Source organism: Candidatus Tisiphia endosymbiont of Melanophora roralis (assembly GCF_964026575.1).
GTDB lineage: Bacteria > Pseudomonadota > Alphaproteobacteria > Rickettsiales > Rickettsiaceae > Tisiphia.
Window position 1 is genome coordinate 922,741 of the sequence record NZ_OZ032161.1, and the last position, 57,671, is coordinate 980,411.

Sequence of the window (57,671 nt, forward strand, 5' to 3'; positions counted from 1 at the left end):
TTTCATATTAGCCCACAATTTTTCTGTCGGATTCAATTCTTACTTTTACCCACAAATATAAAATTAAGTATAAACTAATATTGAATTATATACTTAAAATATAAGAAGGGGAAAGAATGAGGAATATGCAAGCGTTATCTAATGCTTACAACTTAGGTGATAAGTGGTTAGAAAGGGAATTTAGGCATGTTAACTTTGGAGATCAAAGGCTTATAAAAAGACTTATTAAAACTAGCTCACTTATAGAAAGCAAAGCTTTTGGTTCAATAAATCAAAGTTGCAGAAGTTGGAAAGAGGCTAAAGGAGCGTATAGATTATTTAGCAATAAAAAATTTGATCCAGCGGGAATTTATTATTCACATTATAAAGAAACACAAGAAAGGATTAAAGGTAATGAGTTTGTATTTTCAGTTCAGGATACAACATACCTAGATTTTGATTCTCATATTAAAACTAAAGGGCTCGGTAGCGTCTCAAAGTCTTATACAAAACATAAAATGGGGCTGATTGTGCATAGTGCCTTGATGTTTACAATGGAAGGATTACCTTTAGGATTATCTTCTCAACAATGTTGGGCTCGTGTTATACGTGAAGAAACTGCACAAGAAAAATCAAGAAGAAAATATATATCTTCTACTGAAGATAAAGAAAGTTATAAGTGGATAGCAGCACTTAAGGACACTATGCATATTATACCTAAAGATACTAAAGTTATAACTATTGGTGACAGAGAAGCAGATATCTTTGAACTATTATGGTCGTGTCAAGAAAAGGGTAGTTTGTTTATTGTTCGTAATAGACAAAATAGAAAATTTATTTCTACAGAGGGAAGAAAAACAAATTTGCAAACCCATATAAATCAGATATCCGCAAAGAAAGAAATAGTAATTCAAGTTCCAAAAAAGAACAATGAAGCAGCAAGAATGGCAAATATTGAAATAAAATATATGTCTGGTTTAATACCAATTAGAACCCCTTCATTATATGGTTCAAAAAATACTGAACACAAAATCAGTGATAAAGTAGTGCTCTATGTTGTAAGAGCTAAAGAACAAGTCCCCCCTAAAGGAGTGGAAGCAATTGATTGGCTCTTGCTAACTAATGTTCCTGTCAGTAATTTTGAAGATGCGATTGAAAGGATAAATTGGTACAAGTTAAGATGGAGAATTGAAGAATATTTCAGAGTTCTAAAATCTGGATGTAAAATAGAAAATTCTCGTTTAGCTACAAAAGAAAGACTAGAAAAATTAATTGCCATAAAAAGCATCATTGCATTTAAAATTTTATATTTATCAAAAGTAGCAATATCTCATCCGCAAGAAGTGTGTACTAAGATTTTAACTTCACAAGAATGGCAAACTCTTTATATTCGAGAGCATAAAACTATTTTCATACCTGAAGAACCTCCAACTATGAAACAAGCTATTATCTGGCTTGGTAAATTAGGAGGATTTATGAATAGAAAAAATGATAAATTACCAGGAACTATGACACTATGGAGGGGCTACGAAAATCTTACAGAAAGTATCGAAATATTATCTATATTTCTCTCCCAGAATTGTGGGTAAAAGTAAGAATTGAATCCGACAGAAAAATTGTGGCAATATTTAAAGTCTAATACTATAAAGAATAGAGTATATGACACAATCGAACAACTAGAAATAGTAGTATGTTCCTGCCTTAAAAATTTAAGTGCCTCACTAATTAAATCGATTTGTTGTATGAATTATTTGCTAAATTAAATTAGGGAATTAGTATTATATGAGTTTTGCAGTGCTTAAGACTATAGAATACAAGGTTGCTCTGACCCAAAAGATTAGTGTAACTAATATTGTTGAATTATTAATATCAGTACAGGCTTCAATCTTAAGACATACAAAGACTGGTGATTTTTATAAACTACCAAGTGCAATAAAAAACGAAGCTAGAAAAATCTATAAAACCTTTAACATCAAACGTTCAGACCATGCTGAAATATATTTAAAATAACAAAATAATGTTGTGCCTAAAATTTAAAAACCCTAGCACTATATGCCTTCCAAGCTTATGCCTTATTAAAAAATGCGGAAGTCGGGAAGAAGTATATCACTACTCTCTAAAAAAACAGCCTGAGCCTATTAATAAATCATTTGTTGATTGGTTAATAGATAAATACTACGAACCATAAATATTCTATTACAGATGCTTGCGTTATTATACAAAGCTAAGGTTAACTTGACCATTGTCTTATAAATTAGATACATCAAATTGAAATGCTAATGCACTTCACCTCTCTAAATTCATACCATACTGTTTACAATATTCAAACATAGCGATAGTGTTAGGGTGATCTACTCCAAATTCTTCAACTTGTGATTTACCAAAATCCTTATAAATACGAAAATCTTGTTTTTTACATGCAGCTTTAGCACCTTGAAGGTACAAGTAACTTGTATAAGCAACATTCTTTCTTCTATCCTTATATAGATAAAAATATATACCATAAGCTTGTCTATAAGATGTTATAGCTTCCTCCAACTTATTTAAAGCAAATAAAATATCACCTTGAACTACATAACTAGCTGCTAAATCAGGATCAATGAGATAGGTAGTATTTTTAGGATTTCTTTTCTCATCAGCAAGAAAAATTATTATAGCTTTTTTTGCGTGTTCTAAGGCTTTATTGATTTCTCCTAATCCAAGTTCAGATCTTGCCATTTGAGTAAAAATGCGACCAAATACTTCACAATGCTCTTTTGTTACTAGTTTATGAGTATCATATAACTGTTGTATTTGTACATAGGCTTCTTGATATCTACCAAGTGAGTTTAATATTTCAGCTTTTAATATGTAATTATTAGAAAAATACAACACATCATTGAGTCGAGTACCACTTCTAGAGATTTGCATTATCTCTTTATCACATTCCTCTAACGCTTGTTGCTCATTACCAATATAATGATATAACTTTGATTTCATTATACGCGTTACTTGCCCTAAACCTATAAAATTAGTATTCTTTTCTATTGCATTAATCTCACTTTGAGCTTCGTTAATTTGACCTAATGAAATACGAGTACTTGCTATATTGTAAAGAACGTTACACTTAATAGCTTGATAACCTTCTACTTTTTCTAACACTTGATTAGCTCTTAAGGAGTATTCTAAAGCTTTATACCAATTCGCCAGTCTAATTTTATAATACCCTCCGATCACTCCTAGATATCTAGCATAAAATAATTTTTCTTCATTATTCATTAACCATAATTTCAATATCTCTTTTTTATCTAATTCATCAAACCAATTAAATAATTTTTCTGCCTCATAAAACTGAAACATATTAATATAATTTATAAATAATTGTAAATTGAGTGGCAGTAACTTGTATATGCTAAGATTATAACTTTGCTGATAGTCTGTAATGATTTTCAAATTTTCATTTATTGTTTTACCACTACGAAAAGTATGTTCCGGAGGCTGTTTACCATTATTAGGTATAGCTTTAGTGATTTTATCAATAATATATTCTAAATAAACTTTATTATCCTGATAACCATTAATCTTTATTGTTTTCTGAGCTATAACATCATGCATCTCAAAAACAGGATTATCTTGATCTGAGTCAATATTAGAAATTAATACAAATTTTGATAACTGGAAAATATCGTCATCTATGGTATTTGGATGATCGGTAATAATAACAAGTAATTGCTTGGAAAAAGCTTGATTATTTATTAAAGCTATTTTTTTAAGTAATTGAACAGCTGAAGGTGTTAACTCTTGCATTGCTAATTCGATATTCAGCTTGATCTTGTCAGCCGATTGGTAAATCTTTTTCTTATATTCTTCTCTACCTAAACCCTTAACTTGATTTAACAATTGAGTTCCTTGAACTATTAGTATTGGATACCCATTAAAAGCTTCTACTAAAAACTTAATATCTTTCTTATCTGGATTATTTAATAAATTAGTTGTTAAAGTAATAGCATCACTATTAACAAATAAAGTCATCTCTATGGTATTTGGTAATATCTTACCATCTTGAGAGCAAAATATAATATTGCCATTATGTTCCCAATCGATTAAATCTTGAATTTTTTTATTTTCTCCAATTTTTAAATTATCAAAAACTAATAACCATTTATCTTGAGTTACTAAATAATCCATTACATCTCTCTTAGCTAGATCAGCATCTTCTGATATATTATTCTTATTAAGCTGTTTAGCTAATTTAGTAAATTCTATATTAATATCTTGATTACAATCAAAAAACCAAATGATGTTGTAAGTGGTCTTATTGTCATAAGCGTATGTTCTAACAAGTTGTGTTTTACCTATGCCACTAGTACCAATAATACTAGCTTGTCGGTATTTATTTAGATTATCTTTAAGTTCTTCTAGCTGTCTAACATGATTAACAAAATAACTTACTGGTATTACAAGATTAGATATTCGTTCTACTGCTAGAGATGTACTATGCATGATTAATAATATTGTTAATGTTAAATATTTATTCATTTTTTTCTTTCTTAAAAGAGGTAATGTGAACTATATTATCATTTTTCTTGTCTACAATTCGTGTACTTTTTTGAAATTTCTCTGCTATTTCTATCACGTTTATCTTATCATAACTAACTTTACAATAAAAATCATTCGACCTTAGCATATTAAATATTTGATTTATATTTAATAAAAATGGATTTGCATGAGTTTTAAAGAAATTACTAGACATATTCAATAATTCTTCTTCATTCTTAATAGGGATACCATCATATTCTAGATTCAACTTGAATTTTGTATCTTTTTGGTTCAAAGACAAGTTAATTTGGCGTTTAACCACAGGAAATTGTTTTTTTAATAAAAATAGTATGTAATTAATTAAACTATATATTATCTGATATAAAGCTGCCTGAGATACAAACTTTATTACTTCTAATGAGCTTGATATTTTAATTGATATATTTTCATCTTCTTTCTTAAATCTATTTGTAAAAAACTCGATTAGTTTACTAGTACTTACTTCCTCTACCATATGGTTTTGATATAATACTATAGAACACGGCATACGATTACTAATATTCTGCACTCCGTAATTTTTAATCATTTCGTCATAATTACTATGTTGTTCATTCATAAATACTAACTTATTTGCTGCTTGAGAGAATAAGCAATTGATTTCTAAGTCTTTTTGTTTTGCAAACTCAATATCCCATATCTTTTTCATTAAAGATGTTTCACGATCTGACAGTTCTTTTTTATGTTCTGCCTTTAGTTGTTTTAAATAAACACTATTTTCATTTTTATAATAAGATTTATATTCTTTTTTACAATGACTGAGCATTGTTTTATATAAAAGATATAATAGTAAGAAATTAACTAATATAAATAAAGATAATAAATAAAATGGTTTCTTAATCTTATGCTCTGTTTTATTCCAAAATGCTTTGTCAATTAAAATACTTATATTAAGTTGCGTATGATCGTTAATGCGATAAGCCTTTGTAATTGTATATTTTGACTTATTGGTATTTGCACAAAGCATGTCATTGTTTAATTTAATCTTATAATAAATGAACTTAGGAATAAATTTATCTAGTAATGTACTAAATTTAAATTTGTTATAACTGATACATTTATTATAACAAATTTGGATGTAGTTATTTGTATCTATTGTAATAGTACTTTTTTCAAGATTTGTAGGAACTTTTAATGCTAAATAATTTAGATGGTTTAAAGTAAGTTCTAATATTCTATTATAATACTCTTGTAAAATATGAAACTTTTCTTGGCTAGCTTGTTTTTGATAATACTGATGTATGTATATACTAAATATAGTGTACATTATAAAGATTAACAAAAATATTCCGTATATAATTTTTGTTAATCTATTTAAGCAATGCAATGATTGTTCACGCATAATTTATAATTAATATTAATTAATGCATTTTGTTGTACCTACATAATAAGCAGAAAACCTTGCTTATAGCCAGCTAAAATATGCAACTTGACACCATAGTAATGTAGTTTTTAGTTGCACAATAACCATTAGCTGTGGCAATTTCTAGAGCTACTTTTGCATTAAATCTTCTTCCACGATGTGCTAAAATTACCGGCATAGAATTGATCAATTGGCATGTTTTTTGACTTTCATGTACTGGAATTTGTTCATGCAAAATCTCAGTAATTACAATAAATGCATCAGCCAATTTATTCAACCTCTGAACAAAGACTGTATAGCTTGGTATACTCAATTAACCTGAAGAGTTGCAGAAATGGTTAACGGTAATAGTTTGGAAATTATCGTTTATGAAGGTACGTAACCTATCTTTATAATCACCAATGTTGCTAAAAAATTTGTTTATTGCTTCCGAAAATTGTTCAAAATTATGATAAATTAGTAAACTGTAGTTTAACTTAAATAATTCTTGCTTGTCAAAATCCAGCTTAGCCGGTACTATTTTCGGCTTCTTGTAAACAAAACCCAATTTGTATAGTAATTTTGTTACTCCCGTTATCGTATATGTTACCCCATATTTGTTCTAAATGTGATGCATGATATCTTTAGCATAAACATAATTATTTGCTTCTAGGTGACTCGCTAATTCTTCCCTCTCACCATCACTTAATTTGCTTGTGCTACCTCCATTGTTGGTATCAAGCTTATTGGCTTTTTGATAATCAACAATATGTTTTCTTATCGATTCGTGGCTCAAGAGTAGTACCTTAGCAATCTCTACATTACTATACCCATCGTCATACATCAAAACTGCCTTAATACGATCACGTATGCGTCCGTCTCGTTCTGTCTTATGACGTTCCTTCAACTTTTCTCTTTGTTCTTCTGTCAATACATTCTTACTCATAATCTCCTAAACTCTACAATATCTCTCCTATCTTTGCAACCCTTCATTTACGAGCAGTATACATATCCTCGCCGATAAACTGATATATTCTCAAAGTCTTTTATGATACGAGTTTCAGAGTATTTTTTGGTTATTAATTAAACCTTCTAAAAGTTCTCATTTTTGTTTCCATTCAATCCATGTACTATTTTTCGTCTCAATCTGCATAATATTTGTTATATCCAGATAATTCAACTGTCCCTTCTTCTTCACTAATGCTTACATGTTCTATCTCTCTAGTGATATGTTGAAGTGAATAGGATGTTTCTGTTTTCTTAGTCTCCTGAGGAATATTAGGAATATAAGATATCTCGCATTCAGTAGTTTCCAAAGGACCTGCGTTTATTGCTGCTGTTACTTCTTGATGTCCTCCCCAATTATCAAAATCAATTAAAAACTTACCTTGCTTTGTGTATACATGCTTGGTATGTAATCGATCATCACCGGTAATTTTGAGTTCGTAGGTTGTAGAGAGAAATTTTATCCCATTACTACCCTGCTCCCTGCCAGTGAAACCTTTTAATAAAGCATCAGTAAATTTAGTTAATAACTCCTCTTTTTCTAATTTCTTAACTAATTTGCGATTAATTACTGCATAAAAATTTTCTTTACCTGTTACAGGATAAACATCTTCTTGATCAGAACTGTAAACAACTCCTGTGTGTGTATTCCACACGCATGGTGGTTCTTTTACTGTTGCCTCTATTGGCTTTTGTAATAACCCCTTCTTTTTTTGTTGAAAATAAGCATGTATTGCTTTGGGATATAAGGTATTAACAAGTTCATTTAATTCATCAGGATTTTCGGTTGATTCAATGGCAACAATTTCCTCTGTAAAACTAGTTTTTTCTGTGGCAACAGATGGAGTTTGTTCTGTTGTCAAACTACCTATTTTTTGTAGTTTTTCTAGCAATAACCGTAATTTTGTAGCTTCTTTGGTTGCCTCATCTAACCTTGGAGACTGTATGCCAGTTTGTTTTATGTCCCAAACAAGAGGTGAATTTAAATACTCAGACGCTTTAGTAAAATCATTCTTTTCTATAGCTATATACAAGGCAAAATCTTTAGCATAAGAGAACAATCTAGAAGCTATATCGCCTGACTTAGCATGGGTTTCTAGAAAATCCCAACAATCTTTAGATTGTTGCTGACAGTCATTTGCTTCATAAAAAATAAACTCTAAATATTTTAGAGGAAGCATAGTATGATTTGATAAGATATCACTATATTGCTCGTACATAGTTGTAAGATGCTCTAACCCTTCTCTCCAAGAGTTGGAGTATTTGCAAAGCTCTAATATTTTAAATAAGTATGTTGGTATGATATATCGTTCTGTATGGGTACTAAGTTCTTGGTAACAATTAATGGCTTTAATAGGTTGTTCTTGGGAAAATTTTTCAGCCCAAGTTTCTACACATAGAACATATTTTAAGTTTTCAGGCTTTCCAAGTTTTGGAAATGTAAAACCATGTTTTTCGCATAATTTTGCAATAGTAGAATCTGTTTGATCTACAAATTCCAACATGATAGTGTATAATTTTCTAAGTTCTGCATCTTCTGTACTTTGTGCATGTTCCTTTAATTCATCAATAATATGACCATCATGTTGGAAATAGGACTTCCGTTTTATTGAGTATAGTGTTTTAAGATCAGGATCGGTTATTTTGTTTATTTGCTCTAAGGATTTCTCAACATTATGGCAAATAATGTAATAGTTTAATAATTCTTTCACTGTATCCTGATCACCTGCTATTAATTCTTCTGCCTTAATAAAATATTGAATAGATATTTCTTTATCAAAATATTTCCACACTTTCCCGAGATTATAAAAAATATTATACAATAATTCCTGCAAAGAGTTATCTTGAGCTTTTGTACAACGATTTATATTATCATAAGCTAGTTCAGCACATCTTCTAGCATTGTAATAATCTGCATTGTCTAAATACTCTACACATATTGTATTATATAACATAGCTAGCACAACAAATGCTTCCCAATATTTTGCTTTCTCTATTATATAGTCCTTTAGTTCAGCACTATTATTATTCTCTTTATAACATTCATATACTGCTGCTAATGTACGTAATGCTTCTTCGATAGGTACACTCACCGGCAGTTCTTTGGCAGGTGATACATTTGCTGAAGGTTTGGTTAATGGGTTTAGAAACTCTTCTAAACTATCAATAGTAGTTAGAATATATTCCTCTCTGTTTTTGTCCAATAACATAGCTTTATAAAAACTTACTATTCCTTTGTATAAATTTAAATATTCAAGTGATTCAATTGACGGTAACTTAGGGGGAGGAAATTCATTCTTTTGTTTTATTACATCTTCGCGAAGCTTTTTATAATTATATCCACGCTTATCTTTGATTGTAGTATCAGCTCTTAGGTCTTCTAATTTCTTTGCCATCGCACGATGTTTATACAATGCTGTCAAGTGAAGTGCAGTATAACCGTTACTATCTTGAATATTTAGGTTAGCTTGATGATTATGGAGCAAATTGACAAAAGGTTTTTTGTCATAAATTACCGCGTAATGTAAGGCAGTTTGCTCCGTTATATCTTGATGGTTAGAATCAAAGTTACGATTGAGCAAGAAATTACCAATTGCTACACTCCCATAACAAGCCGCTAGAGTAAGTAAAGTGCCTCCAGTATCCGGAGATGTTTGTTTACTTAAATCAATCTCTAAACCATCAATTACTAATTCTACTAAGTTGAGATTTTTATCATTGTAGACTACGTAAGTTAATGCATCAAATAATGCTTTTTTGTCTATATGAGACTTTATTGGTGTAAGTTCACATAATAATTTAATAGCCTCAACATCCTCAGCCCAAATAGCATACATAAAAATCTCCTGTAACGTTTTTGGATTTTCTTTGAATCTAGTAACCTCTTCTTCTTTTATTGTAATTTTTGCCATAATTCAATCTCTCCGTGTTATAGATTCATTTTGTAATATATTTTTATAAAAAGCTGGGTACATTTTTTAGCAAAATTTAGCTTTGCCCCTGCTTTTGAATGGTCTCAATTAGTCCGCCTTGGCTCACATGGTGAACTTGGTTTATAATTTTTAACATGTTGACAATCTAAAGTAAGTTATGTTAACTTACTTTAGATACATTTTATTCATTTAAGTGTTTATATTTATGAGTGCGAGAGCAATTTTATCTTCAAAAGGTCAATTAGTAATTCCTAAGATATTAAGAACAAAGTTAGGGTTACATTCTGGCTCAGAACTACTAATTAATATAAAAAACAATGATAGCTTAGAAATTTTTTCTGTAAAGAAAAGTATTACCAGCTTTTTTGGTATGGGTAAAAGTAAATCTCAAGAGAAACCGATGTCTATTGAAGACATAGATGATGCAATTAGTAAAGCGATAGCTGAAAATGATAGGAGTTGACACCAATGTACTAGTTAGAGCTTACTTACAGGATGATCCGGAGCAGGCAAAAGAAGCTCAAGAGTTTCTTTTAAAAATTACTCAGGAAAACTCATTGTTTATTTCTTCTTACGCTATTTTAGAATTTGCATGGGTTTTGAAAGTAAAAGGATTCTCTAGGGATGAGATATATCAAGCAATAATAACACTAACTGATTCAACAGGTATCGTTATAGGTCAAAGGGAAGTAGTACTAGAAGCTCTAGAAAAATATGTAACTGGCAAAGCTGATTTTGGAGATTATATGATTTTAGTAGAAGGTAAAAAAAACAAAAGTCACAAAATAAAAACCTTTGATAAAAAGCTTCAAAAAGAATTAAGTTATTAGAATCATATTAACTGACTTTCACTTTCAAAATTCAAAGCAAGGTAGCAGAAAAAATGAATACTACCCAGTCTGTAATTGCTCGTTTAGAAAGTGGCAAGCATTTTCCAAGTCTACAAACAATTTATAGATATGCTATTGCAGTAGATAAGCCAATTGATTTGCATGTGCAACCATAATAGTAATTAAAATCAGTTCCTTTACTTCTGATACTGGGATTCTAAGCGTGAACCTTAGATTTTTAATTTTTAACATAACTTTAGTGGCTATTAATATCTTTAGGAATTTTATTAAGAGACTCAATGGAAATTCTGCCAATCATTTCATCTATTGACAGCTGAAAATAATTGGCTAGTGCTACCATAACAGGACTACCAAGAGTTTTTTGCTCTCTTTTATCGTCTAGAAAATTAAAAATAGTATTTTGGCTACATCCTATACGAATAGCTAATTGAAAGGCACTGAGTCCAGTTTCTTGAATTTTATCTTTAATTAGTTTTTTGAGATTAGTATTAATTTCATCTTCTGTTAGTTTCTTATAGTTGTTAGTAAAAACAGTATAATACTTTTTATCTCTGCCAATCACTTCATCTAAGTGACAATTAAAGTAATTAGCCAATTTTAATAGAGTTTTCAGGCTGGGATTACGGAAATTACCACCAATAATTTTGTTTGTTGTAGTTGGATTTATCCCACTTTGAGATATAAAATCTTTTCTTTTAAGTTTTTTTTCCTGAAATTTTATCCTTAAAAAATTTTGTAAGTTAATACTAAGTGACATTCTATAAAAAAAATAAGATGAATTAAAAAATAAATACTGCTAAGCAGTATTTATTATTGACGCTCCTAAAACCTTATATTAAACTCAATTAAGCAAAAAGCGAAGAATAAGCGTAACAAGTATAAAAGTTTATCTCTGCTTAGAGTGCTAATGTCCTGTACTAAATCTTCATATTTCAAAGTTTGACCACCGAAAAATATCTGAAGACTTAGTACAAACTGATTAACACAAAATGTGTTAATCAGTCTCAACCATAGTTAACAAGGTTAAACAATATGATAAATAAACTTACCCGTTAAATCAACTTCATTCTTTATAGAAACCTCTTATACTTTCACTTTGTGTTTTATTTTAACAAAGATTATAGAGGTAATTAATATGTTGTACCAAATAATTACGATATCACTTATCCTTATTGAAGGATTATCTATATTAGTTTCTTTGAAATTCCTGAAACATATCTACCTTAGTCTTAGTACTAATAATACCTCTATTGTCTTTAATGATGAAAAAAAAGAGGTTTTATCCTTATTTGAAAAGCTACAAGAATTGATAAACCTTAGTATTAAAAGAGAAGAACATATGTTACATACAACTTTTCATTTAGAGCAAATAGAAATGTACGTAAAAATGGTTTTGAGTAAGCTTGAAACACTAGAAAGAGAGCGTTCTTAAAAACATTAATTAAAAAATATGTAATACTAGGTTCTTATATCTTTAAATTATGATATAAGAACCTAGTGTATTTTTATTAATTATAGCTATTGGTTTTAGAAAATTTTTATCCTGTTTTATTTTTTGATTCACCCCTTGCTTAGTATAGTTCCATCTTTTAGCTAAGTCTATTATTCCCAATAACTTCATAAGTTTTTGTATTCGATTTGTACACATCATTATTTAAACGCACCCATTGACGAAAGTCAATGTATAAGCACGCAGTTAGCAAAAACTAAATGAACTGACTATATCTATTATTTCACCACCTTATATAAATCTTTACCATCTTTTTTATTATAAAGGGGTTTAAGAAGGGGGCATACCGCCCCCTCATACTACCCCCTATTCTACACCTAGGTAGGGGTGTGTTACTCGGCTATTTGCTAAATTATATGAGCAGTCTTCGCTTATCATCACTAGCCATTTGAGATTTGAAGAATGGGGTGATATATTTGGTAATGCTAAAGCAACAAAAGTAATTATCGATAGACTGACACATCATTATCACATCATAGAAACCGGTAATAAAAGTTTTAGAGGTGGAAAAGATGTAAATTAGCAAAAACTATAATTGAAAATCACTAATTGAGTGTAACTAAATATTATCTAAATTTTAATTTAGATTCGATTAGAATTTAAATTAAAAAGTGCTTAAATTAACTAATTTTTAATGCGGTTAGGGGGGGCAATAGTTCATTACAATAGGGGGGCAAAACCTGATTACAATTTACAAGAAATCCAAGAAGCTTTAAGAGTTGGCAAAACCAAAGCTTCTATCTGTAGAAACTTTGGCATTAAACGTTCTACTTTGTATGATACTTTAAATCGCCTAACCACAAATAATTAAGATACGAATGCTAACGTGTACCGGCATGAAAATTAATGTAAATGTTACTGATAGTAAATGTTATAATGCTTGAAGTTAAACTGATAATGTTATAAAATGATTGTAAGTTTTAAATGTAAACATACTGAGAAATTACATAATAGAGAACTAGTTAAACGTTTTGAGGCTTTTGGCGAGCAGGCACGCAAAAAATTATATATGTTGCATACAACCATTAATTTAGAAGATTTACGTGTTCCGCCTTCAAATCGTCTAGAAGCTCTTAAAGGTGTACGTAAAACCCAATATAGTATTCGTATCAATAAGCAATGGCGTGTGTGTTTTGTTTGGTATGACGGAAATGCTTACGATGTAGAAATTGTTGATTATCACTAATTTATTAAGAGGTATTAGCTATGACAAAGAAATTATCCCTTATTTCACCTGGTCAAATTCTTCTTGAAGAATTTATAGAGCCTATGGGAATAAGTCAAAGCCAACTAGCTCGTGATATTGGTGTACCTGTTAGCCGTATAAATAATATAATTAAACACCATCGTTCTATCACAGCTGATACTGCTCTAAGGCTTGGGAAATACTTTAATGTGAATCCTCGCTGGTGGATGAACATGCAGAATCAATACGATTTGGAATTTGCCGAAGATAACGATTGGAAGACCACAGAACAAAAAATACGTACTTTATCTGTAGCAAGTTAAACATTCATTCTAAAAATCTAATCATAGAGCAAGTTGTGATTAGGTCAAATTGCTTTTATATATCTGACAATACTAAGATTTACCAATTTAAAGTACATCTTAAAGATATAAGTCCAATGATTTGATGTAGATTTCTAATTCAAATTTAGCTTTGCCTCTGCTTTTGAATGGTCTTGAATAGACTTATTAGTGTTAAGATACATGCAAGTACAACATATGTAATTAGGATTTAAAAACTAAATAAAATTAAATTTTTCTTATGAAACAATATCATTACTTAGTGATTATTATATTATTTATATTTAGTGGTTGTACACAAAAAAAAAAGATGACCTCACTATGTGACTCAGGTTGCCAAAAAATATATATAATAGCACCAACACAATTAAGGTTTAATAAAAAGCACCAAATTCAGGTGGTAGTAATTATTGATGTATTTCGTGCTTTTACTACAGCGGCTTATGTCCTAGACCGTAATCCAACAATATATATGCTGGCAAAAGAAAGTACTATCATTTCTCGTTTGGCAACAAATTTCAATAACCCTTTATTAATTGGGAAATCAGAAAAAGGAGTAGATCTCATTTATGATATTCCAAATTCTCCAACAAGAGTTAGAGCTGTTACTATAGCTGGTAGAAGTGTATTACATAGGACAGAAGCAGGGGCTTGGGGAGTTCTTCTTGCTAAGGAAGCAGATATAATACTTGCCGCAGGTTTTGTTAATGCAGGTGCAACTGCCGAATATATTAAAACACTATCAAATGCAAAAGTTATAATAATTCCTATGGGACATGAGGGTACAACTCCTTCCCTAGAAGATAATGTTTGTGCTGAATATATTAAAGATCTCATTAATGGAAAAAAGACAAATTTGACTAAATTTTTGTCTATACTTCGAGAAAGTTCAGGCAAATACTTTTTTTCTCAAGACCAGTGGCAATATCCTAAAGAAGATTTTTTTCGGTGTCTTAAAATAGACCACTTCAATTTTATAATCAAGGCAACTATTATGGATAATTATGCAATCCTAACTCGTGGTAATTAACGTTCTTAAAGGTAAGGTTTCCGGTACTATTCCTAATAGTTCAATAATTAGATTTCTAATCCCATATCCTTGCCACTTAAGCTTATTAAGGGTAGATTTAGTCATATTTTTCCATTCTTCCCGACTTACTGATTGTTTAATATCATACATGTAAGCAAAATAGGGAGTATTTATAGCAAAATGCATAGGGTGAATAGTAATAACTTTTGTTGCTTGATTCAAAACAATATTCCGCAACCTTTCATCCAGTTGCATTGGGTGATTACGCCACAAATATCCACCATCTTCCAAAGAAATAGGGACTTCAAGAAAACCAAACCGATCTTTAAAAGGAGTAATTATTTCTAGATCCGTACATACATTTGATGATATTAACATACCTGCCTCAAACATAGCTTGCTTAGATAAATTACATGTGGCAAACCGATGACAACGGAAAGCTGCCAAATTATGAGGCAAATCCATAACGTGCTTTACTACCTCTGAAATTGTAGTACCATGTGATGAATTTGTACCAAAATACGGATGGAGTCCTATTTCAATTTTATTTATAACGGCTTCTACTATAGATGAATTATGGGTACTAAAAATAGTAGGAGTAATCTTTTTATCTTCTAAAAAAGCTAAGATTCCTTCTATAGCAGGTTCACATGCCCAATCAAGGTCAACAGTTACTATAACACTCATAAGCACATCTCATGAAATTTACGAAAACGTTCTTCGTTAATATCATGCTTTGCAAATAATTCTGACATTGAACCATAAGAACGCAAGTCTTCGGTACGTTTACTAGTTGACCATGTATCATCATCTCTCATATATTGTGCATTACCATAAGACAAGATATTAAATAATGAAGCATCCATTTCTTTATTATCCTTAAAATGCAAACTTATTCTTCTTCCTGATAAGGCTTCCATACTACTATCCTTAAACTGTTCATACATTTTAGTTGAGATTGCATGGGCATTATCTTTTTCAGGGTTGTCGTATGACATATACTGATAAAATTTCCAGCATGATAAGTTACCACCTGCACTTTTTAGAGAATTAAGAATATCTTTAACTTGACTCGGTAATGTTAAATAATTTTTAGTACTAATAACACTGTGAAACTTTAATTCAATACCAGCCTTTGAAATTAAGCTACATTTATTCATAATATTTTTATAATACTCCTTATATCCACCAAAATTTCTACCAATTTCTGTCAAAAAACTATCTTCAGTACTATCAATCGTAACAGCAACAATATCGACTACTCCCTGCATTTCATTAACAACATTTTCATCTAAGTAAGTACCATTGGTATAAAGCTCTATAGTTAAGTTTTTAGCTGGATCTTCTGAACGAAATTTTCGAATATGACGAAGTAACTCAATGAACTCCTTTGGTGGATGTTTACCAAAAATAATTACTTCTCCACCTGATAATGTAAGACGGCGAAAGTTAAGTTTGTGATACAAATGGCTCACTAATTCTTTCTTGGCTTCTAGATTAAGTTCTGCCTTGAGCTGATGCGGTGCATCTTCAAGTACACAATAACTGCATCTTAAATTACAACGATTTGTTATCATCCAATAGCCTTTGTAATATGAATCACTCATACATTCCTCCGTTTTTATTAAGCTACTAATTTTTTTGATACCTTAATAGAGTTCTTGTGTAATTAAGCGATCGTTTAATTACACAAGAACTCTATTAATAGTTTTAACAAACTTTCCACCAAAGTAAGTTAAAAATTCTTTATCGTATTCACTATCTCCAAATGCTTCAACTGTTCCAGACCAACTAATATGATTTAAAAGTCTATGAATTGCACGTAATTTTGAGGACTGCCAATTAGCTACAAAAGCTATTTCTTGATAAATTTCAACATGCAAATCAAAAATATCTAGTAATAAACTTATTGGCATAGACATTTGCACAACTTGTTTTGACACAGTTATCTTCCTTGCTTTTGGAACTAAGGATTGTAACTTTTTAATATCTTTCAAATCAATTGGGGTAATAAATAGTATATTACCTTCACCGTCAGCAATTACAGCACCGCTATAGGCTATAATCCAATCTACTTTTAGATTGTTCTGTCTAATCTCTTTAAGCAAATCATTAAGTGAACGTGCACTACATATAATTTTTGTTGAAAATTGCTGGAATTTTGACATGCATTTTTTTGTTCTTTCATAATCATTTTTATGAAAAAGTGTACCGTCAAAATCACTTATAGCTACAGCTTTTTTATTATGAATTTTTGCTACAAGTAACCTCTCAAGTATTTTATCACTATAAAGTTTACCAATTTCAAGCGACATTTCTGATAATTTAGGTAGATTATTAAGCACTTCTTCAATAGCATCTAGTGCTTCATTATTATTACTTACGAACTTAGCATAAGGTAAATCTGATAAGAATTCAGCGGCAGCATTATTTTGTATTCTTGCTATATTCGGTATACCAGAAGCAAGAGTTTCAAAGATTGAGCGACCAAAGGTTTCACAAGCTGAGGTAGAGATATGAATGTGTGAATCTTCAATAGCCGATGCAAGTTTAGCTGGAGGTATATAGCCGGTTAATTCTATAATGTTATCAAGTCCCAATTTTTTAATTTTATTCTTAACCGCATTATAATATTCCTGATTTTGAACTGGGCCAATGATACGGAGTGTTGCCTCAGAGAATCTGTTTTTCACTTTAGCAAATAAATCTATTAATCCAAGAGTATTTTTTTGAGGCTTGATGCTACCTAAACTACAAAATACCGGTAGTTTATTAAAAAAACGAATTTTAGGTATAAGTAAACTTGTATCTACACCTCTTGGAACTACTTGAATCTTTCGTTTCGAAACTGCATAAAATTCTATTAATTGCTTTTTTTCCAAGTAACTTGGTGTTAAGACATTTTGAGTATTAGCTAGAGTCAAAAACTCCATTTCTGTATATTTGGATGGTACGTTTTCGCCAGATGCTTGGTAAGAAGGCGTCAAAAACATAGGGAATGTCCATGTTTTTATCTCTTCCCGTAATTTAATATCAATAAACCCAAATTGCATTGATATATGGATAAAAATTATATGAGTAAATTGCTGTTCAACAGATTTTACTTTTTTTGCAATAAACTCAGCATTAGCAAGCCTTTTTTCAAACCGATTATCCAAATTCACAGGATAATCAAAACTCCAAGTTGCTGACGAATTGGTTTGTCCACCAAATTGCATTATGCTTAAGCAATTTTTAAAACCTCGTTTTAGGGTATCTACCAACCTAGCTCCACCATCACGTTGAGTTTTATCAGGACTAAATTTTTCTGTAACTAATAATATTTTCATGTTTAGATACACCTTTACTTTTAGGATTTGGTAACAAAAGATTTACTTTATTCTGTATGTAAATACTTACAAAAATCATTGATTAAACAAAATATGTTGGTAAAAGAAATTTTTATATCTAAACCCTTATCGGGTTAGATATATCCTTAAATAATTCTTCATAACCTTTAAAAATTTTTAACCAACAAAATTTATCGTCCAAAGGCTTTCTAACTTGAGGATATTTTAAAATCTGTTCAACCTGATTAACTATTTGTTGAAAATCATTGAAGTTAACCAGTAATCCACGATCGGCTGTAATAACCTCTGGCAAAGCACCACTGTTACCAGCTATTATAAAAGTTCCTGCTGTTAAAGCCTCTAAAATAGAACGTCCCATTCCTTCTGAATGAATATATGAACCACCGGGAACTTCTGTTACTTTATCACAACTTAATTGCATGTAAATATCTGCATTGATAATCTCTTCACATATTTTTTCATTTTCGAGTACTCCAAGAAATTCTACAACTGAACTCAGATCATTCTTATCTACTAGTCCTTTTATTTGTTCAAGTAAAGGACCTTCCCCGGCTAACCTCAACTTAAAGCTATAGCCTCTTAACACTAACTCATGAACCAAAGATATCATTAATGAATGATTTTTATATGGAACAAAACGAGCGGCACAGAAGATAGTAAAAGGTTTATTATCTAAAATCCTTGCTGCCTTTAATGCAGATATATTTACTCCACCTACAAAACGTTTAAAAGGACATTTTATACCAATTTTACTTAAACGATTTTCCGTGTAAGTAGAATTGGTTATTAATAAATCTACAGTATCATTTAAAATATCAACCCAATATGATCGCCGCATAATATATTCTGACATTTTTCCACTAATCAAAGAAGCTTTCAAAATTTCATTACCACCTGTACGGTATATAAATTTAGTTTTTGGAAATATATTACGAAGTTGTTTAAGATCTTCTATCCATCGCCCACTATTAAAAAATATAATAACTGGATTAAATACATTATCTAATTTATTTAAATTTATTGGTTTAGTTTCTTTGTTTAATATAATACAATCTTGCCCTTCAGCATTTTTTGTAATTATACTCAAAATAGGAAACCTAGAATGAGTAGTGAAATATTCTGTAAAATATTTGGCATGCATTTCCATGCCACCGATTAATGGAGGAAGACGATCAGCAAAAAATAGAATACCTAACTTTTGCATATAGTTTCTTTTTTAAATTCTTGTTCCAAGATATTAACTATCTTCTCTGCTGCGTAACCATCCCCATAAGGAAAATGCACTCTTGACATTGCAGCCAGCAAATTCGGATTTTTTAATAAATTATTGCAATTCTTTATAATATTAACTGATTTTGTTCCTACTAATATACCTGTATTAGCTTCAATTACTTCTAATCTTTCAGTTGTATCTCTAATAATGAGTACAGGCTTTCCAATAAATGTTACTTCTTCTTGTATCCCTCCAGAATCAGTTATTACAAAAAGACATTCTTTTAGCAATTTAATAAATAGAACATGATCTATTGGTGAAACTAAATCAATATTATCTATATCTGATAATAACTTCTTCACAGCCTTACTTATAGAAGGATTAGGATGTAAACAAAATATTATTTTTATATCTAAAAACCGTTTAGAAATATTATGTAAAGCATTACAAACTTCCTTTAGCACTTCACCATGATTTTCTCTTCTATGAATTGTAACTAAGATAAATTTTGATTTATAATCTGTTTCCAATCTATATAATTTGTTATTAACAAGTCTTACTGCATCTATGGATGTATTACCTACTACCCAAATTTTATCAACTTGTACCCCTTCTTTGATAAGATTGATTTTTGCTTGATTGGTTGGCGTAAAAAAATAAGTACTAAGTTTATCTATAAAACATCTATGTACTTCCTCAGGCCATGGTGAATATATATTACCTGTCCTCAAACCTGCTTCAATATGTGCTAATGGTATACGCAAATAGAAACTAGCAAGGGCTGCTACAAAAGCTGTTGTAGTATCTCCTTGAACAATAATTAAATTTGGTCTTGATTTTTCTAATATATTACTAAATTGTGATAACATATGCACTGTGCTTTGGCAAAGAGAACCATTACTTTCTATAGGTTCAAATTGATAACTGACTTTAATGTTCATATCTAAAAGCAAAGAATCAAGTAAAGATGTATGTTGTCCAGTTATACATATCTCATTCTTAAAATACTTATTATCCTTAAAAGCTGTAATAACAGGGGCAAGTTTTATCGCCTCAGGTCGTGTCCCTATTACTGTCATTACTGTTTTCATTTTATAAATACTCCGGTAAAATCAAGAAAAATTTTTTCATGAAACAAATGGTTAGATATATCCAAAAATTCATTGTGAGCAACTAACACAACCACCATATCTGCTTTTATTAGTAAATAATTTATTGATTTTATATTTTTAACATATGGATCAAAAGCAATAACATCAAATTCTTGTTTAAGAGTCTCAGTTATTATGATAGCCGGTGATTGTCTAGTGTCAGGTACATTAGGTTTATAAGTTAGACCTAAACAAGCTATGGTTCTAACATTATTTTCTTTTGCTACTTTATTTATTTTCTGAATTACCCAATTAGTTTTATTGATATTAACTTCCCTTGCTTTTAGTGTTAATTGGGCAAATCTAGGTGCTGCATTTGCTAAAAAGTACGGGTCTATAGCTATACAATGACCACCCACACCTGGACTTGGTTGTAAAATATTTACACGAGGATGCTTGTTCGCTAACCAAATCAATTCATTTATGTTTATATTAATATGATCAGCAATCATAGATAACTCATTAGCATAAGCAATGTTAATATCACGATAGGTATTTTCTGCAAGCTTAACTGCTTCTGCTGTTTTTGAATCAGTAACTTCTATCCCACCATGAATAAATGATCTATAAAAATCAGATGCTCGTATCCCAGATTGTCTGTCTATTCCCCCTACAACCCTATCATTATGTATTAATTCATTAAGAATATTACTAGGTAATATTCTTTCTGGACAATAAGCTACAAATATATTAGCACAAACAGCTCGAAGTTGTTTAGCCATTATCTCGGTTGTTCCTATCGGACATGTTGATTCAATAATAACCAAATTATCAGTTCTAAGATAAGGTGTAATAGATTCAATTGCTGCATTTACATAAGAGATATCTGGTTTGTTTTCTAAATTTAAAGGAGTTTGTACAGTAATTATATAAATATCGGAATGTTCAATCTTTGTAGATATTTTGATATTCCCATCATGCATTCCTTTTATAAATAAATCTTTTACTTTTGCTTCAAAAGTAATATGATTAGTTGTATTTATTCTCAATATTACCTTTTCATCAATATCTACCCCGAGAACTGAATAACCTGAATTTGCTAAAACACAAGCAATAGGAAAACCTATATATCCTAACCCTATAATACAAACTTTTTTATCCATTTTACTCATAATTTTGGCTTAAACTGTCATTTGCAAAATTATTTTACACTATTTATGCAACATTAAATTGCACTTATTAAACTCTCTAGGTTCTATGAACAAAATGTATGATAATATTCGTTTTCCAAAGACAAAAGGACTACCAAGAATGAGTACTGGTATAAGATACTTTTCTTTTTGAAAACTTTATATTACACCGTCAAGTTAAATGATAAGTAATTTATATTAAAATTAATTAATAATTTTACTAGTGATAATAAGAAAAATAATATAGAAAATTGTAAGAATAAGTTTTTAGTTGTAACAATATCACACTACTTGTATAAGTAGGCGTTCTGACATAGAACCCCAGATTTTTTTGATTACGAGCAGAATTGAAATTACTAATTGACAGTCATGAGAATAAGATATAGTCTTCATAATCCTAGGTTAATATCTTAGCTTAGCCTTTGTATGCCTTCTCCCACGATGGAAGATTTAGTTGTTTGACAAGTTTATATTTACTTTTTATCTCTGCTGTTGGTCGTTGCAGCACAAATCAATAAATGGTTATTTACTAGCATTTAATTTACAAAGCAAGTAGATTGCCAGATGTATTAATAAGTTAATTCGATATCTTTCATTATTTCACCTATATTTATAGAATTACCTTTATTGTAAAACGTATATTGACCGAGAAAATGAATATGATGATGCCAAGCAACTGGCGATATTTTCTTTAGTATTGTCAAAAATTTTTTATTATTGGCAAGGTTTCCATATTTATCTAGCACTCTAGATAAAATAACGGAGTTAGAGCTTGTCCGCAAACTAAGTAATAGAAGTAATCCTACGAAGAAGTAATCGACTCATAGCCAAAAAAATTATATTTTCACTAGAATCAGTAAGAAAATCATACTCCTTGGAGAGCCTTCTATTTCTATTTATCCAAGCAAAGCTTCTCTCAACAACCCATCGCCTTGGCTGTACTTTAAACCCAACTTCCCTTGTTGGCAATAGTTCTAGTGGTGTATTTTTTGGTATCCAAAATCTGCACACTGGTCGTTTAACAATTTCTAAATCTATGTTATACTTTTCCTTAATGAGATCCTTTAAATCTTTAGACTGATACCCCATATCAGCCCACATTTGTTTAATAGTAGTGTACTCTTTTTGCATGTTACTGAGTAGCACTGTAGCTCCGTATCGATCATTCTCATTCGCAGAACCGACATAACAACCTAATACAAAGCCTTGTGTATCGGTAATAATATGCCTCTTTCTGCCCTTAATTTTCTTAGCTCCATCATAACCTTTAGCTCCCCTTTTTCTGTTGTCTTGACAGACTGACTATCTATTATGCAAGCACTAGGATACTCATTTCTACCTAATTTTCGTCTAACATCCTTGATAAGTTCATGGTTCATACGTTCAAATACACCTTGCTTCTTCCATCTTCTAAATTGTTCATATACTGTCTTCCAAATTGGAAAGTCATGCGGCATATATCTCCACTGACACCCAGTACGTAATACATAAAAAATTGCATTCAAAATCTCTCTTTTGCTATGTTTTAAAGGTCTACCTCCCTTTACATACGATACTTGAAACAAACCCTCTATCCTTAACCATTCTTCATCTGTTAAATCTGTTGGATAATTTTTTCTGCTCATTCTTTTATACTTCTTACTAATAATACTTTGTTCACTTCATCATACCTTAATTTTAGTTTGCGGACAAGCTCTTAGACAAAATTTATTGGAATTAAAAAATACAACTACAAATTAAATGATTGACTTATTCGTCACGACAGCTCCATTAGTAATAAATCTTCTAGTAATAATGAATGTCCTAAAACTGTACATTCTTGTGGTAAGCGATCACCATGGGTTAAATAACTGAGTAAATTCTCGATTACTTCTGGTCCGCAATTATTATATTTTTGTGGTTCTAGCTCTGTTTCTACCAAATTGACCCTATAACCGGGGTATGTGGTTGACATTTGGTGAGTTAATTGCACTTTCAATAAACTTGGTATAGTGTTTTGTTCTGAATCCATGTAAATAATGTTGATATCACTAGCAGTCTTTTCTATTACAATCCCTACCCAGTGTTTACCATATAAATTTAGTGGTACTAATAATCTATCTTTAGTTGCCTTTAAATTAGAGATAATTTCATTAATTAATTTTTCCCCTTCATCCTCAAAACCTTCCCATACATAATTTGGACTGATTATTTTATATTTATCCAAGTTAGCACTTTCAAGCCTGAGTTGTAATAATGCTTCCATAGCTACTTTGCTATATTCATTCCAGTAATTCAAGTAATCGTAATCATTTAAACCATTACCAGTTGCATTACTTTGATCTTCCCTCGCTAGAAAGCCTTCTAGATTTAAATCATAAATTATTTGCCAATATTGTTCTTCATTAATCAGGCGTCCTCTAGGTATTCCAACAATATTTGGAGCATTTGGAACATCTGTATTTTTTATATAGTTAAGCATCTCTACGATTGATGATGCGTAATAATCTCGAACTACTCCTTTAGTTCCTTTAGGAGTATTTAATACATCGTTGCAATCTACTTTTAGAGCCTCCCAAAATTTTCCCTGTATCAAATACTTCTTAAGCATATCTCTATATGGTTCTGATCCAGTTGAGGAAGCTGCACCAAGAGAGCCTGCTTCATTACGATGGTGTACTAGCTCCATTGCTATAGCTGGCATATGTTGTGATTTAATTTCCGAATATGGGGTGTCTTGGTATGAAGCTTGTGGTGGCACGTGATTAATTTCAGTATGTCCTTGCCGTATACCACCAAACTCTTTGTTCAATTGTCCATAAGAACCACCAAAAATGGAAAATTCTAGGTCTAGTCCATTTTCAAGGCGATCAGCATTTGTTGCTCCTCCCATTAACCAAATAGACTGACCTTTTTCATACAGATATTGTGGAACTCCATGATCAATTGACTCTAGAAATGCCATAACTTTCCTAAAAACTTTATGTTTAAAGCTATTCTTTGCTTTATCAGCTATTTTAATTAATTCACCACTACTATAATTGCTTTCCAACGAACCAAGATGATCTAGTTGAACAGCTAGGGAATCAAATAAACAATTATTCGCACCAGTTGACTGTATCTTAGTCTTATCCTCTACTTTATGTGGTGTATAATGAGCATCCTTATAATCAAGCTCTACCACTTTATTGCCTGATCCGTTACTGTGCTTTTCACCAATAACCACTGGTTTACAATTAGGTTTATCCTTAAAATGTACAGTGATAGTTACTTTCAAGGCTTTACTTATTGCATTCAAATCAAAATAATTACCTTGTCGATGTGTACTGACATCAGCTTCATTTGTTATTTGCTTAAGAGGCCATAACATTTCGTACATGTCACATGCTTTGTTAAAGTCAGTAGTACTGTCTTTATCACGACGAAGGTTTATGATTACTTTTTGGTAAGTTTTCTTTAGCTCCGCTTCACTATTCCCAAAGACCTTGTTAAAATGATTAACTTCTAAGAAATCATATGCTTCCCTAATGTGTTGAAATCTTATACTAGCTTCCTCATTTGGATTCTTGTCAGGATGATTTCTAAGTGCATTTGTTTTATAAGCTTTACGTATCTCTACCCAAGAAGCTCCTTCATCAAGTCCTAATAATTTTAGGGCTTCTTGGCATTTATTTTTATGTGCATCACTTTCCTCACTTTTCCTCTGCCGGTTTTGTTCACTATCAATTGAATCACTAGCTTTACTCTTACTTGCTGATGAAAAAACCTCTTGGCTTACTTTACTTAAAGTCGGTTCTACTACACAAGTATGAGCAAATTTACCACTAAGATGGATAATTAAACTGTATATTTTTTCTGTTACTTGCTTGCTAAGTTGCTCTATTAGTAGATCAACATTGTCGTTCTTTAGGATATTACTCCTCTGCTCTTGCAACTTTTTATCCATTCGATAGTTTAATTTCTTACAGAAATCTTGCGGATACTGATTGATTCTATCTGCTGTAACTATACTATCAATTACCAAAGAAGTTGCTTTTATTTTCCAATTATTCCCGTGCCTTGCTACTCCAAGTGCTATTTCCTTTGCTATCTCCGCTGCTATTTGTCCGTTGCTACCGGTAATTATTTCTGAGGCTAACTCGAATATCTTAATTTGTTCTACTAACTGTATCTTCATTCTATCTATTTTCTGAGATAATGTACCACTAATTTTTTTTTGAATTTGTGGTTTTAAGCTAGTGAGTAACTCCTCTAACCCCTTTGTTACTATTTTTTCCATTATTACAGATCCGGCAACATCCATAATAGTTTCCTTTCCTATACTCTTTGTTACTACAGAAAGCTTTTCAAGTCGGGATAATTCACCAAGTTGTTGTGCTTTTAATGATTTTTCAAGCTTTATTTTTGTTAAGGATTTCTCTAGCATTTTTTCTATATCGTCTATTTTATCAGCGACTTTATTGCATATAGTCTTCATAGTTTTACTATTCTTAAATGCTTTGGATAAACCTCTACAAGCTTTTATTGAGTTATTTAATATCTTCATAGAACTTGCTACCGCCCCAATACCCATGGTTGATATACTTATTCCATAACTAATTAGTTTTCCCTTAATATATTCGGCTTCATTAAATTCTGTTTCGCCGCTGCTGATTAGCTCCATTACAATATCGCATATCCCTTCAGAAATCAGTACCCCAGCAGCTGGACCTGTTACTATTAGCAAGGGCGGGAATACTAACCCAGCTGCTAAAGCTGCTAAACCTGAACCAATTTGGGCTTGTGCCCTTGTAATTACATTATCAGGAACATCATGTACTTCTCTTGTTGAATAGATTGCGTTTAGCCCTACAAAATTTAATTCTGAGATTTCAGCTTCAGTAATTGCCTGCTTCAGTTGTTGATCTGCATTATCATTAGTATCTAAGGTTTTTAAGTAATCAGGAATCTTTTTATGGATGGTTACCCCATCTTTAAATTCCTCTTTAATTTGATATAGTAGACCTCCAATTACCTTACCATCTTTGTCTAGGCACTCTATGATATTGCGGTAAGTATTTAGACATACCATTCTTGACTCTAAATGCTTTAAGAAAATATTTTCTTTGTCATGTACTTCAGGTACTATTAATATATTTTGAAAATCTTGAATTTGACTCTCGTCAGTTTGAGGATTAGCAAAGAAATATTTCTGAATATAGCTAACCTCTAGGTCTAGAGCCTCTTTTGCTTTTTCTAAAGCCGATATGGCTTTGGTTTTGTATGTTTCATCTTTTTCAACATTTATAGAAATTACCTTTGCTAGAGCTTTTTTAAATCTTTCCATCATTTGCCCACCACGTTCCATGGCAATTTCAAAAAGTTTGATGTAAGCCGAGTGTAATATCTCAGGAGTTTTAGTTAATGCAATGGCGTGATTTAAAGCATTCTCTGCGTCCTGCAATTGTTCATTTAATAAGAAAGCGTCTGCCTGTCTTATGCTATAATAAGGATTATGTAAAATCTTCCCACCCATTATAGATTTAGTATTGGGAAGTGAGATAAAAGCTTCAAACTCTTCTTTAGCTTTTGTTTCTGTTAGCTCTTTGCCTTTAAAGTTCTTTGCCTCAAGCCAAAAAGCCCAAAATTCTTTAATATCTTCTAATACATAATGAAAGCCTAATATACCTTGATTCTTACCCTGCAAATCTTGATATTTTTCTGAAAATTGACTAAATAATAAATCTTGGAAATTTAACTCTAATATTTTACTTTCTTGAAGCTCCTTTATTCTCTCCCGTTCTTTCTGATTTCTCGCTTCTTTTATGTTTTTAAAAGTAAAATCACTATCATTTAGTCGTTCAATATCAATACCTAAATTTTTCACCTCGCTTACTTTGATTATTAATTGTGCAGTACCTTTCTTACCCTGACGTGCAGTTCTACCAAAAGCCTGATCTTCTACTCTTTGGTTGCACGGAAGGAAAACAACGCACACATGCAACCCACCGTTTTCTTCCAACTCTTTAGTAGTTTGAAAATCTGTTCCTCTGCCCGCTATGTTAGTAGCAACAATTATAGTACCAGCTTTCAGCTCTTTTGGGATAATGTCACTATCATCTCCATAAGGCTTGATAGAGAAAATTGTTTTTGTTAATTTCTGTAGAACCTTTAATGCTTTCTCTATATTTTTTAAATCTTCAATCGTCTCACAAATAATTAAACAAGCCCTGCCACCTTCGATCTTTTCTAAAGCATCTAAAGCAACAACAGTAACAAAGTGATCATCTGCTACGACTATACCACCTAATTCATTAAACTTTTTTGCTTTGTATGTAGGGATTTTGGCGTAATCTACATTATAGATAGATGATAATAATTCTTGCTCTGCTATTGAACCTAAAGTACCTGTAAGACCAAATATTTTATTGCCGTATTTTTTGATATATCCAAGATTAGAGATAAAACTACTAGTTAGGCTTTCACTGGTAAGATGTAAATTATGCTTCAATTGTACAAATTGGTGTAACCCATGCGACCACACTGTATTTTTTAGTGTGACTCCAGTATTTGCATAATCAACTGGGATTATAACGTTCTCATCTTCCTTTTCCTTGATAATATATTGTCTATTTTCATGACAACCATATTTTGCATAAATAGCGTTATCAATCCACTGCTCTAATTTTGCTTTTTTATAAACCTGAAGATGCTCAGGTATTAGAGTATCTATTTGGCTAAAATCACTTGCCTTTATTTGAGCTTTAATTGTTTCTCTTGCGGATTTTGTTAATTCATGTTGGAAGCTTATATATTCTGTTTCCTTGTCTTTTTCAGATTTACTGCTTACTTGTAACTCTTGTGCCTTTTCTCTTAGTTTTTTATCAATTTCTTTTTCTAAACTTTTCTCTGCTTTGAGTAACTCTTGCCATATTTTAATATAAACATATCTTAAACTTTCCATACTAGGGAAAGGAGTTGACAATTTCGCAATACTGCCAGCATTATCTATAATCATGCTATCTACTTCATCTAGAATAACAGTAGCAAATTCTCTACCTGCACGGATACCCAAGCCCAAAAAAGTGTCTTTGAGATAATCAAATTGAAAATTACCTATACTACCGTATAAAACATTTGCTTTATAACATTCCTTATTTTCATCAGTATTATTATGGGCAACGCTTATACCAAAAGCGTTGTAGAAATTTTCTCTCTGTTCTACCCCCTCTCCTGCAAGAACATGGTTGCTGGTAATAATATCTACAGTTTCTCCTTGAAGTACTTTAATAACTGCCAATAATGATACTATAGTAGTTTTACCTTCACCTGTATGAATTTGACATAATTTCCCTTGGTTATTTTTTGTTTGTAAAAATACCAAAATAGATAATATTTGAGTGTCTCTTAAACGATGTCCTTCAGTGGTGATTAATTCATTAACTCTATCCATTATGGCTATAGCTTCGTATATATCAATAGCAGTGAGCTTTCCCTTTTTTGAATCAGCCCAACTCCTAATATCTGTTAGACTCTTACTATTCCATAACAGAGAAGAACTTTTTACTTGGTTAAATTGTTCTCTTAATTTGTCTTTTAATGTTTGACTTTCTAACGAATTATCACCATCTTCTCCTAAGACTATTTCGCTTAATAATTGTTCTAAATCCTTAACGTTTGGCTCTGTAGACTTATTATTAGTACTAAGTGGAGGCTCTGTTCTTTTTTCTAGATGATTAGTTTCTTCAGCATTAGCATTATCTATTTGTAAACTACCATTATTTTGCTGCGAACTATTTTCTTGTCGAACCTTTATTAAATCAAAAAATGGTTTTACTTTGTCATAGTCTAAATTTAGTTTTTGGCAAGTATCTTTAAGTAGGTTTTCTAATTCCTCGTTTACTTTATATCTTGCTAACAAATCAAATATTTGAGTAAATTTCCTTAGCTCTTCAGAGTATTGTGATTCTATTATATCGTTAGCTTTGCGTATAAACAGACTAGCTATCGACTTAGTAGTATTTGCTGCAAGTGTTGAGCTTTTATCTACCACTAATTCTTGTAGGGTATCAATAGTTTCTATTGTTTTTTCTTTGACACTACTCGCGACATTTACCATCACCTCACTAACTTTATTTACTCCTTTTTGTACTGTGTCTTCCACTGCTCCTTGTATTTTATTAGTGACTTGATGTGCAACAAATCTTCCCCCTACTTTAATTGGTTCTGCTAACAGAGTTGGTAAGTAATCTGCTATTACAACTACACCTGCTTCAATTATCCCATTTGTAACCGGTGTTACCAAAGGCAGTATTACCTTAGATACCTCTGTTGGTAATGTTCTTTTTAATTTATCCACATCCTCTGCAGTTTTAATCCCTTCTAGCAGTATGGTTTTAACGTACTCCATTAATTTTGGTAAATTTTCTAATGCTTCTTTACGCAGTTGCTTTAACCTTGCTCTTGCTTCTTCTCGGGCTTTCTCTAGCACTTCTTTTTGCAGATGATCTACTATTTCAGAGCATACTTCTTTTGGTTGCTTTTCAAAGTACTGTTGTAAAGCTTGACCATAAGCATTAATCTTGTCAAAAGCTTCGTAGGGTATTTTTTCTACAAAGTTCTTTATCGCTACCTTAAACGCCACATTTTCTGATAACTCTAGGATATATTTATTTATAGTAACTCGTATGTATTGACCTAGTTCTGATTTAAAATATTCTTTAACTTGTTGTACTTGTCTATGTTGACAAAATTGTGTAGTCTCAAAGTGTTCGATAAAGTCTAATTGGTTACCTTTTATGGAAGACATTATTATTTCCATATTCTTTAAAGACATAGGACCACAACTAGTGGAATCTTGTTGTTCTTTGTTCGCGTGTACTTTCAGTCTTGTACCTAGCCCAAACTTTTTAAATAAAACATCATGAATATCGCCGGGAATTTCTCTGCCAAAAGAATCTTTATATAAAATGGTGGTAGACTGCCCAATATGCATAATGCACAAAGTAACCCAGTGATTAGCCTCTTTGTTATATATAATAAATCTAGGCTCTGAATCAGCTTCTTCGTACTTTTCAAGAAATTTACCTAATTGATCTATACTACCTGCAACTTCACATTGTTTTACAAAATCATATCCGTATTTCCGAGTAAGATGTTCCATGACTTTTGCAATATCTTCCTGACTGTACCACTTATCTGAATTAAGGTTAGTTAATATTTCTGACGTTATTTCTATGCCAAGCTCAGTATTGCGATTAATTCTTTTTGCTTCAGACCTTTTCATTTTTACTTCCATTTTCTATGTAAAAAATCAGTATTTAGCTTATGTGATTCCCTCTATTATCAATTAACTTGTATACTAATAATCAACATCAACTACTCCCATCACAGTAACAACATGCTCGTAAGATGTGAGTGGATTATCTGATAAATTATTGGGATTATGAGTATCGGGATTAGGTATGTATTCTTCTAGATTTCCATAATGTTGTTGCTGACCTATTTCTTCAATTTTTGTATTACATATTGTGATAGATTCTTTAACTAAGTCTATACAATCTTGAAATCTTGCGTCATGCTTAAGACCATTTTGAAACTTTTGCATAGCAGTTGTATACTTCTTTAAAGCTTGTTCGTATTTTCCTTGATCTCTTAGGTTATTAGCTTCATATTGTAATTTAACTCCTTCATTAAAGTTAGAATTACCTTCTATCTTTAAACTAATCATATGAAAGTTTCGTGTATATTCAGTATTGTCAGGTACAAGTTTATGTGCTTGTTTGAACTTAACTTTTGTTTCCTTAAACTTTTCTTTCGCTTCTGCAAGATATTGCTCTACTGTTTCTTCAATTTCTTCCAAGCTAGCTGTTTCTTCTGCTGTCCAAGCATCGTTCCATAATTTTTTACCTTGTTCATTAAGAACTGTAGCCTTGTTCTTTTGATAAATCTCATTGTTTGGTTGTAGTACTATAGCTTCATTAAATTTTATAAGGGCTTCTTCATAATTTTGAGCATTAGAATCTACCTTGGCCAACTCATTCAAGGCAAAAGCTTTTTGTTCTTTTGCTTGTTTATAGTTTAGGTCTATATGTAATGCCTTATCTGCAGCCTCTATGGCTTCATCATATTTAGTTAGTTTGATAAGAGTCGCAGCCTTGTTTTTGTGATAAATCTTATTGTTTGGTTGTAGTGCTGTAGCTTTATTAAACTTTACAAGAGCCTCTTCATATTGACCTTCTCTATGATGTTTTGTCGCTTCCACGTTTAACTTCTTTGCTTTCTCCGCATCACATGAATTGGAATAGCACCTTACACCTTGATTAACTCCATAACTTAAAGCAGCCGTTGCTGACGCAGCAAGCACAGGTACTGCTACTATTGCTATAGTTGAACCTACGATAGCTCCTACAGGCACTGCTATCGCTGCAGAAATCGTCCTAGTTGCTATGCTGCTACCAAGACCTTTAGCTACATTTGTAAACGTTATATCAATACTTCCGTGCTTATAATAGTTTACAGCCTGCTGAGTGCCATAGCTTAATACCCCTAATGCTGTTGGTGAGTTATCTATAAATGGTATAGACCTAGCCACTGCCATTGCTGCCATTGGTATGCTTGTACTAGCTGTATCTATTACATTATTAAAGGTAGAGCTTTGTGGATTATTTGCAGTCTTACAGAAAGCAGAGGTTGCTATTCCTACCCCTCCTACCACCACAGCTCCGACTAATGGTGGTAAGGTCGTCCCTACTGTGTCTATTCCTCCTATCTTTACTATTTCAGTAGCAACGGCTTGACTTACTGAGCCTCCCAATGCTCCTCCAATATTTCCACCAATTGCTGCTCCGGCGATACTACCAAAACATTTTCCTGTCTTCTCACCAGCCCCTTGATATCCAAAACTTTTCCCTATTTTTCCTCCTACTGCTTTTCCTATATAATTGCCTATCTCTCCACCAGTAGACCCACCGTATATTCCTCCTACTGTTTCTCCCCATTCATGGGCTGTTTTAGTTATTGCTTCTTCCTTCTCCTTAACTTCAGCCTCTTCTTTGGCTTTTCGTTGTTTGTCCTGTTCCTCTTTGGCTTTTTGTTTATTAGCTTCTTGCTGCTTTCTTTCTTCTGCTTCTTTTGCTTTTTGCTGTTCTGCTATATACTGATTCCGAAGTTTCTGTGCTTCTACTTCTCTTATTTCATTATCATTAGAATCAATATATTTTTTATCATGACGTACAAGTTTATGAAATATATTAGCAGAACCTACGCTAGCTGCTGCATAGTCTCCTTGCCTTTCCATAACGTCATATTCGATTACGGTAAAACCACGTTCTTCATATTTATTATAATTAGCTAAATATTCTCGATGATCTTCCCACCTCTTACCCTTAAGTCTTGCTGTTATAACTTCTGGGGAATAATGTTCTTTTGCCATATATTTCTCCTACAATTTTAATTTTTTAAAGTATTTTCTTTCACTTTGTTAGGAAAATTAGATTATTTGCAATTTATCAAACTGTAATCAGTAAAATACCCTTAATTTTTCCCCTTAAGTACAAAATGAGTAGGTTTAAAAGTACCTAGGAATCAAATTATAAGTCTGCTAAACTGTAGGAGAGTTCTGAACTAGACTTGGTATTTAAGGTGAGCTATATCGATAGGGAAGAGATATTCTCAAAAAAGTTAAATGAAATAGGTGGCATAAAATTTACACCTAGAGAAATAGATATTATAGCTTGTATAATTCATAATAGAGGTGATAAGAAAATAGCGACTTTATTAGTAATTTCGCCTAGAACTGTAGAGACTCATATTCGCAGCATAATGCAAAAGCTAGGCAATAACTCACGTGAATACATCATTGATCTTGTGAGAAAATCTGGGAAATTACAATGTATAACTAAATATTATTTGCACTTATTAGCTCAGAATTTGTTTGAAAGACAATTGCAAAAAATAAGAAAGATTATAAATAGGCAAGATTGTAGTTGCCTACTTCATTATACAAAAATCAATAAAAATGAAGAAGATTTACTAAAGAGGTTAAAAGAACACTTAAAAACAGCTAATATAACTCTGATAAATAGGGAAGATAAAGACCAAGCTACTACAGGAGTTACTCATAACTTGTGTATCTTCGAAAAAGAACTAGTAAATGACAACAAGTTAAATGCCAGTATTGTTTTAATAGTTGATAAAAATTTAAACCCTTTAGATATTAATGCTGTTGAATATATAGATTTTAGACAAGAAGAAGATTATTACCTTTCTACCCTGAGATTAATAAAGAAAATTTTAAATAAAACTGACTTAGATCAAATTATTAAGGAGTTTAAAGCAGAATATCAAAATATGCTGAATTCTCATTTAGAAGAGGAAGATTTAAAAGATAAAATTATACCTACATCTCAATCTATCGTACTTAAAGAAAAGTTATTAAGCAGAAAATTTATTATTTTATTGATGTGTATTAGTTGTTTTTCTATTTTAGTAGTATGGATTATTTCTAATAATTTTTTTGTTTCAGATAAAATAATAACTCAAAATATAAGATCAGATTTTATTATTCCCCACAAGAGTACGCTTTTAGAACGTTCTTCTATAATTGCAGAAATTAAGGAGAAATTAAACGACAAAGACAATATGCAAACCGTTGTCCTAATTGGAACAGGTGGGGCAGGAAAAACAACTTTGGCTCGTTTGTATGCAAGTAAACAAAATGCTAATGTTACTTGGGAAATAAATGCAGAAACCAAAGATAGTATTATGAATTCTTTTGAGAATCTAGGTTATGCTTTATCTCAAACTGCAGAACAGAAGCAAGAGTTAAAGACCATACAAGAAATACAGGACTTTGATAAAAAACAAGCTAGGCTTGTGTTATTTATTAGAAATAAACTCAAAATACATCCTAATTGGTTACTAATTTACGATAATGTAGAAACTTTCTCAGATATTAAAGACTATTTCCCTTATGATCAAAAAGCTTGGGGATCAGGACAAATTATCATCACAACACGTAATAGCACTATTGCAAATAACAGTTACGTTAGTGGAGGACAAGTAATTTTCCTAGAAGAACTAAGTCATTCAGAACAATTTGATCTTTTTACTAAGATTTTGAATTCAGAAGACAGATACAATTACTCTACTTCAGAACAAGAGAGAACATTACAGTTTTTACAAAACATCCCACCTCTTCCTTTAGATGTAACAACAGCAGCTTACTATATTAAGGAAATAGGCATTACATATGAGGAGTACTTGAACCGTAAAGAACAGTGTAGTGAGGAATTTGCTGTTACTCAAGGAGAGATTATAAAAGAAAAAAGTAGCTACATTAAAAACCGTTATGGTATTATAACATTATCGTTAAAACATCTTATGGAACAAGAACCTAGTTTTAGCTCTCTTTTATTACTGATAAGTATGGTGGATTCACAAAATATTCCAAGAAGTTTATTAGATTCTTATAAAGGTAAAATCTCTGTTGATAATTTTCTGCATAATCTAAGTAAATATACAATTATTAATAAGAATTGTTATAAAAACAACACTAACTCTACATTTTCCCTTCATCGTAGTACGCAAGCTATCATTTTACATTACCTCACTAAGGTATTAAATTTAAACAAAAACTCCCAACTAATTGAATCGATAGCTACAACTTTAGAAACATATATAGATCGAATATTAGAAGTTGAGGATATTATTATTATAAAACAACTTTTTCCTCATCTTACTTCATTTTTAGAAAAAAATTTGGTTAATGAACTTACTAAATCTCATTTAACAAGTAAGCTTGGACATATCTATTGGTCTACATATCTTAATGGTGCAAAGGCAGTAGACAGCCTTAAACAAGCCTTAAGATTTTATAAAAGTTATTATAAGACTCCTAATCCTAGAAAAGCATATACTTTGGGACAGCTGGGAATAGCATATAAAATGCTTGGTAATAGAAAAAAAGAACAAGAGTACCTTGAAAAAAGCCTTGCACTATACCAACGCTATTATGGTGAGGAAAAACATATTGAAATAGCTTGGTTATTGGTAAATTTAGCATCTTTTTATAGAAAAGTAGATTACCAAAAGACTCAAGAGTATTTTGAGAGGGGGCTTGCTATTTATAAAGATTATTATGGAGAAAATGATATAAAAACATCATGGGTACTTGGAAATTTAGGGCGTTTCTATAGAAGTTTTGGCAATTATAAGAAGGCTAAAGATTTACTTGAACAAACTATTACTATTCAACAAAATAATGAAGCAAAGAATCAGATAGAATATGCTTGGTTGGTTATTAATTTAGGTATTGTTCACCAAAACTTAGGAAACAATGAAAAGGCAAAAAAATTAATCAAAAAAGGTTTATCATTTTACAAGGAAACCTTAGAAGATGAACATATAGAAGTAGCTTGGTCACGGATACATCTAGCTATAGTTTATGGTAACCTTGGTAACTGGTCAAGAGCAAAGCAGCTCATACAAAAGAGCCTTGGATATTATATACAACATTATGGCAAGGATCATGATGAAATAGCTTGGGCATTAGAAAAGTTAGGAGTTACATATCGAGAACTGGGGGATTTTATAAGTGCTAATAATATATTCAACCAAAGTCTTATTCTTTGTAAAAAATACTATGGTATTAATTCCGCTCAAGTTGCTTTTCTGTTATATAATATAGGAAAAACAAAGATTCTTGAAGGTGATCTGACAATAGCTGAGGAATATTTAAATCAATCTTTGGCAATACCACAAAATAAAAGGCATCCCAAGGCATATAGAGTATTGGAAAGCTTAATAGACCTATATAAAAAAAGGACAATTTATGAAGAGCAGCAAGGCGATATTAAGCAAAGTCAAATTTATTACACTAAAGCTAAATACCTAATTAACAAGCTCCTTAGTATTCTAAAAGATAATTTTCCTGAAGATTCCTCGTACATTAAAAAAATTAATTTAGAACATGGAGAGCATTCAAAAGCAGGGGCAAAACTAAATTTGAATTAGAAAACTACGCCAAATCATTGGAGTTATATCTTTAAGATGTACTTTGAATTGGTAAATCTTAGTATTATCAGACATATAAAAGCAATTTATCAGTTACATCAAATAGGGTAAAATATGTTTCAGGTGTTATAGATTCATATTGTAATATATTTTTATAAAAAGCTAGGCATATTTTTTAGCAAAATTTAGTTCTGCCCCTGCTTTTGAATGGTCTCCATTTTTCTACCATTTACAACAGATGCGACAGAACCCCACTTTTCCTTGAGGAATATAATTTCTCATAAACTTATAATAATCGTCAATATTGATATTGTCTTCTTGCAGAAATCTATATACCGCTTTTATTTTTGAATCTAATAATTTATCTCCTTCTATTCCTTCTGCCATATTTTTATATTTGCTTCCTCGACACAATATTAATGATTTTATTATGCCCTTGAACGTATTTAGTCTTGAATCTTTCATCTCAAAATGATTATATAGTAATTCAGCTAGTAACATAGAGTACCACTGATTTTTTTCTATTCAATCTAAAATACTCTACTTACTAGCTCTTGCAACCCCTCCATCTCTTTTGTCCAGTAGTGTGACTAAGATGTACGTGAGGATTCGAAAATTAACGCGACGCCAAAATGATCAAAAAAGATTATCTTGCAATAGTTCCATTAACTAATATCATAGAGAGTATTTTATGTCAAAGGATAGTTCAAAAAACACAACTACTACTACAAATAGTACTACTACTTCAAGCAGCATAACCACTTCAAACAGTACAACCACTTCATCTGATTCATCATCTAGTAACCGACACGCAGACTCTTATTATTGTGATCCTAAACGACCTTGGTTAAATGATACTATTGGTAAAAGAGGCGGTCCTGCACCTTATTGGGATCACCCTGATTCTATTAATTCATACTATAATCCTGATGATTTTTTACAGAGCAATAATATGAATTCTAGAAATGAATAAGATGCTAATGTTGATACATTGGGAAAAACACCAATAGAAGATGTTACTCCTTAATCAGGTTCTGTCGTATCTGTTGTAAATGGTAGAAAAATTAGGTATAGTCAAAAAAAAGATATAGCTATGCCATTTCATATTTCTAACAAACTGGTTCTAAAGAAGGTTTTATTCTTACCATAGCTCACCACCAACAGTTTGTGTAAAATGTAATCAACTTTTGACCCTTTTTGAGTAAAAATTGTAATGTAAGTTGACCCCTAACCTAATCATGCTAGAACCTAGTTAAGATATAACTTCTAGAGTTTTAATTTTCAATTCTTATGGGGTCAGTTTTAATTACAATAGGGGGTCAAAAGATGATTACAATTTACATACTTAATCAGCATATCCCATGTTTTACTATAGGCTTTAATTAGACTAACTAGTTCTCTACCAGTATCATTAACTAAATTATGATTGATCAAAGTCATTGATAATAGCTCAACTGTTTGCTTTAACTGAACTAGCCTATTTTGCACGACTTTATCTTGATTAATGCTATACCCTTTAATGAGATAATCTTTTAATATTTTGGTTGCCCATTTCCTAAACTGCACTCCTCGTTTAGAGTTTACCCGGTATCCAACGGATATTATTATGTCCAAATTATAATATTTCGTATCATATTTCTTACCATCTGATGCAGTATGTGCAATTTTTGCACATACTGTGTTATCAAGCTCCTCTTCTGCTAAGATTTTATTAATATGTTTAGTAATTACTGTTCTATCTTTATCAAAAAGTTCTGCTATCTGTTGTTGAGTAAGCCATACCGTGTCATCATATATTTGTACGTCAACTTTGGTTTCACCATTTTCAGTTTGATAAATAACTAACTGATTATTTTGCATTTTATTCATAGATATTCCTAATTATTTTAAATGCATTTACAAAAATGTTTATTTCTAACCAACGCGGTTTTTCTAAAAAACAAATATGGGGTCAAATTACAGAAACGGGGCAAAAGCTAACTAGCAGCATGAAATTTGCCCAAAATAACTTCTTTTTATAAAACATATCATAGCATAAATTATAACGTCCCATCTATGCATTCCTTGAGATATATACCTTGGAACAACTAAAGCTAAGAAATCTAATCGTATAATAACCTCAGCATCCGTAATGGAAGTCAATAAAAAAATAATAACTTAACATAAATTTTCATTCCAAGAAGAATTATTTTTGACAATAGAGTGCATAAAAGCGAGTAATACTGATTATTTTTTAAGATAGAATTATTAATTCTATTCCAACTGGTGATAGACCTAATATTAATTATACCTGTTAATTCTATATTGCAAGACAATTAGTATTGTCAGACATAATAAAAGCAATTTATCAGTTTATCAGTTACATCAAATAGGATAAAATATGTTTCAGGTGTTATAGATTCATTTTGTAATATATTTTTATAAAAAGCTAGGCATATTTTTTAGCAAAATTTAGCTTTGCCCCTGCTTTTGAATGGTCTCCTATTTTAGCAAAATAATACGTTTTCAAAAAGAAAAGTATTTTATATCTAACTTGTGTAATGGTTGATATTAGTTTACAATCTAATCTGCTATTACAATTATAAGAAATAGAGAAAAGTTTACCATGCGTGTGTTTATAGTAAAAAATTATAAGTAGTTTTAAGAAGATGACAAAAAAACAGAATATTCAAGAAGTTTCGGTTAAAAGTACTAAGGATCAGATCTTAGCAGCCTATAATGAGGTGGTAACAAAATTAACTGAAAAACAGGTTGCGAGTCCTCAAGAACATAAAAAGCAGGAAGAGAAACAACAAATAGTAACCAAAGCAATCAATAATTCATCGGATGATATATTAGCTGACTTAAGTACTTTAAAATCAAAGACTATTAAAAAAATTGATAATTTATCAGAACAATTGTTGGATGAGTTTCAAAAATTAGCCAATTTGCGTGAGGCTATTATTTTAGAACAAACGCATCTACAGGAACTATATCAAATTCATGAAACAGCAAATACTTTATCAGCTTTATTGCAAGCTCAATCTGAACAAAAAGAGTGTTTTGAGCTAGAAATGCAGCAAATAAAACAGAATTTTCAACAGGAAATGGCTAGTGAAAAATCTCATTGGCAACAACAACGTACAATTCTCGAGCAAGATTACAAGGAACAGAAAGATATTCTTGCAAAAACTAGAAAGCGTGAGGAAGAAGAATATAGTTATGCTTTGGAATTAAAGCGTCGCAAAGAAACTGATGAATATAATAACAAAAGAGCCATTATGGAAAAGGAATTATCTGACTTAAAAGATAATTTACTAAGACGAGAAGCTGATTTAGTAGCAAAAGAGCAGGACTATGATGTTTTAAAAGTGCAAGTGGAAGAAATGCCAAACAAAATAAAAGAGGCTATGGCAAATGCCGAAGAATTGTTACGTACACAATTATTACAACAATATGAGTTTGATAGCCAATTGAAGCAGAAAGAATATGATGGCATATTAAAACTAAACGAGCAGAGTATTGGTTATCTTGAAGAGAAAATCAAGAAACAGGAAACATATATAAAAGAACTGACTGAGAAAGCAGATAATGCAACTAAGCAGGTACAATCAATTGCTTGCCGTGCCTTAGATACTTCGGGTCAACGCTTTGTGACTTTGGGTACAAGTAAGACTGAAGAAAAAAGTTGATATTTGTAACAACAACAAATGCTCCAAATACTATAGTAGCACCAAGGATGATCCTAACTGGCACTGATGACTTTAGGCAGTTATTGCAGAGCAAGGTGGAGCAAGACAGGTGTGTGGTATCCAAAGCACAAATTCCCGCCGATAAACTAGGATGCTCTATGTACCTTATATGTGTGATTTATAGACCTTGTTGCAACAGAGATGTAAGATAAAATAGTATCTAATTATTAAAAAACTTGATTACTACAGCTTGTTATAATAGGAATTAAGTTAGAGACTTATAAGGTCATTTGTAATGGATGCTAAGATTAAGTTGCGTTTGAGTTGGATTAAGTTATATAAACAGTTAGAGCATGCAGGAAAGATATACGAACATTATGGTATTTCACGCTTTACATTACGCAAGTGGTACAAACGCTATGAAGTATTAGGTAAAAATGGTTTGTGTGATATTAGTAGTAAGCCCAAAAACTTTCCTTTTCAAAAAAGAAGTGAAGTTGATGAAAATCTTATACTTAAGTTAAGGAAAGAAAGGAATCTAGGATCACGACGCATTCATAGTGAATTAAAGCGTTTATATGGTATCTCATTTTCTACAGCTACTATACATAAAGTGCTTAAAAAACATAATGTAGCTCCGTTGAATTAAAAACGTCATTATCGTAAACAGATTAAACGTTATAGTTCCAAGATTCTAGGAGAAAGGGTGCAAATGGACGTTTGTAAAATTGACAGGCATCATGATCTAGATGCTACTTATCGGATGATGGACAAATTACATGAGCAAATACCTAAAATTAAAGAATTATGCTTTAAAAACACCCTAACCTTGATTCCTAATAAAGAGATTAGCCTAGTATTTTTTGATGTTACTACACTATACTTTGAATCAGTAGAAATAGATGAGCTAAGAGCCTTTGGCTATAGTAAAGATCATCGCTTTAATACTACCCAACTAGTTCTTGCCCTAGCAACTAATGAGGATGGATTACCACTCGGCTATGAGCTGTTTAGTGGTAATACCGCAGAAGTTAGCACCTTAATTAAATCAATTAACAGCTGGCAAGCGTATCTTAAAGTTAAAGATGTCTGTTTTATTGCTGATCGTGCAATGTTTAGTAAAGCTAACTTGCAAGCTCTCGATGAAGGTGGTTATCGTTATATTGTGGCAGCAAAGCTTAAAACACTCAAGAAAGAAAAGAAAGAAGAAATATTATCAGAGGAAAACTATAAGCCTACTGTTATAGGCAATGATCTTACTTGGATTGCCGATCTAGAGCATGATGGTAAACTTCTAATTACCAGTTATAAATCTAAAAGGGCTATTAATGATGCACAGGAGCGACAAAAAATTTTAGATAAAATTAATAAGACTATTGGTGAGTCTGGTAGTACTAAAAAACTTATATCTAATAGTGGAGTAAAAAAATATACTTCTAGTGAAAATGGCAAGAGCTATATTGACGCAGAGAAGATAGAGCAGGATGCGTTGTGGGATGGCATGCATGGGGTAATCACCAATGACCAGACTATAACTCCACATGAAGCAATAGCAAAATATGCTAGATTATGGGTAATTGAAGAGCAATTTAGAATCAATAAACATAATTTACAAATGCGTCCAATTTTTCACTGGACTAAACAAAGGATAGAAGCACACATAGCTGTGTGTTATATGAGTTTTGCAGTGCTTAAAACTATAGAATACAAGGTTGCTCTGACCCAAAAGATCAGTGTAACTAACATCGTTGAATTATTAATATCAGTACAGGCTTCAATCTTAAGACATACAAAGACTGGTGATCTTTATAGACTACCAAGTGCAATAAAAAACGAAGCTAGAAAAATCTATAAAACCTTTAACATCAAACGTTCAGACCATGCTGCAATATATTTAAAATAACAAAATAATGTTGTGCCTAAATTTTAAAAATCCCAGCACTATGACCCTTCTAAGCTTATGCCTTATTAAAAAATGCGGAAGTCGGGAAGAAATGATTACATTTTTTCATCAACTTGATAGCATGAATCTCTCGTTTGAAAGTATTGAAGACAATTTAATAATTGATAGAAGTAAGTAGCACATTACATTTAACGCAATTCATTTCTACCAAAATTTTAAATTTCAAATAGAACAATTTGAAGATGAGTGATTAACAGGACTTAGAATAAGACAAAATAATTTGGCTCAATTTAGGCAATAGAAATAAATTTACATAACAACTTTAATAGTTGCAAATAAAGTTAGCCAAGCTGATTTATAGAATCATTTAATCTTAGTCACAAATTGTCCTTGATTGCTGGAATTCGTGTTTATTATTGCAAGCCGATACACTTAGCTTTTGCAGGCAATTCTCTAAAAAGCAAATCTATTGATTAGAAGTATATTTTATTATAATTTACTTCTTTTGGTATCGGCATCTTGATGATGATATCTTAAATCCCAATATAATGCAAATCAAACAATTTCATTATTCATTATTTCTTTATGCTTGTTGGTTTTGAGATTTTATGGCTATTACAAGCAGATTTTAGTTTTTCTCCAGCAGAGAATTTAGGTTGCACATAAGCTGCAATATTAATTGTTTCACCAGTTCTTGGGTTTTTTCCAGCTCTAGCTGCAACTTTACTAGAGTAAAACTTACCAAAACCTACTAGCATTATTTCTTTACCTTCGGCAAGTATAGAAGTCACTGATTTAGTAAAGATATTAATAACCTTTTCAGCTTCACTTTTAGTACAACCTTCTCTATTTGCTATATACTCAATTAGTTCTATTTTGTGCATGGAAACCTCCTTGAGATTATAATCTAGTGTGATTACTCTCACTAAAAACTTAATAATAGTTGAAATCTAGAATTTTTAATACCTTAAATCAATAAATTTTTGTTATTTGACTGTAAGTTACCTAATTGAATGGCGTAATTTTAGCCATTAATGATAGAATAATGACTTAAACAAGTATTTGGTTTAGCACAATGAATCAAGATAGATTGTACTTTAAAAGATTACAAATGCTAGAAACTCAAATAAAAAGGCGAGGCATTCAAGATGAACAAGTGTTGCGTGCTATGCACATTATTCCTAGACACTTTTTTGTTCCTGAAACTCTTAAGGATTACGCCTATGAAGATGAACCTTTGAAAATAGGATATGGTCAAACTATTTCTCAACCATACATAACGCGAGTTGCCAATTAATTGTTAAGCACAAAGCTGAATTTCATCAAGCCTTTGAAGGTAACTTATAGCATTAAAAGGCTCAAAATTAGTTATATTTTAAAATATAGCTAATTATAACGAACATTTTAACTACGACTTCTAGTTGTAAGCTGCTTTAAATAAGGGTTTACCTATATAATTAATTGGCAACTCGCGTTTGTTTAGTAGTCTTGACAACTACATATGAATATATTAGAATACAATGTATTCACAATACATGACATTATTATGACCACAATTACTACACGTATTCCAAATGATTTAAATAACTCTTTATCTTTGATAGCTAAATCAATGGAAAGATCAAAAAGCTATATTGTTCATAAAGCAATTGAAAGCTACATTAAAGAACAACTAGAAGATATAGAGGATGCAGAAGATGCTTTAGCTAGGATGAAAAGTCCAAACAGAAAATTTTATACTTCTGAAGAAATGAAACAAAGATTAGAAGAAAGATATCGTACAAAGCATGCTTTATAAAACTAAATAGGAGGAAAAAGAAGATGCAGATTTATCAAATATTTCTCCTGATATCGCTTTAAAAATATACAATATAAGTGGAAAACATCGATGCCACAAAAATTAGGAAAGCCGTTAATTGGTAAATACAAAGGTCTTTATCGATATAGATACGGTAACTACAGAATACTTTATGAAATTGATTTAGAAAATAGTTTGGTCATTATAAATAAAATAGGACATAGAAGTAATATTTATTAGTTTAGAATTTCTATATTGATTTATATTATTAGTAAAGGTAGTAGGCTACTTATAACAGTTGGTAAGAAAATAAAAAATCTAATAATTGCCGGTGGTGATAGATGCCAATTTTATTTTTAGCATTTGTTATATGTTTTTCTGCAGTTCTATACGATATGCCTAGTCTAGCTGCTATGTGCTTTTTAGGAAAGCCAAGAGCTGCAAGTGTAAGACATTCCATAGCTCTTTGAGTAAGAATGAAAGACTTGCCTAAATATTTTACGCTAATTTTAGTTGTTTGCATAATAGGGTTATTTTAGTTAGTTGCTTAAAACCCTTTCAGGAAATAATTCTGCCAAGCTATTGGGGCTAAAAATTTTTACGTATAAGTTATTGTTGTGTAAGTTTTGGCAGTATGAATTACTGCATCTTATACTACCTAGAACTAGGTTAACATAAAGACTTACAAGACTAATAAACTGTTCAAAAGATTCAAAGTGGCTAAGGTAATAGCTAATAATTTCTGGACTATTAGTTGATGGCAAAAAATAAAACCCTTCAATTTTATCTTTTGTTCTTTGGTAAATGACAAAACTGTTACATGCTTGCTGACTGTAGAATTGTATTAGAGATTGGTAGCTGAGATTTTTATTTTGGATATTGTGGCTATTGTCAATATTTTTGGTGCAAAAATTTCGGGTACAAAAACCCATAGTTGTGCCATTGCTTAAAAATTGGCGATAGCCAAATTCTTGAATCTGTAAGTTAAACGTATCAGTTAATTGGTCAATCAGTTTTGCTTGTAATACATTTTTTACTAAACCAGTAAACACAACTTCATTGATTAAACACTGGTGCATTAGCCACTCACTCATTGAATATTTAATCATTTTTTTACCATTTTGTTTATGCTTACTCTCACTATTTTTGTAAATTTCGTTAGACTTCTCGCATAATACTACTTCTGTTGGTGATTTAGACAATGAGTCTAGACTCAAATCCGTAACAGAGTTTGAGTGTGCTGCGGGTTGAGGCTCTAGGTCTCCTTCAAATCCTTGCACAGAAGCGAATTCTGCAAGAAGTCTATTAACTGGCTCCATTGAAGTAAGCTGAGTTTGAGATTTTTTTAAGGTAGTTTTGTCCATAATTTTTTCTCTAATTGCCTTTATTAATCACAGTATGACAAGGTTTTTTTTATAAAACAATAGGCTCTTATATTTTAACGGTCTTGATAATGACCAATATAACGTTTGGTTAAGATTATTATTGTGCATCTTTACTACCGTTAGATGATTTTTCACTTGAAGTTGGTAAGATCATATTTTCCTAGTTTCTAGTTTTTTTAATAGCTATGCGTAATTGCTATCTTGGTTCTTTACTTCACCTTTTCCTCTATCTTCTCACCTTAATAAACCATCGATAGCAATTACTATTGCGATAGTATGAAAGATTTTTACCTTGTGCAATAGGATGTTCATGGCATGAAACGATAATTTGTCTTATAAAGCTAAAGGGAAAGCAAAAAATAGCTGGAATTAGTTCATGTTATGATACAAGGTTTAAAAACATCGTTGTATTTCAGCAGTAAAATAAGCAAAAGATTTTGGACGTTCTAGATTTTGCTTGCTAACACGTTGGAGTATTAGGGCAATTTTTTGATAGATAGAATCGATACTAATACCAGCTTTTATCCATTCAACTAGCAAAAATTGATCCTTGGGGAAAAGCATACTATGCTCACTAAAGAGTAATTGCAGTTTATTATATAATTCGTGATAAACGGTTAATTGTTTTGAGTTATCCACAGGCCTATCTATATCATCTAATCTTAAATCAATATCTTTCTTTTTAGACGTGCGTGCGTAGCATTGCAATTGCATATGCTGTGGCATTGCAGTTGCATATGCTGTAGCATCATTTAATTTGCAATTTTTGCTTCCTATTGATGCAATATTTTCAATTATTTTATCATCTATATTGCAATTCTGTTTACCCCATCTCTTCCGGGCTTTCAGAGAATTGTTTTGTGATATTAAAACAGTTTTTTGGTATTCTTTTTTGAGTTCAGTATGAGTAAATGTTTTGTCAGAAAAAATGAAAAATTTTTGTAAAATTTTTTTGTAATTTTGCCATTTTTTTGGTGTAATGCGTAAATAATGAGCAATTTTTGTATCATCATGTGGTAGTTTTCCACCACTTATCCACATATGTTCCAATAGACGAATATAAACACCATATTCATCATGTTTTAGTAACTCTGCATCCTTAATAATAGCCGATGGGTAAAAGAGTTTATGGTAGAATTCTATCATAATTAATGTCCTTGTTAATTAATATAAATTAGTAAAATATCGAGGCTAAAAAGACAGTTCATTCTATGAAACCAAAAAAAATCTTTAAAAAATTGGAAAAAAGTTCTAATTTTCTTTAGATTTTCTGAAAATTTTCTACTAGATTTTACAGTTTTTGTAGTTTTTAAAAACTTATCCACGCATTTTCCACAGAATTATCCACAATATTTGCGAATAATTTTAATACTACTAATAGTTGTTTAGTAGCATTTTGTAATTAATAATTTTATAAAAATTACTTATGTAAAAAGATAATGCTAAATTATTAAGAGAATATTAGGTAACGATTAAAACTTAAAATAACCATGAGAAATTGGACAATCAAATATCCTGTAAACAGATATATGAGTTATTTTACTGTCTTATATAACCAGCTCTTCATAGTTATTTAATGTGCTTAAAACATCAGAAATATGGAAATTATTATCTGATACATAAGAGTTATTGATTGGATTTTGATATGTTAATTACGCTTGATATACTAATCATCACGAAAAGAATTAGCATGTAATGTTTCTTTCTCAAATAATTTATCAGAAAGCCTATGGAAATCATTAGCTGAAACTGCCCCCAAAGTTGCAATATAAATTTTAACAATGACATCATGCTTTGGCATAACATCTTCATGGATATATTTATGTACTTGACTTCTATTCTTACCTATTTTCTTAGCAAATATATGAATTTGCATTTGTTGCAGCTCTAACCACTTTTCTAATCTCATATAGCCTTAAAATAATTAACCCGTAAATTGTATATATCTTCATTTAAAAAATCATCGTTTGCTAAATACTCCAAAAGATTTAGTAATTAGTTCATTACAGGAACTAATTACTAAATCTTTTACAAAACTATATCGCTTATAAAGCTAAAGTTAAAGGCAACTAGTTTTAGAAAACAAATTATTTTCTGTTACATGCCATGAACTCATAGTTGTGTAATGTAAAATTATGTTGGATGCTTAAGATAAAATTATAAAAATAAGAAGAGCTGAAAATATTATGCCTATAAAAGAATGTAATGAACGTACCAAGGAAGAAATCTATGCTAGCATAGTCTTTAGGATAAAAGTAATGTACCATAACAAAATCACTGACTCAGAAGCTCATGAAGCTGCGAGAAACTTAATTGACTTCTGTCAAGAAATTATCGATTATAAGATGAAAAAGCAAAGGACTGAGCAAAGTAAGGTCAACAAGACAATTATTTCTACAATAACCTAAAATTATCAATGACAAAAGAATGTTACACTTGGCTCTAATACTGGGGTTACTTGGATAATTTAATGCAAACTCAACTTGACTTGTCCAGTATTTAATCTATCTCTGAATGCATAATACTTATTAATTTAAACTCTAATTTATTATTACTATTATCAAAGGGAAAAATATGACAGACTCAGCACAAAAAGGCATAATTTTAGTTCGTGTTTCAACAAAAGAACAAGAAGAAGGACACTCTATCGAAGCACAAAAACACAGATTGTTGGAATATTGCCAACGTAAAAACCTAGAAATTATCCAAATCTTTGAAATTATCGAATCTTCCAGCAGAGGTGATCGTAAACAATTTAAGGAAATGATCAAATTTGCTAAAAGTCACAGAGATACTATTGCTATTGTTGCTGATAAAGTAGATCGTGTTCAAAGGAGAATCTCAGAAATTTCATTATTGGAAGAACCAATAAAAGCTGGTAAAATAGAATTACACTTTAGAACAGAAGGTTATGTAATAAACAAAGATTCTCAATCCCATGCAAGGCTAATGTGGGGGATGAACGTATTAATGGCACAATCTTACGTTGATAGTTTAAGTGATAACGTTAAAAGGAGTCTAGATCATAAATTACGTAAAGGACAATGGATAGGTCCAGCACCCCTTGGGTATCTAAATAGCAGAGACGCAAGTGGCAATAGTATAATAATTCTTGATCAGTCTAGAGCTTTTATTATCAAAAAACTATTTGAAGAATATGCGAGCGGGGTCTATACTCTTAGGTCTATGGTAAACATGGCTAAAGAATTAGGCTTAAGAAGTAAAAAGAATTGTCACCTAAATAAAACTGTTATACATCGTTTAATACAACAACCATTTTATTACGGTGAAATGAGAGTAAAAGGAGAGATGTGGTCACATGGTTATCAACCTATTATAACAAGAGAGATTTTTATGGCATGTAAAGATGTACGTTTAGGCTGGAAGAAGAAGCCATTCAAATATGGTGGGAAAGATTTTCTCTTTAGAGGATTAATCACCTGTGCTGTAACTGGCAAAATGGTAACATCTGAAATTCATAGTAAAACATATCCAAACGGTAAAGTGGATGAATGGATATATTTAGCTACTTGGGATCCACAAAACCTAGACAAGAAAATATATATAAGGGAAGATGAGGTTTTAAAGCAAATAGAAGAGGTTTTTAAAAGAATAGGTATAAGAGACCCGGAAATGCTAAAAGAGCCCCTTGCATACCTAAGAAACACTAATGAGCTAAAAAAAGCTGAACATGACCAAGCAACAGCTTCATTAAAGAAAGAACATACCGAAAATGAAAATAGATTAAATTCATTAATAGATTTGCGACTCAATGGAGAACTTAGCACAGAAGAATTTCAAAGAAAAAAACAACAATTAAAAGATCGTCAATATGAAATTGATCGTTTACTAAAAACTTATGATGAAGCAGACGATAAATTTACTGATACCGCTACAACGCTAATAACTCTAGCATCTGAGGCCTATGAAACTTTTAAAGGTTCTGAAATGCCTCAAAAACGCAAAATGATAAATTTCGTATTTCAGAACCTTAAACTGAGGGGCAAAAAACTTGAGACCTCTCTACGTTTCCCGTTCGATATTTTTGAAAAAACGACGACTTGTACCGAATGGCGGAGAGAGAGGGATTCGAACCCTCGATACGGTTAACCCGTATAACGGTTTAGCAAACCGTCGCCTTCAGCCTCTCGGCCACCTCTCCAAATCATAACATGATTATATTATGAGTCACTTATAGCATTGAATCGTTTATATTTCTATAATTATTTTATATAAGTTCAATAGGGTAATTTAAAAGTCACAATCAATAGTTGATGCACATGTGTATACTAGGGTTCTGATACTGTCCTAAGAGCCAAGGACTAAAATAGGATTAAAGATAGAATTATTTTTAATTACTCCAAAGACAATATGTAATAATTTACGCATAATAGCAACAATAATAACCTTAGTAGGTTTACCCTTACTAGATAGCTTTTGGGTAAATTGTTTAAATATAGGGTTATGATTTTTAGCTACTATAGCAGGAAAGTATAGTGCTTTACGTAGTTTAGCTGAACCAATCTTTGATATAGCACTTTTCCAAATACTCTATGTTTAGGTGTAAGTCCTGCATAAGTAGCAAACTCCCTAGTGCTATTAAAAAAATCTAAATCTGGAGATTCTGCCAATATAGCAACAGCTGTAAGTTTACCTATACCTAGCCCGGATATTGCATGAGATAGGAGGAGAGAACCCCCCTGTAGTGATATATAATACTAGTGTTACAAAGCATTAAAGCAAGGAATTTTGCCATGAAATTGTATAGCATCAAATTACCAATTTACCAAAGTAAAAAATCGTCAATTAGCAATAAATTTCACTGGTGGTGATATTAGTAGCGATGGAGGTGCGTTGTTGCTAGGAGAAGCAGATAGAAGAGTTGGTATACTCGGTGAACTTCAAGAATTGGCGTCGTCGTGTCTAAAGATCAAAGCTGCTCACGTACTAATATACGCTCCGCTGCTCGACTTTGACACTCCTAGCTCTTCTTGAAGTTCACCGAGTATACCAACTCTTCATTTATGAGCAGTATATCACTAATGATTTGGCAAAATTATTTCCTGATAAACGTAATCCTAGTAAAATTACTCACAGCTTAGTTTCAATACTCAAGCAGCGTATTTACTCGATTGCTCTCGGTTATGAAAACTTAAATGATCATGATCATTTAAGAAAATGTCCAGCTTTACAAACAACTGTCGGTACACTCGAAGATATGGCTAGCAGCCCTACTTTATACCGTTTTGAGAATAAAGCTGTTCGTCAGTTTGCCATAGAGGTACATAAGTTGATGCTGGATAAATTTATTGCATCATATAAAACTGTTCCTTCGTCACTGATACTTGATTTTGATGCCACAGATGATGAGATTCACGGTAATCAGGAAGGTAAGTTTTATCACGGTTATTATCGTCATAATTGTTTTTTTCCTTTATACGTATTTTGTGGGAAAAAGTTATTAGTTAACTATTTACGTCAATCAGATCAAGATCAAGCTAAGCATGCATGGGTGATATTATCGTTATTAGTAAAGTATCTACGTAAAGCATGGTCTGAGGTTGAGATTATTTTTCGTGGTGACGGTGGATTCTGCCGTCATAAAATGTTAGATTGGTGCGATAGTAATAATGTAAAGTATATAGTTGGCATGGCAAAAAATAATAATCTTAATAAACTGCTTGCATCCATTATGCAACAGGCTAGTAAGCAATTTGCTACAACAAAAGAAAAGCAACGTCTTTTTAGCGAATTTCAATATCAAGCTGGCAGCTGGAGTCGTCAACGCAAGATAATAGGTAAAGCTGAAGTAGGTAGCCTTGGTGAGAATCCAAGATATGTAGTAACTAATTTAGCAGGTAAGCCTGAAGATTTATACGACAAAATTTATTGCACACGTGGCGATATGGAGAATCGTATTAAGGAGCAGCAGTTACAGTTGTTTGCTGATCGTACTTCTTGTCATAAATGGTGGGCTAACCAGTTGAGATTGCTTTTATCCGGGTTAGCATACACTTTGATAGAATATATTCGTGATAAACTATTGCAAGGCACGGAACTAGCCAAAGCACAAGTTGGTACTATACGTTTAAAACTATTTAAAATTGGAGCTATAATTATTCGTAATACTAGAAGTATCAAATTCTTGTTAGCTTCATCATATCCTTATCAGCATATATGGAATAGTGTCCTGAAGGCGTTAGCTCTAGAATGAGCTAACTATAGTGCTGTTCCCGGCACATATAAAAAATGGGGTAAGGGGGAATTTTATCTAAAATCAGAAAAAATCATGATTTTAGATATATTTTGTAAGAAAATTAACCAGTATGTAAGATTTATATACTAATTTACAACTCAACTCATATTCATACACCCTGCATGCAATATGCGGGCTAGAATGGTTTGCATGTCATCTATTTTTTTGCCATCACTATCCTGAAAATCTAAATCTGTAATCTTGGCAAGGGCTAGATCAAAACCTTCTTGGTACTTTGATTTACATGCTTCTTTAAGTATGTCAGTATGAACTAATTCCTCAGCGGGAATTGGTTTAGTTATTACTATACTGGGGTTTAAGGTTATGCCCTTTGATTTTCGATATGAATCAAATAGATACATCAAGGCTTGAAAATTGCTTGTTGTTTTTTGCAGTTGATCATTTAAATTGACTTGTTGTGTTAGAGCTTGTCCGCAAACTAAAATTAAGGTATGATGAAGTGAACAAAGTATTATTAGTAAGAAGTATAAAAGAATGAGCAGAAAAAATTATCCAACAGATTTAACAGATGAAGAATGGTTAAGGATAGAGGGTTTGTTTCAAGTATCGTATGTAAAGGGAGGTAGACCTTTAAAACATAGCAAAAGAGAGATTTTGAATGCAATTTTTTATGTATTACGTACTGGGTGTCAGTGGAGATATATGCCGCATGACTTTCCAATTTGGAAGACAGTATATGAACAATTTAGAAGATGGAAGAAGCAAGGTGTATTTGAACGTATGAACCATGAACTTATCAAGGATGTTAGACGAAAATTAGGTAGAAATGAGTATCCTAGTGCTTGCATAATAGATAGTCAGTCTGTCAAGACAACAGAAAAAGGGGAGCTAAAGGTTATGATGGAGCTAAGAAAATTAAGGGCAGAAAGAGGCATATTATTACCGATACACAAGGCTTTGTATTAGGTTGTTATGTCGGTTCTGCGAATGAGAATGATCGATACGGAGCTACAGTGCTACTCAGTAACATGCAAAAAGAGTACACTACTATTAAACAAATGTGGGCTGATATGGGGTATCAGTCTAAAGATTTAAAGGGTCTCATTAAGGAAAAGTATAACATAGATTTAGAAATTGTTAAACGCCCAGTGTGCAGATTTTGGATACCAAAAAATACACCACTAGAACTATTGCCAACAAGGGAAGTTGGGTTTAAAGTACAGCCAAGGCGATGGGTTGTTGAGAGAAGCTTTGCTTGGATAAATAGAAATAGAAGGCTCTCCAAGGAATATGATTTTCTTACTGATTCTAGTGAAAATATAATTTTTTTGGCTATGAGTCGATTACTTCTTCGTAGGATTACTTCTATTACTTAGTTTGCGGACAAGCTCTTATACTGATTATCTTTCAAAATAGAATTAATAATTTAATTCCAACTAATGATAAACCTAATACTAAATTATACCATGATACCATGTTAATTCTATTTTGAAAGATAATCAGTATAACTATCTCTAAGATAATATACTTTATATAATACAAAGTATATCTTATATGTAAAGTATTTTTGATAAAAAAAGGAGAAAATGTTATTAATAATACTCTTACTATTCTGTTACATTTATTGTAGATCGCATAAGAATAGGCTATAATAGCACAAAAAAGTATAGACAGGTCGTTTCATATTTCTTCCAAAAAGTTACTATCTATAGTTATAGAAAATATATAGGATGCTAATAATAATGTTTCTATTTTTGAAAATTTTCCTTTGTTAGATAGCCTAATCCCGTCTAAAATCTAAGATTATAATTAACAGGTCATTATTTTTTATTAAAAATACTTTACATATTAAAATAATTATATTATTCTATATAAAATAATATTAGTTCGCTACTTTCGTGTATACCAGTTGCATTTCAAGAGTTGGCTAGAAGTGCAACTGGTAAGCGAGCGTGCTAGGCGTACATATAAGGAATTTCTAATCTAGGCTGGAAAGGTACGGGAATAATTTTATATTTAAAGATGAGGCTATTTTGACAAAACAACGTATACAAGAGCTTCTACATCAACAGGAGGAAGCTCGGCACAGTGTTAATAAGGAATCATATTATTATACTGAAACAATATCAACAAATCATACAGTGACAAGGTTTAACCAAGGAAAATATGATCAAGATATGGCGGCAACGAATGCTAGAATTAATGACTTAGAAATAGAAATTAATAGTTTAAGACAACAGGAAGCTGCTGAGGAACAGGCAAGACAACGAGCAATAGCTGAAGAGAAGGCAAGATTAGAGGCTATTGAGCAGGAGAAACAGCAAAAAATAGCTGCTGAACAAGCAAGATTAGATGCAGTAAAACATGGCAATGATGTAATAAGTGCTAATATTAGCAAGCAGCAAAAAGCTAATTTTGATATGTTTCAATCACTTAATAGCAAACAGCGAGCATTTTTCTTATCTGAACTATTTGGTAAGTCTGATAATGAATCAATGACGATGATTAGTATAATAAAATCTCTAGGAGTTGATGCTGATGCATTAGCATATTACGCCATCAAGAAAACACATAATGAGTTATTTGAATTAGCTCTACATTATGGGGCTAATTGTTGTAATTACTCGGTTGAAGGCAAAACCTTATTACAACAATTGATACATAGTGGCAAAGACATCTTTATTCAAAAGGTGTTAGCAAAAGGTCAGGATTTAAGTTGTACATTAGTGGAGGCAATAGACCAAAATGATATTGTTACCCTCAACAAATTATTATCTAATAATAACAGTCTCTTATCACAAAAATTTGTTGGGTACACATTGCTACAAATTGCCATATCTGCTCAAAAAACAGAAATAGTGCAGAAGATATTACAACTAGGTAGTAGCAGTGCAGAAGTTTTAACTAATAACGGTGAATCTGCTCTAAAAATTGCTGTAAGAAGTGGTAATGATGAGATTATTAAAATGGTAGCCCATCATGCCAATCTGCAAATAGAAATAGCACAGCTTGGATTAAAAGTTGATCAAGTCTTTAAAGCAATGATATTAGAACATCAGGATATTGCAACAGTAATTAAACTACTGAAAGGTGAGGAAATATCATTGCAGCAATATCTGATTGTTCATCGTAGTAAGGATGAAGAGAAGATTGTTGCTGAACAAGCTAGAAAAGCGGAGGAGGATCGTTTAGCTGAAGAGACATATCTAGAACAAGTACAAGATATAGAATATCACCAAGAAGACGCAACACTAGTGACTTTGCAAGGGTTAGTTATAGATAATCCTCTCCATTAATATGTATGATTCATAGAGATTGTTTCAATTTTAGGATGTGCTAAAATAATGGTATGAACCTACCCTATATACAGAATGAGAAGCACGTAAACAAGCTAAAAGATACAATTGTAATCTTCCTGGAAAAAGGGTACAGATGGACGTGTGCAAAATCGCTAACCATTTATACCAATATACCGCTATAGATTGATTGTACTAGATATAAGGTTTTGGCTTTATATAAAAGACGTACTGCAACAAATACTTTAGATTTTTTAGAACAAGTTATGGAGCGTATGCCATTTCCTATACAACGTATTCAAACTGATAGAGGACAAGAATTTTTTGCTTATAAAGTTTAGGAACGTTTAAAAGAATATGCTATTAAATTTCGTCCTATTAAACCAACTTTTCCTCATTTAAACGGCAAAGTAGAACGCACTCAACGAACAGACTTAGATGAGTTCTATTCGAGTATTGATCTTAAAAGCCCTGATCTTATTGAGGAATTAGGATATTGGGAACATTATTACAATTGGAACAGACCACATAGCTCTTTAGGCGGTAAAACTCCAAATGAAAAATATATAGAATTGATTTATCAAACTCCACTCTATGAAGAAGTTAGTGAAAAATATGATCATTCTAAAGAGGAGATTTTAATCCATGGGTACAATAAGAATTTAGCAACAAAAATGTTGAAACGATGTCTGTGAATCCCACAAATCAGCTTATTCATAGTTAGTAATGATAAGTGCCTTGGTCACTATTAAATATTTTTGGAGCTTTGTATTTATTAAGGGCATCTTTTAATAGACTTCTTTCGAAACTCTACTTCTGCTGGTGATTTGGACAATGATGCGGTACTCGAATCCGTAACGGAATTAGAGTACGCTGCGGGTCGAGGTGAAGCGTCTCCTTCACACCCTTGCGCATAAGCGAGTTTTGAAAGAAGTCTAATACATCAGTTACCAAAGTCACATCCATTGAATTTGATAATTTATAACTCAATATGGCTTTACTATGCCAATCTATAATAGCAGCTAAATACATAAAACCACCATTAGTTCTGACATAAGATTAAATCTCAACTACTCCACTCAACCATTTCTGTCCTCTAATTGAAAGCAGGGGATAAACTTGTTGTTTAATTTTTTGATAGTATTGTTCTATATAATTTATCTCATCTGCGTTTAGCATTCTACGATCTATTAAATCTTTTGCATAAGGAACAAGGGTGAGAGTGTCAAACTCTAGAAAATTTTTATCCTGTAAAGTATTTTTGACATACATCAGATTTTCTATTCTAATGCCAAATTCATTCGTTTTATAATAACCTGGCTCATTGGATACAATCATACTAGGTTCTAGAATAACATTACTGCGTAAACTAATATTTTGTGGTCCTTCATGAACACTTAAGAAGCTACCAACACCATGACCTGTACTATGTGGATAATCTTGTCCATCTCTCCATAAAAACTGCCGAGCTAGAACATCTAAATTAGCTCCAGTAATAAGATTAACTGGAAACTTAATCATCGACAAAGCAATATGCCCCTTAAGAACTTGAGTGTAACGTAATTTTTGTTCTTTGGTAGGATACCCACCTATAGCAAGAGTCCTAGTTACATCAGTAGTACAACCGTTATATTGACCACCAGAATCAATTAATAATATGCCTTTACCTAAGATTTTCTTTGCCCCCGTGCTTGTTGCTCGGTAATGAATTATAGCACTATTTTCCTTAAAGCCACATATAGTCGGGAAGCTATCCATAACATATTGATCTTGCTTAAATCTAAACCCTGTTAATATTGTTCCTAAATCATATTCAGTTTGATCTTGTAAATTTGGTAGTTCGAATAAATATGCAAAGAATTCGCATAGTGCCACCGCATCCTTAATATGGGAATTAATTGCATGGTTAATTTCAATATCGTTTTTACGGGCTTTAGCTAATTGACAAGGATCATTAATTTTTTCTATTATCTTAGTGCTTAGCAAATCTATGATATAATTGGAAGTGAAGTTTTCGTCAATTAGGACTTTATTAGCTTGACTCAATATATCAGCAAATTGTGCTGAAGGTAAGATAGTTATATGAGGACGAGCAAGTATAATATCTTGGTCTACCCTATTTGGATTAATAAATAAATATAGTTGGTTCTTAGTGATTAGGACTATACCAAGCATCAATGGTGAATATAGAATGTCACTTGCTCTGAGATTTAATAACCAGCATATTGAATCTGCTGCAGTAACAATCATGGTATCTGCAGAATATTTAGTGAGTAGATTACGGCACATGGTAATTTTATCACTATACGATTGACCAGCAAACTTATCATCATAAATATATATTTTTGATGATGGTTCAACTGGCCTATTACGCCAAATTTGATCTACTAAATTATTAGATACTTTATGTAAACGAGTCTTTATTTTAGCAAATATTTTTAACTTAACATTAGTGAAGAGTTTCGCATCATATCCTAATATACCATCATTACCTAAATAATCATCCCAAGGAAAATAGGGTAAATCTTTAATATCGAAAATCTCAAAAATTTTTGGATCTAGTTCACGCTTACTTTGTTCTAGATAACGACCATCTGTAAAAAATATAACATTATTTTTACAGATCACCACAATACCATTTGACCCACTAAAGTTAGTCATATATTGCAGTCGTTTAGCACTTTCATGAACATACTCGCTAAAATATTGATCATTAGACGGTACTATATAGGCATCTATTTTATACTTAGCGAAAAGACCCCTAATATTGCTAATACGTTCTTGCATTAAATTATCATCGATAGAAAAGATTTATCTTCCTCTGCTGCTATT

Annotated in this window: 53 protein-coding genes, 1 tRNA gene and 2 pseudogenes (1 of these 56 running past the window's edge); 25 read left to right on the forward strand and 31 right to left on the reverse strand. The window is 31.5% G+C overall.

The features are described from left to right. Positions 1-125 precede the first annotated feature (125 nt). Together AAGD53_RS04480 and AAGD53_RS04485 are read left to right on the forward strand one after the other, a co-directional pair. Complete coding sequence (locus AAGD53_RS04480) at positions 126-1,568, forward strand: IS4 family transposase (protein WP_341762352.1); 1,443 nt, start codon at positions 126-128, stop codon at positions 1,566-1,568. A 193-nt stretch (positions 1,569-1,761) separates the two neighbouring features. Beyond that, a complete protein-coding gene (locus AAGD53_RS04485; RefSeq protein ID WP_341762353.1) occupies positions 1,762-1,989 on the forward strand; it encodes a hypothetical protein in 228 nt (75 codons plus the stop codon). A 276-nt stretch (positions 1,990-2,265) separates the two neighbouring features. Here the strand turns inward: AAGD53_RS04485 and AAGD53_RS04490 are convergent, their stop codons facing one another. The 6 genes from AAGD53_RS04490 to AAGD53_RS04515 form a co-directional block, all read right to left on the reverse strand. After that, positions 2,266-4,497 carry a tetratricopeptide repeat protein gene (locus AAGD53_RS04490; protein WP_341762354.1) on the reverse strand — a complete coding sequence of 744 codons (2,232 nt, stop codon included), beginning with the start codon at positions 4,495-4,497 and terminating at the stop codon, positions 2,266-2,268. Then, positions 4,490-5,836: a hypothetical protein gene (locus AAGD53_RS04495; protein ID WP_341762355.1), complete on the reverse strand. Its 1,347-nt coding sequence runs from the start codon at positions 5,834-5,836 to the stop codon at positions 4,490-4,492. The genes AAGD53_RS04490 and AAGD53_RS04495 overlap by 8 nt, the downstream gene beginning before the upstream one ends. Positions 5,837-5,969: 133 nt before the next feature. Next, entirely contained in the window at positions 5,970-6,194 is a 225-nt protein-coding gene (locus AAGD53_RS04500) for a hypothetical protein (RefSeq protein WP_341762356.1), read from the reverse strand. Between the two features lie 36 nt (positions 6,195-6,230). After that, positions 6,231-6,464: a hypothetical protein gene (locus tag AAGD53_RS04505; RefSeq protein WP_341762357.1), complete on the reverse strand. Its 234-nt coding sequence runs from the start codon at positions 6,462-6,464 to the stop codon at positions 6,231-6,233. Positions 6,465-6,518: 54 nt separating this feature from the next. Further along, positions 6,519-6,842, reverse strand: a complete 324-nt coding sequence (locus AAGD53_RS04510; RefSeq protein ID WP_341756103.1) for a helix-turn-helix domain-containing protein — start codon at positions 6,840-6,842, stop codon at positions 6,519-6,521. Between the two features lie 196 nt (positions 6,843-7,038). Next, positions 7,039-9,813 carry an ankyrin repeat domain-containing protein gene (locus AAGD53_RS04515; protein ID WP_341762358.1) on the reverse strand — a complete coding sequence of 925 codons (2,775 nt, stop codon included), beginning with the start codon at positions 9,811-9,813 and terminating at the stop codon, positions 7,039-7,041. Positions 9,814-10,039: 226 nt separating this feature from the next. Between AAGD53_RS04515 and AAGD53_RS04520 the strand changes: the two genes are divergently transcribed. Genes AAGD53_RS04520 through AAGD53_RS04530 form a run of 3 tightly spaced genes read left to right on the forward strand, consistent with a single transcriptional unit; the run spans position 10,040 to position 10,840 of the window. Further along, positions 10,040-10,297: an AbrB/MazE/SpoVT family DNA-binding domain-containing protein gene (locus tag AAGD53_RS04520; RefSeq protein ID WP_410521092.1), complete on the forward strand. Its 258-nt coding sequence runs from the start codon at positions 10,040-10,042 to the stop codon at positions 10,295-10,297. Then, positions 10,284-10,664: a PIN domain-containing protein gene (locus AAGD53_RS04525; protein WP_341762359.1), complete on the forward strand. Its 381-nt coding sequence runs from the start codon at positions 10,284-10,286 to the stop codon at positions 10,662-10,664. Before AAGD53_RS04520 ends, AAGD53_RS04525 begins: the two co-directional genes overlap by 14 nt. A 53-nt stretch (positions 10,665-10,717) precedes the next feature. Further along, the gene (locus AAGD53_RS04530) at positions 10,718-10,840 is read left to right on the forward strand and encodes a helix-turn-helix transcriptional regulator (RefSeq protein ID WP_341762360.1); all 123 of its coding nucleotides are present in this window, start codon (positions 10,718-10,720) and stop codon (positions 10,838-10,840) included. Positions 10,841-10,920: 80 nt separating this feature from the next. Here AAGD53_RS04530 and AAGD53_RS04535 read toward each other — a convergent pair whose 3' ends face one another. Beyond that, positions 10,921-11,442, reverse strand: coding sequence for a helix-turn-helix domain-containing protein (locus tag AAGD53_RS04535; RefSeq protein WP_341762361.1), 522 nt, complete (start codon positions 11,440-11,442; stop codon positions 10,921-10,923). Between the two features lie 378 nt (positions 11,443-11,820). On the opposite strand from AAGD53_RS04535, the gene AAGD53_RS04540 reads away from it, so the two are divergent. Further along, entirely contained in the window at positions 11,821-12,117 is a 297-nt protein-coding gene (locus AAGD53_RS04540; RefSeq protein WP_341762362.1) for a hypothetical protein, read from the forward strand. A gap of 42 nt (positions 12,118-12,159) precedes the next feature. Here AAGD53_RS04540 and AAGD53_RS04545 read toward each other — a convergent pair whose 3' ends face one another. Then, entirely contained in the window at positions 12,160-12,306 is a 147-nt protein-coding gene (locus AAGD53_RS04545; RefSeq protein WP_341760889.1) for a hypothetical protein, read from the reverse strand. Between the two features lie 229 nt (positions 12,307-12,535). On the opposite strand from AAGD53_RS04545, the pseudogene AAGD53_RS04550 reads away from it, so the two are divergent. From AAGD53_RS04550 to AAGD53_RS04570, 5 genes and pseudogenes are all read left to right on the forward strand, one after another. After that, positions 12,536-12,697: pseudogene (locus AAGD53_RS04550) on the forward strand (ATP-binding protein); the annotation flags it as partial. 132 nt (positions 12,698-12,829) lie between these two features. Beyond that, positions 12,830-13,006 carry a hypothetical protein gene (locus tag AAGD53_RS04555; RefSeq protein ID WP_341760888.1) on the forward strand — a complete coding sequence of 59 codons (177 nt, stop codon included), beginning with the start codon at positions 12,830-12,832 and terminating at the stop codon, positions 13,004-13,006. Positions 13,007-13,102: 96 nt separating this feature from the next. Beyond that, positions 13,103-13,381 (forward strand): type II toxin-antitoxin system RelE/ParE family toxin, encoded by a 279-nt coding sequence (locus AAGD53_RS04560; protein WP_341760887.1) that lies wholly within the window; start codon positions 13,103-13,105, stop codon positions 13,379-13,381. A 20-nt stretch (positions 13,382-13,401) separates the two neighbouring features. Continuing rightward, complete coding sequence (locus AAGD53_RS04565) at positions 13,402-13,704, forward strand: HigA family addiction module antitoxin (protein WP_341762363.1); 303 nt, start codon at positions 13,402-13,404, stop codon at positions 13,702-13,704. A 259-nt stretch (positions 13,705-13,963) separates the two neighbouring features. Further along, positions 13,964-14,752, forward strand: coding sequence for a 2-phosphosulfolactate phosphatase (locus AAGD53_RS04570; RefSeq protein WP_341762364.1), 789 nt, complete (start codon positions 13,964-13,966; stop codon positions 14,750-14,752). Here AAGD53_RS04570 and AAGD53_RS04575 read toward each other — a convergent pair. The 9 genes from AAGD53_RS04575 to AAGD53_RS04615 form a co-directional block, all read right to left on the reverse strand. Further along, positions 14,735-15,439: a hypothetical protein gene (locus tag AAGD53_RS04575; RefSeq protein ID WP_341757692.1), complete on the reverse strand. Its 705-nt coding sequence runs from the start codon at positions 15,437-15,439 to the stop codon at positions 14,735-14,737. The two genes, AAGD53_RS04570 and AAGD53_RS04575, sit on opposite strands and share 18 nt — an antisense overlap. Continuing rightward, positions 15,436-16,359 (reverse strand): radical SAM protein, encoded by a 924-nt coding sequence (locus AAGD53_RS04580; protein ID WP_341760883.1) that lies wholly within the window; start codon positions 16,357-16,359, stop codon positions 15,436-15,438. The genes AAGD53_RS04575 and AAGD53_RS04580 overlap by 4 nt, the downstream gene beginning before the upstream one ends. 78 nt (positions 16,360-16,437) lie before the next feature. Beyond that, the gene (locus AAGD53_RS04585; protein ID WP_341760882.1) at positions 16,438-18,081 is read right to left on the reverse strand and encodes a glycosyltransferase; all 1,644 of its coding nucleotides are present in this window, start codon (positions 18,079-18,081) and stop codon (positions 16,438-16,440) included. 118 nt (positions 18,082-18,199) lie between these two features. Beyond that, on the reverse strand, positions 18,200-19,306 hold the full coding sequence (locus AAGD53_RS04590; protein ID WP_341751241.1) for a glycosyltransferase family 4 protein: 1,107 nt from the start codon (positions 19,304-19,306) through the stop codon (positions 18,200-18,202). Then, a complete protein-coding gene (gene wecB / locus AAGD53_RS04595) occupies positions 19,294-20,394 on the reverse strand; it encodes a non-hydrolyzing UDP-N-acetylglucosamine 2-epimerase (RefSeq protein ID WP_341762365.1) in 1,101 nt (366 codons plus the stop codon). The genes AAGD53_RS04590 and wecB overlap by 13 nt, the downstream gene beginning before the upstream one ends. Positions 20,395-20,402: 8 nt before the next feature. Further along, positions 20,403-21,578, reverse strand: coding sequence for a nucleotide sugar dehydrogenase (locus AAGD53_RS04600; protein ID WP_341760880.1), 1,176 nt, complete (start codon positions 21,576-21,578; stop codon positions 20,403-20,405). A gap of 801 nt (positions 21,579-22,379) precedes the next feature. Beyond that, positions 22,380-23,221 (reverse strand): IS5 family transposase gene (locus AAGD53_RS04605; RefSeq protein WP_341762366.1). Its coding sequence is split into 2 segments (ribosomal slippage): positions 22,380-22,849 and positions 22,849-23,221, totalling 843 coding nucleotides; the frame shifts between segments, so codons are not numbered across the junction. 131 nt (positions 23,222-23,352) lie between these two features. Further along, positions 23,353-30,840, reverse strand: a complete 7,488-nt coding sequence (locus AAGD53_RS04610) for a DnaJ domain-containing protein (RefSeq protein WP_341762367.1) — start codon at positions 30,838-30,840, stop codon at positions 23,353-23,355. A 75-nt stretch (positions 30,841-30,915) separates the two neighbouring features. Beyond that, positions 30,916-32,988: a tetratricopeptide repeat protein gene (locus tag AAGD53_RS04615; protein WP_341762368.1), complete on the reverse strand. Its 2,073-nt coding sequence runs from the start codon at positions 32,986-32,988 to the stop codon at positions 30,916-30,918. A gap of 209 nt (positions 32,989-33,197) precedes the next feature. Between AAGD53_RS04615 and AAGD53_RS04620 the strand changes: the two genes are divergently transcribed. Beyond that, positions 33,198-36,569: a tetratricopeptide repeat protein gene (locus tag AAGD53_RS04620; RefSeq protein ID WP_341762369.1), complete on the forward strand. Its 3,372-nt coding sequence runs from the start codon at positions 33,198-33,200 to the stop codon at positions 36,567-36,569. 222 nt (positions 36,570-36,791) lie between these two features. Here the strand turns inward: AAGD53_RS04620 and AAGD53_RS04625 are convergent, their stop codons facing one another. Beyond that, on the reverse strand, positions 36,792-37,070 hold the full coding sequence (locus AAGD53_RS04625) for a hypothetical protein (RefSeq protein ID WP_341760874.1): 279 nt from the start codon (positions 37,068-37,070) through the stop codon (positions 36,792-36,794). Positions 37,071-37,260: 190 nt separating this feature from the next. Between AAGD53_RS04625 and AAGD53_RS04630 the strand changes: the two genes are divergently transcribed. Next, positions 37,261-37,542: a hypothetical protein gene (locus AAGD53_RS04630; protein WP_341762370.1), complete on the forward strand. Its 282-nt coding sequence runs from the start codon at positions 37,261-37,263 to the stop codon at positions 37,540-37,542. Between the two features lie 329 nt (positions 37,543-37,871). Here AAGD53_RS04630 and AAGD53_RS04635 read toward each other — a convergent pair whose 3' ends face one another. After that, positions 37,872-38,438 (reverse strand): virulence RhuM family protein, encoded by a 567-nt coding sequence (locus AAGD53_RS04635; protein ID WP_341762371.1) that lies wholly within the window; start codon positions 38,436-38,438, stop codon positions 37,872-37,874. Positions 38,439-39,217: 779 nt separating this feature from the next. Between AAGD53_RS04635 and AAGD53_RS04640 the strand changes: the two genes are divergently transcribed. From AAGD53_RS04640 to AAGD53_RS04650, 3 genes are all read left to right on the forward strand, one after another. Further along, on the forward strand, positions 39,218-40,240 hold the full coding sequence (locus AAGD53_RS04640) for a hypothetical protein (RefSeq protein ID WP_341760872.1): 1,023 nt from the start codon (positions 39,218-39,220) through the stop codon (positions 40,238-40,240). A 295-nt stretch (positions 40,241-40,535) separates the two neighbouring features. Beyond that, positions 40,536-40,889 (forward strand): helix-turn-helix domain-containing protein, encoded by a 354-nt coding sequence (locus tag AAGD53_RS04645; RefSeq protein ID WP_341762372.1) that lies wholly within the window; start codon positions 40,536-40,538, stop codon positions 40,887-40,889. Between the two features lie 63 nt (positions 40,890-40,952). Then, positions 40,953-42,143: an IS1634 family transposase gene (locus tag AAGD53_RS04650; RefSeq protein WP_341762373.1), complete on the forward strand. Its 1,191-nt coding sequence runs from the start codon at positions 40,953-40,955 to the stop codon at positions 42,141-42,143. 575 nt (positions 42,144-42,718) lie between these two features. Here AAGD53_RS04650 and AAGD53_RS04655 read toward each other — a convergent pair. After that, complete coding sequence (locus AAGD53_RS04655; RefSeq protein ID WP_341751282.1) at positions 42,719-43,027, reverse strand: HU family DNA-binding protein; 309 nt, start codon at positions 43,025-43,027, stop codon at positions 42,719-42,721. 191 nt (positions 43,028-43,218) lie between these two features. On the opposite strand from AAGD53_RS04655, the gene AAGD53_RS04660 reads away from it, so the two are divergent. From AAGD53_RS04660 to AAGD53_RS07755, 3 genes are all read left to right on the forward strand, one after another. Next, positions 43,219-43,440: a protein-L-isoaspartate O-methyltransferase family protein gene (locus tag AAGD53_RS04660; RefSeq protein ID WP_341762374.1), complete on the forward strand. Its 222-nt coding sequence runs from the start codon at positions 43,219-43,221 to the stop codon at positions 43,438-43,440. A gap of 249 nt (positions 43,441-43,689) precedes the next feature. Continuing rightward, a complete protein-coding gene (locus AAGD53_RS04665) occupies positions 43,690-43,941 on the forward strand; it encodes a ribbon-helix-helix domain-containing protein (RefSeq protein WP_341762375.1) in 252 nt (83 codons plus the stop codon). Positions 43,942-44,031: 90 nt separating this feature from the next. Further along, positions 44,032-44,181, forward strand: coding sequence for a type II toxin-antitoxin system RelE family toxin (locus AAGD53_RS07755; protein ID WP_375331227.1), 150 nt, complete (start codon positions 44,032-44,034; stop codon positions 44,179-44,181). A gap of 49 nt (positions 44,182-44,230) precedes the next feature. On the opposite strand, the gene AAGD53_RS04670 is transcribed toward AAGD53_RS07755, so the two are convergent. The 4 genes from AAGD53_RS04670 to AAGD53_RS04685 form a co-directional block, all read right to left on the reverse strand. Further along, positions 44,231-44,464, reverse strand: coding sequence for a helix-turn-helix transcriptional regulator (locus AAGD53_RS04670; RefSeq protein WP_341762376.1), 234 nt, complete (start codon positions 44,462-44,464; stop codon positions 44,231-44,233). A gap of 16 nt (positions 44,465-44,480) precedes the next feature. Continuing rightward, positions 44,481-45,305: a hypothetical protein gene (locus AAGD53_RS04675; protein WP_341762377.1), complete on the reverse strand. Its 825-nt coding sequence runs from the start codon at positions 45,303-45,305 to the stop codon at positions 44,481-44,483. A gap of 414 nt (positions 45,306-45,719) precedes the next feature. Then, complete coding sequence (locus AAGD53_RS04680) at positions 45,720-46,472, reverse strand: DUF1376 domain-containing protein (RefSeq protein ID WP_341762378.1); 753 nt, start codon at positions 46,470-46,472, stop codon at positions 45,720-45,722. Between the two features lie 520 nt (positions 46,473-46,992). Next, positions 46,993-47,235, reverse strand: a complete 243-nt coding sequence (locus AAGD53_RS04685) for a hypothetical protein (protein WP_341762379.1) — start codon at positions 47,233-47,235, stop codon at positions 46,993-46,995. A 277-nt stretch (positions 47,236-47,512) separates the two neighbouring features. Between AAGD53_RS04685 and AAGD53_RS04690 the strand changes: the two genes are divergently transcribed. Further along, positions 47,513-47,734 carry a hypothetical protein gene (locus tag AAGD53_RS04690; RefSeq protein ID WP_341762380.1) on the forward strand — a complete coding sequence of 74 codons (222 nt, stop codon included), beginning with the start codon at positions 47,513-47,515 and terminating at the stop codon, positions 47,732-47,734. Between the two features lie 166 nt (positions 47,735-47,900). Next, positions 47,901-49,436, forward strand: a complete 1,536-nt coding sequence (locus AAGD53_RS04695; RefSeq protein ID WP_341762381.1) for a recombinase family protein — start codon at positions 47,901-47,903, stop codon at positions 49,434-49,436. On the opposite strand, the gene AAGD53_RS04700 is transcribed toward AAGD53_RS04695, so the two are convergent. The 3 genes from AAGD53_RS04700 to AAGD53_RS07765 all read right to left on the reverse strand — a co-directional run bounded on the left by AAGD53_RS04700 (position 49,398) and on the right by AAGD53_RS07765 (position 49,957). Then, positions 49,398-49,488 (reverse strand) — tRNA-Ser (locus AAGD53_RS04700). The two genes, AAGD53_RS04695 and AAGD53_RS04700, sit on opposite strands and share 39 nt — an antisense overlap. Positions 49,489-49,634: 146 nt before the next feature. Further along, a complete protein-coding gene (locus tag AAGD53_RS07760) occupies positions 49,635-49,874 on the reverse strand; it encodes a transposase (RefSeq protein WP_375331516.1) in 240 nt (79 codons plus the stop codon). After that, on the reverse strand, positions 49,805-49,957 hold the full coding sequence (locus AAGD53_RS07765) for a hypothetical protein (RefSeq protein ID WP_375333170.1): 153 nt from the start codon (positions 49,955-49,957) through the stop codon (positions 49,805-49,807). The genes AAGD53_RS07760 and AAGD53_RS07765 overlap by 70 nt, the downstream gene beginning before the upstream one ends. 416 nt (positions 49,958-50,373) lie before the next feature. Here AAGD53_RS07765 and AAGD53_RS04705 point away from each other — a divergent pair, with 416 nt between their 5' ends. Then, positions 50,374-51,540 (forward strand): IS1380 family transposase, encoded by a 1,167-nt coding sequence (locus AAGD53_RS04705; RefSeq protein ID WP_341762382.1) that lies wholly within the window; start codon positions 50,374-50,376, stop codon positions 51,538-51,540. Between the two features lie 140 nt (positions 51,541-51,680). Here AAGD53_RS04705 and AAGD53_RS04710 read toward each other — a convergent pair whose 3' ends face one another. Further along, positions 51,681-51,944, reverse strand: coding sequence for a hypothetical protein (locus AAGD53_RS04710; RefSeq protein ID WP_341762383.1), 264 nt, complete (start codon positions 51,942-51,944; stop codon positions 51,681-51,683). Positions 51,945-52,077: 133 nt separating this feature from the next. On the opposite strand from AAGD53_RS04710, the gene AAGD53_RS04715 reads away from it, so the two are divergent. The 3 genes and pseudogenes from AAGD53_RS04715 to AAGD53_RS04725 all read left to right on the forward strand — a co-directional run. Then, positions 52,078-52,919 (forward strand): IS5 family transposase gene (locus AAGD53_RS04715; RefSeq protein ID WP_341762384.1). Its coding sequence is split into 2 segments (ribosomal slippage): positions 52,078-52,450 and positions 52,450-52,919, totalling 843 coding nucleotides; the frame shifts between segments, so codons are not numbered across the junction. A 657-nt stretch (positions 52,920-53,576) separates the two neighbouring features. Next, a complete protein-coding gene (locus AAGD53_RS04720) occupies positions 53,577-54,839 on the forward strand; it encodes an ankyrin repeat domain-containing protein (RefSeq protein WP_341762385.1) in 1,263 nt (420 codons plus the stop codon). A gap of 118 nt (positions 54,840-54,957) precedes the next feature. After that, positions 54,958-55,534 (forward strand): annotated as a pseudogene (locus AAGD53_RS04725) (DDE-type integrase/transposase/recombinase); the annotation flags it as partial. A 115-nt stretch (positions 55,535-55,649) separates the two neighbouring features. Here AAGD53_RS04725 and AAGD53_RS07770 read toward each other — a convergent pair. The 3 genes in view from AAGD53_RS07770 to AAGD53_RS04745 are tightly spaced (at most 27 nt apart) and all read right to left on the reverse strand, a layout consistent with a single transcriptional unit that may run on beyond the window. Then, positions 55,650-55,871 carry a hypothetical protein gene (locus AAGD53_RS07770; RefSeq protein ID WP_410521093.1) on the reverse strand — a complete coding sequence of 74 codons (222 nt, stop codon included), beginning with the start codon at positions 55,869-55,871 and terminating at the stop codon, positions 55,650-55,652. A gap of 27 nt (positions 55,872-55,898) precedes the next feature. Beyond that, positions 55,899-57,626: an aminopeptidase P family protein gene (locus tag AAGD53_RS04740; protein WP_341762386.1), complete on the reverse strand. Its 1,728-nt coding sequence runs from the start codon at positions 57,624-57,626 to the stop codon at positions 55,899-55,901. A 24-nt stretch (positions 57,627-57,650) separates the two neighbouring features. Then, positions 57,651-57,671: the final stretch of a helix-turn-helix domain-containing protein gene (locus AAGD53_RS04745; RefSeq protein ID WP_341762387.1), read on the reverse strand. It continues 651 nt past the right edge of the window; only the last 21 of its 672 coding nucleotides appear in the window; the start codon falls outside the window, past its right edge; the stop codon is at positions 57,651-57,653.

Bases quoted from the DNA above. Each gene is read 5' to 3' on its own strand.
- AAGD53_RS04695 (WP_341762381.1), top strand. From the start codon at position 47,901: ATGACAGACTCAGCACAAAAAGGCATAATTTTAGTTCGTGTTTCAACA.
- AAGD53_RS04575 (WP_341757692.1), bottom strand. From the start codon at position 15,439: ATGAGTGTTATAGTAACTGTTGACCTTGATTGGGCATGTGAACCTGCT.
- AAGD53_RS04600 (WP_341760880.1), bottom strand. From the start codon at position 21,578: ATGAGTAAAATGGATAAAAAAGTTTGTATTATAGGGTTAGGATATATA.
- AAGD53_RS04645 (WP_341762372.1), top strand. From the start codon at position 40,536: ATGGATGCTAAGATTAAGTTGCGTTTGAGTTGGATTAAGTTATATAAA.
- AAGD53_RS04540 (WP_341762362.1), top strand. From the start codon at position 11,821: ATGTTGTACCAAATAATTACGATATCACTTATCCTTATTGAAGGATTA.
- AAGD53_RS04480 (WP_341762352.1), top strand. From the start codon at position 126: ATGCAAGCGTTATCTAATGCTTACAACTTAGGTGATAAGTGGTTAGAA.
- AAGD53_RS04670 (WP_341762376.1), bottom strand. From the start codon at position 44,464: ATGCAAACAACTAAAATTAGCGTAAAATATTTAGGCAAGTCTTTCATT.
- AAGD53_RS04740 (WP_341762386.1), bottom strand. From the start codon at position 57,626: ATGCAAGAACGTATTAGCAATATTAGGGGTCTTTTCGCTAAGTATAAA.
- AAGD53_RS04615 (WP_341762368.1), bottom strand. From the start codon at position 32,988: ATGGCAAAAGAACATTATTCCCCAGAAGTTATAACAGCAAGACTTAAG.
- AAGD53_RS04665 (WP_341762375.1), top strand. From the start codon at position 43,690: ATGACCACAATTACTACACGTATTCCAAATGATTTAAATAACTCTTTA.
- AAGD53_RS04585 (WP_341760882.1), bottom strand. From the start codon at position 18,081: ATGAAAATATTATTAGTTACAGAAAAATTTAGTCCTGATAAAACTCAA.
- AAGD53_RS04690 (WP_341762380.1), top strand. From the start codon at position 47,513: ATGCCTATAAAAGAATGTAATGAACGTACCAAGGAAGAAATCTATGCT.
- AAGD53_RS04535 (WP_341762361.1), bottom strand. From the start codon at position 11,442: ATGTCACTTAGTATTAACTTACAAAATTTTTTAAGGATAAAATTTCAG.
- AAGD53_RS04555 (WP_341760888.1), top strand. From the start codon at position 12,830: ATGCGGTTAGGGGGGGCAATAGTTCATTACAATAGGGGGGCAAAACCT.
- AAGD53_RS04630 (WP_341762370.1), top strand. From the start codon at position 37,261: ATGTCAAAGGATAGTTCAAAAAACACAACTACTACTACAAATAGTACT.
- AAGD53_RS04490 (WP_341762354.1), bottom strand. From the start codon at position 4,497: ATGAATAAATATTTAACATTAACAATATTATTAATCATGCATAGTACA.
- AAGD53_RS04530 (WP_341762360.1), top strand. From the start codon at position 10,718: ATGAATACTACCCAGTCTGTAATTGCTCGTTTAGAAAGTGGCAAGCAT.
- AAGD53_RS04515 (WP_341762358.1), bottom strand. From the start codon at position 9,813: ATGGCAAAAATTACAATAAAAGAAGAAGAGGTTACTAGATTCAAAGAA.
- AAGD53_RS04560 (WP_341760887.1), top strand. From the start codon at position 13,103: ATGATTGTAAGTTTTAAATGTAAACATACTGAGAAATTACATAATAGA.
- AAGD53_RS04625 (WP_341760874.1), bottom strand. From the start codon at position 37,070: ATGTTACTAGCTGAATTACTATATAATCATTTTGAGATGAAAGATTCA.
- AAGD53_RS04710 (WP_341762383.1), bottom strand. From the start codon at position 51,944: ATGTATCTATTTGATTCATATCGAAAATCAAAGGGCATAACCTTAAAC.
- AAGD53_RS04655 (WP_341751282.1), bottom strand. From the start codon at position 43,027: ATGCACAAAATAGAACTAATTGAGTATATAGCAAATAGAGAAGGTTGT.
- AAGD53_RS07755 (WP_375331227.1), top strand. From the start codon at position 44,032: ATGCCACAAAAATTAGGAAAGCCGTTAATTGGTAAATACAAAGGTCTT.
- AAGD53_RS04680 (WP_341762378.1), bottom strand. From the start codon at position 46,472: ATGATAGAATTCTACCATAAACTCTTTTACCCATCGGCTATTATTAAG.
- AAGD53_RS04650 (WP_341762373.1), top strand. From the start codon at position 40,953: ATGGACGTTTGTAAAATTGACAGGCATCATGATCTAGATGCTACTTAT.
- AAGD53_RS04580 (WP_341760883.1), bottom strand. From the start codon at position 16,359: ATGAGTGATTCATATTACAAAGGCTATTGGATGATAACAAATCGTTGT.
- AAGD53_RS04590 (WP_341751241.1), bottom strand. From the start codon at position 19,306: ATGCAAAAGTTAGGTATTCTATTTTTTGCTGATCGTCTTCCTCCATTA.
- AAGD53_RS04565 (WP_341762363.1), top strand. From the start codon at position 13,402: ATGACAAAGAAATTATCCCTTATTTCACCTGGTCAAATTCTTCTTGAA.
- AAGD53_RS04675 (WP_341762377.1), bottom strand. From the start codon at position 45,305: ATGGACAAAACTACCTTAAAAAAATCTCAAACTCAGCTTACTTCAATG.
- AAGD53_RS07770 (WP_410521093.1), bottom strand. From the start codon at position 55,871: ATGTATTTAGCTGCTATTATAGATTGGCATAGTAAAGCCATATTGAGT.
- AAGD53_RS04660 (WP_341762374.1), top strand. From the start codon at position 43,219: ATGAATCAAGATAGATTGTACTTTAAAAGATTACAAATGCTAGAAACT.
- AAGD53_RS04545 (WP_341760889.1), bottom strand. From the start codon at position 12,306: ATGAAGTTATTGGGAATAATAGACTTAGCTAAAAGATGGAACTATACT.
- AAGD53_RS04610 (WP_341762367.1), bottom strand. From the start codon at position 30,840: ATGAAAAGGTCTGAAGCAAAAAGAATTAATCGCAATACTGAGCTTGGC.
- AAGD53_RS04635 (WP_341762371.1), bottom strand. From the start codon at position 38,438: ATGAATAAAATGCAAAATAATCAGTTAGTTATTTATCAAACTGAAAAT.
- AAGD53_RS04570 (WP_341762364.1), top strand. From the start codon at position 13,964: ATGAAACAATATCATTACTTAGTGATTATTATATTATTTATATTTAGT.
- wecB (WP_341762365.1), bottom strand. From the start codon at position 20,394: ATGACAGTAATAGGGACACGACCTGAGGCGATAAAACTTGCCCCTGTT.
- AAGD53_RS04640 (WP_341760872.1), top strand. From the start codon at position 39,218: ATGACAAAAAAACAGAATATTCAAGAAGTTTCGGTTAAAAGTACTAAG.
- AAGD53_RS04525 (WP_341762359.1), top strand. From the start codon at position 10,284: ATGATAGGAGTTGACACCAATGTACTAGTTAGAGCTTACTTACAGGAT.
- AAGD53_RS04485 (WP_341762353.1), top strand. From the start codon at position 1,762: ATGAGTTTTGCAGTGCTTAAGACTATAGAATACAAGGTTGCTCTGACC.
- AAGD53_RS04520 (WP_410521092.1), top strand. From the start codon at position 10,040: ATGAGTGCGAGAGCAATTTTATCTTCAAAAGGTCAATTAGTAATTCCT.
- AAGD53_RS04685 (WP_341762379.1), bottom strand. From the start codon at position 47,235: ATGAGATTAGAAAAGTGGTTAGAGCTGCAACAAATGCAAATTCATATA.
- AAGD53_RS04510 (WP_341756103.1), bottom strand. From the start codon at position 6,842: ATGAGTAAGAATGTATTGACAGAAGAACAAAGAGAAAAGTTGAAGGAA.